Below are 57,671 nucleotides of genomic sequence, written 5' to 3'. Positions count from 1 at the left end.
TCGTGCGCACACGTGAGGCCACAACAAAGGTTGTGCGGCCATGCATCACTGCATCCAGCGCTTGCTGAATCAGGTACTCAGTCTCCATATCCACGCTAGAGGTTGAATCGTCAAGCACAAGAATACGGGGGTTGAGCAGCAATGTACGAGCAATAGCCACACGCTGTTTCTGCCCGCCGGAAAGGGTCACGCCTCGTTCGCCAACCCACGTACTATAGCCATCCGGCAAAGTGCAGATAAAATCGTGCAGGCGAGCAATTTTGGCGGCTGCGATCACCTCTTCATCGGTCGCGTGGGCCGCACCATAAGCGATATTATCGCGAATGGTTGCGTTAAACAGGAAGACATCCTGCAAGACCAGACCAATGCTGCGGCGCAACGAAGCCAGCGTCACATCGCGCACATCCATGCCATCGAGCGTGATGCGCCCCTTTGTCACATCATAGAAGCGTGGCAAGAGATGCAGCAGCGTACTTTTACCACTGCCGGTCGTTCCCAGCAAAGCGATCACCTGACCGGGACGCGCATCAATCGTGACATCGTGCAACACCTCAATGCCATTTGCGTAGGAGAAAGAGACATGCTCGAAGGAGACATGCCCTGCGATATTCTGAAGCGTCTTCGCGTTGGGTGCATCGGTGATCTCAGGCTCGCGATCCAGCACGCTGAAGATGCGTATGCCACCAGAGAGTCCTCGGAGAAACCAGTTCACCATAAAACCAAAGGATCGTACAGGTGTACCAAGCAAAAAGATGTACTGCGTCACCGCCACCAGTGTTCCCAGGCTCAACTGGCGATGCACGACTGCTGCACCACCAACCCAGATAACGATAACGGTAATGACATTTAAAGCCAGCACCATTAATGGCTGATTCCAGGCGGAGAGACGCATCGCGCTCATGTTAAGTTCGCGTAACTTCAGATTTTGCGTCTCATATTTTTCGATCTCAAAATCTTCGCGCGCAAACGCCTTGACCACACGCACCCCACTGAGGCTCTCCTGCATAATCGTGCCCAGGTCGCCAACCTCATTTTGAATCTTGTTCCACAACGGACGCAGGCGGCGCGAGACCTGTGCGGCCAGCGCCAGCAAGATCGGCACGCTAATCAATGTTACCAGCGCCAGACGCCAATCCAGTATCAGCAAAATGACTGAGGTGGCGGCAAACGTTATAATAGCAATTAACGCACGAAAGAGGCCCATCGGATAAAAATTGCGGACCGCCTCGATATCAATCGACATGCGAGACATCAACTGGCCCGTTTCCGACTCATCATGAAACGCGAAATCCAGCGTTTGTAGATGCGCATAAAGCCGGTTGCGCAGATCATAGGCTACCAGATTAGAGATAGCCTGTGACCAGTAACCCTGCCCATAGGCAAAAAGGCCGCGTAAGGCGCTTGTCCCGAAAATTGCGCCTGCCGCGACCAGCAGATCTGTTAAACTACCTTCGCGCACTCCCACGTCAACCACCCAGGCCAGCAACCAGGGTACTATCAGCGAGAGACCAGTAGAGAGACCAAGACAGAGGACAGCACCCAGAGACGATCCCCAATGAGGACGGAGCAAACCCACTATACGCAGATAAATACGCAGATTAGCCTTCAAAGAATTAATATACGAGGACGATAAAAAGTGACGTTTCTCAGATGGCATTGCAAGCGTTCCTTTCTTGACACACCAGCCCTCTACACACATCATCCTGCCAAAAGTCTAAAAGGAAATGGCTGACATATGCTTGTCAGTCTTTCAATGATATTACTGACCTTATTAAATATTTCGATCCGTTTCGTGAAAATCCTAAATAAAATTTAATCGCCTATCATAGTGATGCTCGGGAAGTCGTAGTCGAGCGATGTATCGCGGGGTGAACAGATGATGAGCTTCCCCCGCGATACATCGCTCGACTACGACTTCCCGAGCATTTTCGGCCCACCCGGATAAAAATAGCCTATAATGATTACACAGTACTGTTCAGTTTGTATCAAAACGCTATCCTATGGTATACTCTCTTAAAGAATGCTTAGAAAAATTAGAAGGGTCTTAGTTAGTTAAGGATTGGTTGTAGTGAAGCTCGACGAAACGAAATCACCTCCTATAATCCTCATCGTTGAAGATGACCAGGCAATCGGCGAGGTCATCTCGACAATTATCGTACAGGAAACCTCCTATCAATCATGTATCGTGGAAAGTGGCAACGATGCATTGCACCTATTGCAAACGCTCAAACCTGAAGTAATTATCCTCGACTATCGCCTACCGGATATGACCGGTATTGATCTCTACGATCGCTTGCAAGCCAGCAACGATCTGCGTACCATTCCGGTTGTGCTTACCAGCGCCTCTAATCATCAAGACGAAATAGAGAAGCGCGATATACTGATGCTCGAGAAGCCATTCGATATTGATGATTTGCTCGACGCCATTCATCAATGCGTGTTCACCAATACAAAATAGACGTTTGCTCGCCGCGTTCCACCACAACTCAGAGCCATCTCATCCAACATATGGCTCTGTTTCTTACTTTGATCTCTCACCCATTTTCATCTCTCGCATGACCACCTTATGGATACTTTATCTATTTATTAGCGAATTTTCATAGATACTTTTCATAAACATGGCAAGGGGTCAGATAGAAATCCTTGTCTTTTCCCTGGAGGTAAAGCATAATACTTGTATGCAGAAAACCGAGCGTCTCCTGGCCATCACCCTCCTCTTACAGGCACGAGGGAAAATGACCGCCCGGCGGCTCGCCGAGATCCTGGGAACCTCCATACGCACTATTTATCGCGATATCAATACGTTATCGTTGGCTCATGTTCCTGTGTCGATGGACTATGGACCCGGGGGCGGGTATTATTTATCTGACGATTATCACTTTGAGTCGGCCATTTTCACGCGCGAAGAAGCAGTGTCGCTGATACTCAGCACAGACATGTCAGGCAATTATAGCCTTTTCGCGGGAGATGACAGGCTGCATCGCGCCCTTATCAAGCTAGAAGCTGCCCTTCCTGAAGAGTATCGAGCCGACGTACGGGCGGCACGCGAACGTATTCTGTTTGACACAACCGCCTGGTGCTGTCAGCCTTTGCAGACCACCTATCTGGAGACGATTCGCTCAGCAGTGCTGGACTCCTACCATCTCGATATGCTCTATCCCTGCGTCTCCTGCAAAGACAAACCAGGGGTGCGCTGGCGACACGTGGAGCCATATGGTCTGGTCTTCAAAGCGCTCTCCCGCCGCCATGTACGCACAGGCGTCTGGTATCTGGTCGCATTCTGTCATACCTGCCAACTCTTCCAAACCTTCCGCGTCGGTTATATCCAGAACCTCCACGTGCGCAAAGAACATATCAGCGCACAACCAAACTTTGATCTACAAAGCTATTGGGAAGAGGAGCGCCGCTTCCTTGATGTCCACAAGCAATCCATCACGCTCCTCCTGCGTATCACGCCGCAGGCACGCTACAATCTGCGTGGCGAACATATTGTCTTACAGGAGGAGCGTGACGGCAGCGCCCTGATCCAGGCTGAGCTAGAATCGGTGGAGGCTGCCGCATTCTATACGCTCTCGTTGGGCACAGGAGCAACTGTCATCAGCCCCGACGAAGTTCGCCAGGCCGTGACAGCAGCCGCACACGCCATTGCCAATATGTATGACAACATGTACCACAAGCCGAACGGCGAGACGACTCCTGCTTGATATGCTGCAATAACGTTGCTCTATTGAACTACACCTCCTGAATCTTGCCCTTACCTTGAAGAAATTCGGACAACGAAGCTGCTTGCACCCGTACAGCCTTGCCTACACCAACAGGCTGCACTGGCGTCGAGGTAAGAGCCGCCACGACCTGACCCAGTTGCGGCTCATGTCCAACAATGGCAATGGTCGTCTGCTGGTCCAGCACAATCCCCTGTTTTTTAGCCTCATCAATGATGGCGTTAAGAACGTGTTCACTGGACGTGCTGGTATCAGGCGTCAAAACGTCTATTGGAAACACAGGAATGGCTGTTCCGCTGGCAAGAATTTCTGCCGTCTGCTTGGCACGCTTAAATTTACTTGTAAAATATGCTTCTGGTTTAATCTGTAATTGCTCTAATTGATTCTTCAACTTGCTAATCTGCTCGATGCCCTTCTGCGCGAGGGGAGTCTCGCTATCTGGCAAGCTCTCTACTTTCTTTCCATGCCGAACGAGAATAATATCCATACTAGTCTTCCTCCAGTTTTGTCTTCTTACTATCGTCATCGACATATTCATGCCGCAAAAGAGAGAACTTCAGAAGCGAAAAAAAGACTGTTGATCCTAATATGTGTTATGGTCAACAGTCTGATAACAAGAATACGAGTAAAACGCTCTATTCCCCTGTTGTAGAAAAGCGACGGCGGCGAATCTTGGGTTGCTCTCCCTCTTTCTCCTCTACGATCTCGTGGGTTGCGCCCGGAGGAAGTTTACCCTGCTGAGGCTTCGCGGCTTCTCCTCTGGTGAGCACACCTTCGACGAAGTGTTCTTCCGCGCGTTTCTTCCGCTCCTGTTCGGCCTTCTCCTCCTCGGACAAGGGCGCAGGTTGCTTCTTTTCTTCTTCCATTACTTGAATACCTCCTCTAATAATTAGTATATCTCTTACATATTTTCTGGTCAAGTCATCAGTTATAGTGAAAGAAGCATGACAATGGGATTATTGTTGTCCATTGTCATGCTTGCCTTGCAAAAAAATGCTCTCAGATTGTTCGGCAAAATCTTAATCGAACATAATACGACGAAGTTCTAATCCTTCTGATGTCTGCTGTAATCGATGTGTCTTTGTCCGTTGGGTATGGCCGGTCATACTCAGCAAACCATTTGCCTGCCCCATGACCTCCACGCGACCTCTGCGAAACAAATCATTTACAAAGGATTGAGCAGCTTTTTCCCCGGAAGGTGTAAGCACTGCACCAGGCTCAGGGATCGCAGATGTAACAGGCAACCGTTTCACATCCCGTGGGATTTGCACCAGGAGTGTCTGGTTGCGCAGACCATAATCTGCCCCTTGCAGAGCAATCTTCGGAAGCTCCTCAGATGTCTCACGGGCGGAAGGTGGCTGAGCTGCTGCTAACTGAGGCCGGATACCGGAAACAAGCATATTCGCGGATTCCAAAGAAAGGATGCCATATCTGGTAAATGAGTTGATCAGCACTTCACGATACTGTCCGCTTGTATCTGCCTCTATCATGTGCGCGGCTACCTGACTGTAATAGTCGGGGACAACGGGGGCTGCCAGAACCCCTTTCACCAGCAATCGTCCGATCTCCTCGCTGACCTGTAAAAGTTGCTTCTCGGTAGTATTCTCAGGTGAGGGAGAGAGGAGAGACACCATGCCAGCCAGAACATCATAGAATGCACCAGTAAACACACGCGAGAACGAATGAGGTTCAGATGTAAGCGTGAAGACCGGACCTCGGGGAGGAAGTGTTACTGGATCAAGATAAAAGAGAGAATTGACGGCATTGCGCAGGCAGTCAGGATAAGCCGAGTCAGGCCGCCGCCGCCGCAAGGCCCATCCAAGCTGTTCTGCCAACCGCGACAGACGTGAGGAGCAGTGCATGTCTCCATCGGTTTCCACAAGCACTTTTTCGCGGAACGTCTGCAATTGTAGAGCGGAGAGCATAGCGCTGATATCGCCAAAGGATTCATGAAAGGCAGCAATTTCATCGCTGGCGGCGTTATAGAGTTGGGGACGAAGGCCATCAAGCACAGCATGCCCAAGTTCATGACAGATGACATCAGGACTACTTCCAGAGTAGATGATCCTTCCACCAACTTTGGCATGGAAAAACGAAAGCCCGTGCTCCTCGCGGGAATAGTATGCGTTCAAATCTACTCCGGCGTCCAGCCTGACAGACAACGTGGCACCGACTTCCTGCTCCCACTTAGCTGTATTGCCAATGATACGGCTCCAATAGTCTGCCGCTCGTCGCAGAGCTACCGCTGCCGACCAGTATCGAAACCCTTGCGTATCAGGATCAGGGCTTGGATCAGAAGCCTCTTCGACAATTTCAATGGCAAGCGGGGGAGTATCCAGTTGAGGCATAGGTTCAGAGACAGGCGTTGGCGCTTGACCTTCCGGGCTTCCTGGATCATCTTCCCAGGCGAGAACGTTGGTTGTCACGCCACGCTCAGCGAGTCTTACCCGTTCACCTTGTCTGGCTCGTACTCTAGCGCTGCCATTTCCGGTCTGTTTTATCACTTCTTGTATATTATCCATCTCTTTTTGCATATTTGGAAAAATTTTACGAAGGTCTTCTGGACTATTTACTTTATCAAGTTCTTCCTGTATATCAGAAAGTGTCTCTCGAACCTTCTGAATCTCCCTGTTAATTTGTGATGCCTCCACGTGCTAATTCTCCTTGTTACACTTACCAGAAAGCATTTTTGTTTGTGTTATGCACATCAACGCTTTCGTCTCGAAAGGCTTCTATTAAGAACCCCGGTCAGGGTGCCTGCCAATTGCAAGCACCCTATACGAAGATATCGGCTTTAATGAAGGTATCCCTTAACAGTGAACGCCTCTCAACTCCCCCCACCTAGTTTATACAGGAAGAGTGCCTCTGCAATCGCAATATTCTTTAACTCGTCAGGGTCCAGGCTCTCATCAGTACCATGAATATTTGCCTGTGGCTCCTCCGTTCCCCACAACAGAATATTTGCCTGTGGGATGTGTTGTGCGAACACGTTGATTAATGGAATCGACCCACCAGCGCCAATGATCGTGGTTGATTTGCCATAGGCCTGTTGCAAAGCCCACTCAGCGGCGCGATAGATATCATTATCTGTACTTGCACTATAACCCTCACCGCTGCCTTCATCGCTAAAACTAATGTCAGCATGCCAGGGTCGCCTGCTCCGCAGGTGTTGCTTTAATTTGTCCAGGGCTTCCTGGGGATCTTTATCGGGTGGCACACGCAAGCTCACCCGAGCGCTTGCACTCTCAATCAGAGCATTTGTTGCCCCTTTGATAGCTGGAACATCCATGCCGACGACGTTGACCGCATACCCGGCCCAGAGACGGTCTCCGATAGTACCTTTTCCGGTCAAATCAACTTCCGGCAAAACGCCTGCCTGCTGCCGAAATACCTCTTCGGTCAATGGATTACTCCCATGCCACGGATCAGAGGTCAGTTCATCAATAGTGACATTGCCCTGCTCATCTTGTAACGTTGCCAGGGTCCGAATCAGGGCCATCAGCGCATCAGGAGCCGGCCCTCCGAACAGACCGCTATGTACCCGCCTCTGCAACGTACTCATCTTCACAGTAACAACGACAATTCCACGTAAGGCTGTGGTGAGCGTCGGCTCTCCCACTTTCCAGTTCCCCGTATCTGCGACGATAATAGCATCAGACTGGAACATGCCTGTTTTATCGTTAGCAACATAGGCCTCCAAACTGCCAATACCGGTCTCCTCTTCTCCCTCTACAACTACCTTAACGCCGATTCCAAGCGAGTCTTTCAATGCACTGACGGCCAGAGCGTGAATCAGGATGCCTGATTTATCATCCGAAGCTCCTCTGCCATAATATCGACCATCTTTCAGAGTGAGCATAAACGATCCTTCTCCCCATCCTGGCTGCACGTCGTAATGAGCGTAAAGTAGGACGACCGGCTTATCATGGGATGATGCTGGGATTTCTCCAAAGATGGCATTGTTGCCGCTGGGCAATACAATCTCTCTCGTTGTAAACCCCGCTCGTTCCAGGACCGTCTTCGTTGCAACTCTTGCGGCAACCATCCCAGCTTTTTCCTCCGAGGATGTCCCAGATGCGACCGATTGACACTGAACGAGGGTGGCCAAATCTTTGAGAGCCTGTTCCATACTATTCGTGATAGTCTGTTTGATCTCTTGTGAAGTCATTGTAGTGGTCATGCGTTCCTCCTCAGTTTCCAGTCTAATATCATTCGTCCATTGCACGCAACGAATGATCCACTGGTTTCTTGAGCAGGGAAGCACTGAGAGCGATATCTTCCTCGTGCTCTCTGCGAGGAAGCCGAAAAAGGCCAGATAAAAATACTCTTTTTATTCGATAATTTATCTATATATTCTTTCAAAGATGCAGACAAATGATAACACTTTTGATGACAATTTGTTGGTATAGAGGGGGCATATCAGGACACAAAGAACATATCAGCGCACAACCAAACTTTGATCTACAAAGCTATTGGGAAGAGGAGCGCCGCTTCCTTGATGTCCACAAGCAATCCATCACGCTCCTCCTGCATATCACGCCGCAGGCACGCTACAATCTGCGTGGCGAACATATTGTCTTACAGGAGGAGCGTGACGGCAGCGCCCTGATCCAGGCTGAGCTAGAATCGATAGAGGCTGCCGCATTCTATACGCTCTCGTTTATGCTGAGTCGCAGCCTCATTATCAGATACCTTTGGTGCGACTCTTGCGGGATCAAGTGATCTTCTCGATATGCAGAGTATATCCTTGAATGCTGAGACAATCTATGCTGCATTATCCTGAATAATAGTCTGATCGTCTCAAACAGAGGAGAATAGCATGGATGTGCGGTCCCCCGAGTGAGAGCTAAGATTGGCTCTCACTCGGGGGACCGCTGTTTATTGAGCTGAGACCAACGATGCTCGCAACTGATGGGCCGCCTCAACCAGATGGGTGAGGGCAGGTCGCACCTCTTCCCAATGCCGTGTTTTCAGTCCGCAGTCGGGATTGACCCACATCTGTTCAGGGGCAATGACGTGCAGGACATGGCGCAACTCATCAACAAACTCTGCCGTTGTTGGGACGCGTGGCGAGTGGATGTCGTAGATGCCAGGGCCAATATCGTTGGGATAACGATAGGTCTCAAGTGCGTCTAGCAGCTCAAACTGTGAACGCGCCGCCTCTATCGAGATCACATCAGCGTCCATACGCCCAATATCCTCGATAATATCGTTGAACTCAGAATAGCAGAGATGGGTGTGAATCTGCGTCTCATCGCGCACGCCGCCAGCTGCCAGTCGGAAGCAGAACACCGCCCAGGTAAGATAGGTTCGCCAGTCGGCATGGCGCAAGGGTAGTCCCTCACGCAGCGCAGGCTCGTCGATCTGGATGATATGAATTCCAGCTGCTTCCAGGTCCAGCACCTCATCGCGGATCGCCAGCGCGATCTGTTTGCAGGTCTCAGAGCGCGGTTGGTCGTCGCGCACGAATGACCACTGCATGATCGTAACAGGCCCGGTAAGCATGCCTTTGACGGGTCTTGACGTGAGCGATTGCGCAAACTGTGTCCAATAGACCGTCATGGGTTGAGGGCGCGCGACATCGCCATAAATGATGGGTGGACGCACACAACGCGAGCCGTAGCTCTGCACCCATCCATACTGCGTAAAGAGCATGCCTGTCAATTGTTCGCTGAAAAACTCAACCATGTCGCTGCGCTCGAACTCGCCGTGTACCAGTACATCCAGTCCAGCCTCTTCCTGAAAGCGAATCACCTGCTCGATAGCCTGACGCAAATACGCCTCGTAGCTCGCATCATCCATCTTGCCGCTTTTATGAGCTGCCCTGGCAGCACGAACTTCAGCCGTCTGGGGATACGAGCCAAGCGTCGTCGTCGGCAAGATGGGAAGGTGCAACTGCTCCTGTTGCCGCTGCTTGCGAATGTCATGCTCATGGGGACGCTGGGCCATCTGCTCGCTAATGGCCTGAACACGCTCGGCCACCTGGGGATTATGGATGCGCGGCGAACTACGTCGATTGGTAAACGTACGGCGATTCTCCTGAAGCTCGGTATCAATTGCGGCGCGACCTTCATTGACGGCGCGAGCAAGCAGGCTGATCTCCTCGACTTTTTGATTGGCAAAGGCCAGCCACGAGCGCATATCTTCATCAAGGTGCGTCTCCTGCTGCACATCAATCGGCACAAGCAGTAACGAACAGGAGGGGCCAATCAGGACGCGCTCCGATCCAAGCGCCTGCACACCACGTTCGATCAAAGCAAGGGCGCGGTCAAACTCGGTGCGCCAGACGTTGCGGCCATCGACGACGCCCAGCGAGAGCGCAAGCGAGGCAGGGACAAGACTCAATACCTGTTCCAACTGCTCAGGGGCGCGCACAAGATCGAGGTGTAGCGCGGCTATAGGAAGCTGTACAGCCAGGGGCAGGTTGTCGCGCAGGTCACCAAAGTAGGTGGCAAGCAGGATACGCAGCGATGATGCGGCGACCAATCGCGTATAAGTGCTGCGATACGCCTCCTGAGCTGCCTCTGTTAGATCGAGCACAAGACATGGCTCGTCGATCTGTACCCAATCAGCACCAGCCTGTGCCAGTTTCCGCAACACCTCTTCGTAGACGGGCAGGAGCTGGTCAAGCAGGGTGAGCGGATCAACGCCGCTGTGGTGCGTCTTACCAAGCAACAAAAACGAGATCGGACCAAGCAGGACGGGGCGCGTGTGGATGCCCAACGCTTTTGCCTCCAGAAACTCGTCAATCGGTTTGGTCGAGGCAAGCTGAAAGCGCTGCTCCAGCTCAAACTCGGGGACGATATAGTGATAGTTGGTATCGAACCACTTGGTCATCTCCATCGCGGGAATCGCGCTCGCCTGATCCTGATCGTTCTGCATACCACGAGCCATCGCGAAATACGTGCGGAGATCAACCACTGAGCCATCCCATTGATAGCGTTTGGGGACCGCTCCGACCATTGCGACGGCATCAAGGACGTGATCGTAGAGAGAAAAGTCGTTAGATGGAATATGGGTCAGGCCCGCACGCTGCTGCAATTGCCAGTGTTGTTGGCGCAGACTGGCAGCCTGAGTAAGCATCTCAGCCTCACTGAGTTTGCCCGACCAGAATTGTTCGAGGACTTTCTTGAGTTCGCGCCTGGCACCAATGCGAGGATAACCGAGATTCGTAGCGTGTACCATACATCAGTTCCTTTCAACGCACCCACCAGCCAGTATGCGGTGGGCGACGAGAGCCAGCAAACTAACAACAAAAAAGGACACCAGCATAGATCATGGTGTCCCAGCCCAGGCGAGCGGCTGCTTGCTTCCGCCTCTCTTTCAGGCTTCCCTGTGGTACTCCACATCGTTCGCCAGTTGCCTGAAAGCATATTTCCTTTTGCTACTTCTAAGTATAGGAAATGCTTTTATAAAGTCAAGTCTTTTCCCGATGCATCCTCGATGCAGCCTGCAAAGCCTCGCCGCCTCGTGCGCGTGCATAGGCGAGAAATGCCAGCGTCTCTCTTTTTCGCTGTATGCGATTGTGATAAAGCGATGGCTGATCTGGATGGTGACGAATGCGCCACGCCTCATCAAGCAAGAGTTGCCAACGCTGCGGAAAACGCTCGCGCCAGCGTTGCAGGGCCACCGATTTCGCGATAATCTCCCCCTCCTCAATCGCGCTGAGGATGCGACAGAGGGTGGCAACGGAGGTCATGACCCAATAATCAAACCAGAATAGATATGCTCGCCGGGCCTTGCCAGCCCAATAGACATCGAGATTGAAGCGCATCGCCTCCAGCACATCATCCCATGTCACGGTAAGCGGAAGCGTGGCGGGTTCCGGCCCCAGCAGACGGATGCCCTGATGCTTTGTAATCCATGCCATCGTTGCATCAAGATGTGCAGGAGTGGTAAACGTGCCATCACGAAAGATAGCAGAGGGTGACTGTTGCTGGAGAGGAATATAGGTCACGTCCATCAGCTTACAGAGCGGTTGCTGCTGTACAAGCTGCGCATGAACGGCAGCGAACTGCTTCATTTCTTCGCTGCTCCACTCGCCCTGTATCAACGCCAGCACATCGATATCGCTCTCGCCCTCCTCAAAAGCTCCGAGAGCAATAGAACCATGAAGATAAATGCCGACAAAGCGAGCATGCCAGGACACAAGGGCGTGAAGATACGCATCAATGCATGGTTGGAGCGAGGCGGGAATAGTGCTTTCCATCAAATACATCTCTTTCCCGATACATAAACTATGTTGCCTGCTTCGTAAAATGTACCATATTTTTTTGCGCATACAACTATACGCTTTGCAACAACCAGAAAGGAAGCAGCAGGGCTTTCCAGTTCTCCGCTCAAAGGGGTGCAGGGTCTCCCTGCCGGGGTCTGGGGTGTCCCCAGTTTCCTTCCCTCCTTCGCGCGCCGCCTGCGGCGGCGCGCAAAAGAGAAGAAAAAAGGTTTTTTGCGGGGACACCCCGCACCCCGGCAAAGGGCTGCCGCCCTCTGCACTCCCGCTAGATGGGAGAATTGGAAAGCCCTGAAGGAAGCAGGCAAAATTCGCCATATTGATCTCAGTAATGTTACACTAGATTTGCTCACAGAAGCACAGCGGTCTGGCGTACGCATTGCAAGCGTCAAGAAGCGCTACAATCCTGTGAACCCTAGTTCTCTGAACAGGTTGTTGACTGGTGTATAGAGTAACAGATTTAGTATCGACATTTATCACTACACCTCAAGGATAACGAGAAACATTAGATGGGCATTCTTTTTGGGCTGCTGGCGGCCATCTGTTTTGGCCTTGCAGATTTCGTTGCCACACACGCAACCAGACGCATCGGTGTGCTGCGTTCGCTTGCGGCAATTCAATTGTTAGGCGTCTTCGTCGTAGGAGCCGTACTGCTCGTTACACAACAACATGCACCACCTCTAGATCCATCGGCCTGGGGCATAGCGGTAGGCATCAGCATCATCAACTTTATAGGAACAGTGTTGCTGTATCGCGCCTTTACGATTGGTACACTCTCGCTTGTTTCGCCTATTGCATCCGGTTTTGCGGTCGTGACGGCTATTCTGGCCTTTTCCAGTGGAGAACGCCCACCCATCCTCCCTCTTGCGGGAACCGCATTGCTGGTTGTGGGGGTGATCGTCGTTTCCCGCACTCGTAACACCTCGAATGCTACAGCGCTTGCCGGGGTTCCAGAAGCGCTAGGGGCCAGCCTTTGCTTTGGCTTCTACTTCTGGATGCTCAACAGTGTTACTCCTACGTTGGGAGCATTCTGGCCGGTGTGGATCACCCGGTTGGTGCAACTGCTCTGCGCGCTGCTTATGCTGACCGTGCGCGGTCCCTTCGAGCTAAAGCTGCTCTGGAAGGCCAGCCCGTTGCTGCTGATCGCAACCGTGCTGGATTCAGGAGCGTTGCTCGCATTCAATCTGGGCATCGGACAGACATATACAACCGTCACAACAGCACTGACCTCGCTCTACAGCGCCGTTACCGTCCTCCTCGCCTGGCTGTTTTTACGCGAACGGCTCTCTTCGGGTCAGTGGGCCGGTGTGGGCGTCATTCTAGCTGGCGTCCTGCTTGTTAGCATGTAGCAGTGAGTGCAAAAGAAGGCAAACGCCCATCTCCCACAGTTGGTGCCGTTGCCTTCTCCCAACGCTACCTCTTCTGATATCATTTCTTCCACCACTGAAAAGTTCCCATGTCGAGGCTTGACTTTTTCCAGGCCATCTGTTATATATATGTCATTGATATATATGGCTTATATATACATGGATGATATATAAGCACACTGTTCTGTTGACGCTAATCAGGCACGGCATTGGATAAATTTTTTGAGGAAGGAAATCAGTCATGTTTGATCTTAATACAGCGCAAGAAGGCCAGCCCAAAGGTTTATATAAAGGTTTATTGATAAGTTTATTGTTCAATATTGGTATACCGCTTTCGCTCTACTACCTCGCTAAAAGTTACCTGCATGCCTCCGAAGTTGTAGCGCTTAGCGTGGCCTGTATCTTCCCGGTGGTCAATAATATTGTTGAGATCATACGCCATCGTCGACTCGACTTTTTCGGCCTGCTCTTTCTCGTTGGTGCCATTATCAGCACCGCTCTCACGCTGCTAGGAGGAAGCACACAGCTTATCCTGATCCGCGAATCGATGATTACTGGCGCTTATGGTCTGCTCTGCTTCATCTCGTTGCTCTTCTTCCCGAAACCCTTGATGTTTTATGTTGGCAGGCAGATGATGACCGGTGGCAACCCAGCCAGGATCGCGCAATATGATGCGGGTTGGCAAAAGCCACATGGCCGTACCGCGCATCGCCTGATTACAGCCGTCTGGGGTTGTGCCCTGTTTGGGGAATTTGTCCTGCGCGTGGTTATTGCGCTGCTGCTGCCCCCGCCGGTGGTACTGGTACTTGGCCCGATCCTGCTCACCATCGCAATCGGGGGCACCTTCTTCTGGATGTTTGGCTACATCCGCCGGGTACGGGCGAGAGTGCAGCAAGCTGCCTGAGCAGCAAGCCAAAGCGAGCCGTAGAGGAGGCGATTACCTCCTCTACGGCTCATGTTTTTTCTCAGACAACGGCGTTTAACCGCCAGTGGTAACGGTGCCATCGGCATTAACTTTTACCGCAACCGCCTTCAGAGGCCGATCGGGTGGCCCCTGCAAGACGGCGGCATTGTTAAACGGGTCAAAGTAGGCGGTGTGGCGAGGACAAACAATCTTTTGCTTGCCCCCATCGTAATAGCAGGTGACGCCCTCATGGGGACAAGATGACTCGAACGCCACAAAATTGCCATTGGGCAAACGTATGAGCAGGCTATTATTGCCGTCCGCCGGATTGGAGAACGTCTTGGATGAATTATTTCCCTGATTCGTTGAGCCAACCACCGTTCCAGTATGACCGGGCATTGGTGTTGGCGTTGGCGGCTGCGTCGGCTGTGCAGTGGGCGTTGGCGGCTGCGTCGGAGCTGGTTTAGCCGTTGGTGTCGGTGGCTCCGTAGGAGCTGGCTTGGCCGTTGGCGTCGAACCAGCTTTCGTCGTCGGGCTGGCTGGTGTGGTCGCTTTAGCCTGCTGCGCACCCGTCTGGGCCTGTGGTTGCCCATTACGTAGCCGTTGCGCTAACGTAATACCTCCAAAGCCAAGCGCAGCGACCATAGCAACACCTCCACCGGCCAGCAGCGCAACGGTCCGACGCCGCCCCTTATCTACCTGACTCTGCTTCTTCGTGTTCAAGGGAGGAAGTGATGCAGCTCGCGTCATCATCTCCGTAGGCGCATCATTGCCCAACGATGGCTGGTTGCTGGCCTGCGCAAGAGGTGCGGCCATCGTCTTGTGCAAAGAAGAGGCAGCAGGATTTTGCACAGCACCTAACGAAGTTGTAGACCACCAGACAAAGGGATCGACATTCAAATCCTCTGGCGAATCCAGCAACGCCTGAGCGCCGCCGGGTGTCTTTTGAGATGGGAACGAAAACTGAGGCGTCGTGGGCATCTGCCCGGCCTGTCTGTCCCTATCAGTTTGCTCGGCCTGGAGCACATCCTCATTAAGCCAGTTGTTGGCAGGTGATAACGTCGGAGGCGCGTTCGGCGATTTCTGGTTGACCGTTCGCGGCAACGGCGTCACGGCAGGCAATTGCACAGAATCGATGACTTGCAGCACACGCTCCATAGCTGTTACCAGACTACCTGCGCTCTGATAACGTTGCGCCCGATCAGGCTCCAGCGCCTTCTGCACAATCAGATCCAACGCTGGAGACAGCTCAGGACAAAAAGTGAGTAACGAAGGCGCTGGCTGTTGCACGTGCCGCAGAGCCGTTGTCATCGGATCGGCACCGGAGAACGGTGGCTTGCCGCTCAACAACTCAAACAACATAGCCCCCAGCGCGTACACATCTGCAAGGGCATCGAAAGGCGCGCCCTGTACCACTTCTGGCGCAATATATTCAGGAGAGCCGAGAAACGTTCGGGCAATACTAAAAAGATGGGCGTAGGGATGTTGCACCTGCTCAAGGCCGCGTAGTTCAAGGATGTTTGCCAATCCGAAGCCAGCAATCTGGATCTTCCCATCCTGATCCAACAAAACATTTGTGCTTTTCAATGTTCCATGTACGACGCCCTGCCCATGAGCATAATCAAACCCTTCAGCGACGGGACGCAGAATATCGAGTGCCTGCGATGGTGAGAGATGGGGCTGCAACTTGAGTACTTTGGCAAGTGAACCGCTTGTAATTAGAGGCGCAACAAGGTAGGGAAAGCCAAACTGCTCACCGAAATCATATGTTGGTAGAACGCGCGGATGCTGCAATTTCTTCAAGTCAGCAGCTACATGTGTAAAGCGTTCTTTAAATTTTTCGCGCAATTGCGGTGAATATTCTGGCGGTAACAAAAAGGCCGTTAGCATAACTGGCTGTTGTTGTACCACGTGGCGAGCCAGATAGACGGCGTTTACATTGCCATGTCCCAGCAGTTGCTCAACCCGATAAGATCCCAATGAGTTGCCGACAAGCTGTTCTACTGACAGTGATGTTGAATTCATACAAACCCTCATAATACGGAGATGGATTACCATATTTTAAAATGGCGAAATAGGTTTTGGTTGAGCCGCATTCCCCTCGAATGAGAGTGTATACACAGTATTAATAGATAGTCAACTATAACCTATCGATACCAGGACTTGTGGGGGATTACCTGCTTTTTTGTATCACCCTTTGTCTTCCTTACACATCAGGTTTTCATCCGTCAACTATTGTTGAGTATCCGTAAGTGCTCTTCATCCGTAGCACAAGGGAAAGAGGATAAAGAGGACGAAGAGGACGCGAAGAATTCATGCTACTACGCAGGTAAGACTATCACTTCGCTCTATACAATGAGGATTGAAAAATAATCCACTAACGATTTTTCGTAGTTGTGCGATAAATCGCGCGAGAGAAGCTCCATAGGTGAAATGCGCGTGATAAATCGCACAACTACGAAAAATAATCATTATATATTGTTAGCACCTCAAATATTCGTATCTCCGTTTCTATCAATACTGTTTATATTAGTACATCACGTTAAGGAGTTGTATATGAAGAGATCACCTCAGTTAGATCGCTACCAGCAATATGTTGATAAAACGCTTCTTGATGCAATTTATCAGAAAGCACAGGCGCTTACCGGCCTGCATATCCTGCATCTCAACACGACCGAGACAGGAGGAGGAGTTGCAGAGATCCTCGAAGCGCTGACCCCCGTCACCGAAGAGTTCGGCATTGAGCAGGATCGCCATATCATCCAGTTGGACGAGCAGTCGAACCATTTCACAGGCAGATTGGTCGATCTTTTACAGGGCAACCTTCCCGGCGACATACCAGAGAAAGAGAAGCGCATCTTCCTCAAAAAGTTGAGCGAGACTTTACCGCATCCAGAAGAGTGTCAAGCAGACATTTATTATGTACACGACTTTCAGTTGGCCCCACTTGCTCATCTGTATCCCTGGATGCAACCCGCGCTCTGGTTTTGTCACATCGATACGGCCCATCCCAATCCCAATGCAGAAAACTATATTCGTCAATATCTGGATGATTATGAACTCTATACCTTCAATACGGCCCTCTCTGTATTCGACAATTTGTTGCCCCAAAAGACGCAGGTGGTTACACTTGGTATTGATCCATTTATCGAAAAAAATGCGCCAATGGAGAAAGAGCGCGGCATGGAAGTGCTGGCACGCCTCGGCATCGATACACAGCGGCCGCTGATTACACAGGTCTCGCGCTTCGATAAGTGGAAGAATCCCTGGCAGGTCATCGACATCTATCGTCAGGCAAAGCAGCAGATTCCACAAGTGCAGGTTGCGCTGGTGGGAGCAATGGAGGCAGCCGACGATATCGGGGCCAGTGAGGTACTGCACAAATTGCAAGACTATGCCAAAGGTGATCCCGATATTCACTTCTTCTATGATCCCAAACAGATCCAGGGCGAAGAGGTCAACGCCTTCCAACGCTTCTCCGATGTGATCCTTCAACGTTCATCACGTGAAGGCTTTGGTCTGACAGTCACTGAGGCAATGTGGAAAGGTCAACCCGTCGTAGGTACTTCAGTAACAGGTCTGCGCGCGCAGATTGAGGACGGCACTAACGGCTATATCTCCGACGATACTGATGCTGCTACAAAGCATACGCTAGACCTCTTGCAAGATCGCGCCCTCAAACAAAAGCTGGGGAAACAAGCCCACGAACACGTACGCGAACATTATCTGCTGCCAATGATGATCCTGAGCTATCTGGATGCGCTCGAGAAGGTGCATCAGCGACATAAAGCTCGGCAACAGGCCAACTCACCCTCGCCAGTGGGAGATTAACATCGTAGTACTCTGTCAACCTTCATGCGTTGATGCATCCACGACATCCTGCGGGCTGGGACCGTGTATAGCAGGGGCGATGGCTGGTCCTCGCCCGCCTCCCCAACCCACGCGATGAGGCCACAGGGCGAGGACCAGCCATCGCCCCTGCTATACACGGGGAGCCGCCACCATTCCGTATGCCAAATGAAGCTCGACTACGACACTCTGGAGTCGTAAAGAAGTCCTTGACGAACAGCCTTCGCCCTGGTATAGTACGGATGTTCCTGTTACTTTCTACCAACGGGTGTTTTTGTTTCTCTTCTCCAGGGAGGTAATTCGTGGAAATCGCATACAAAGAGGCAAAAAGCATTCTGACTCCTCAGCAGCACGGCTTCCTGGCTGCCGGACCCTATCCCTTTACGCATGCGCTCTCGGCCTATACCGGCTGCGGCTTTGGACAAACAACCTGCGGCCTCTATTGCTATGCCCAATTTCTCCCCAACTGGGCCATGAGCGGGTTTGCCGCACCCTGGGGTCAGGCAGTGCAGGTCAAGACGAACGCGCCAGAATTGCTCGAAAAGAAGCTCAAGAACATGCCAGAGGCGAAACGACAGCGATTGCGCATTTTTATGAGCAGCACGACCGACCCCTATCAACCCATCGAGCGCACTCAACAAGTCACGCACGGCTGCCTGGAGGTGTTTGCGCGCTATCCCGATCTCGACCTGCTTGTCGTGCAAACGCGCTCTCCGCTGGCAGAACGCGATCTCCCCCTGTTGCGACAGATCCCCTATGCCTGGCTCTCCATCACTATTGAAACGGACGATCAGCACCATCTGAAAAGCCTTAAAGGTGGGCCACCGTTAACGAAACGCTGGTCGTTGGTTCGAGCTGCCAGCGCAGAGGGCGTCCCCACACAGATCACCGTCAGCCCTTGCCTTCCTTATACAGACGTTGCCACGTTTGGTACGCGCTTAATCAACAGCGGCGCGCAACGCCTCATCGTCGATACGGTGGTCGATGGCGATGGAGCCGATGGCGAACGGACGGCACGCAGCCCATTTGCTCAGACCTCAGAGGATTGGGCAACCACCACGCATGCTCATCAACTTCATCGCTATCTTCAGCAGCAGACAACAGGAACGTCGCTCGTAATTGGATGGAGCAATCCGGGCTTTTGCGGCATCCCTCCGCGCTTTAGCCAGGAATCAGGCGTACCGCTTCTCCAAACGGCACAGCATCCGTGCTGAGGCTGCCGGGGGAGAGAACCCAGAGCAGCGGCCAGGGAGGAGGCTCAGCGGGAAAGGTGCCATAGCCATCGGTCAGGTAGACACAGACAGCCGGATGCATATCGCTCTGTTCGGCCTCCACCGCCGCAAAAAATGGCCGAAAATCGGTGCCACCGCCACCAACCGGCACCGGTAATTCATCCTGCGTCAAGAGCGGATAGGGGCCGTGACACTCTGTATCCACATAGTACAGCGACGCCTCCAGATGGGGATAGGCGCGCAGAATCCCGATCACCTCGCCGAGAAACTGCGCGATCTCCTCCTCATCTATGGAACCACTGGTATCTACGGCAACGTATACGCGAACCGACTCGCCGGTCAACGTTTCCAGATAGAGTCGCTGACCGATAAAGCGGCGGTCGTAGCCTTGAAAATCTGTCGGCGTCTGCACAAGGAAGCGCCAGAGATACGAACGCCAGTCAAGTTGTGCGGAGTTGAGATGAGGAAGCTCACGCTGCAAACCGACCGGAAGTACACCATGTCCCTGCATCCTTGCCAGCGTTTGCGCATGCTGCATCGCCTCGCGCCAATGCGCCTCAAGCTCTACCACATTCTGTGGATTCACACTGGCATCTTTCAGGTCAACGATCTGGAGCGCAGGTTGCTGGCCGCTCTGTTGCAGGATATGATAAATCTCTTCAACGCTCAGATGCTCCAAACTCGGATTGCTGATGGCCCCTGCTGGCAGCTCAAAGTTCGGCTGGGCCAGCACAATGCCATTGACCACGATATCGGCGGCAATATTCCAGAGCAACAGATCGCGATGACCGCGCCGAACGGTATGGAGCAAGGCGGCGTGCAAGACCTCATGGGCCAGCAGTCCCAGGCGTTGTGGCGGCGTCAACTCCTGCCAGAACTGTTGATTGAGATAAATGTCGCGCCCATCCGTCCCCGCTGCTGGCACCGCGTCAGTGAAATGGATACGCGCAAAGAGCGCCAGTGTCGCAAAAAACGGCGAACGTACCCGCAACTGCAAAATAGTGGCCGAGATCTGCTTCTGTAATGCGTCGTTCTGCTCCATCGAACCATCTCTATCTTAATGGGTCAATAACTTCATGTATTCTTGAAACATTTTTTTCAGGCGTGGATCGCGATCAACCAGCGCTGCCAGCTTGTTCAATTCGTTGCGGCTACGCAGCAAGCGGAACAGGTCGGCGACGAAAAGCTGAACCCATTCGGTGGTCGCCTTTTCAGCGATCCACTGGAAGCCACGATAACTCTCCTGCAAGCCATTGGCACGCATCGCCAGCGCTATTGTAATAGCATAGCGCAAAGATGGTTCGGAGGGAAACATGATATGGCCTCCATTGCCGTTGAGGATGCTCGCGACATCGGGCAACTGATGATAGAGCGCCACGAATGAGGCAAACTCAGCCGCCGCGCCCGCCCCCACAACTGAGCCGATATCGAGGCCAACACGATAGAGATCGTTGGCAACCATCCAGGAGCGTGGCGAGGGCCACGCCGGTTGCTGCGGGTCCAATTTGTGCAACAGGCCAGGACGAAACGAGAGAAACGCCAACAGATGCTCATGGATGCCATGCCCCAGCGCGTAGGCTTTGAAGCTCTCAAAATGCGGCTCCACCATCAGGTGAATGAAGCGATTGGCAAGTGGCGCAGGCATATCGTAGACGGCGGCGCGATCTTCCTTACGATTGCCAGCAGCCCAGATAAACCAACCATCTGGGACAGCATATGAGCCAATGCGTCGATCCAGAATCAATTGTTGCGCCATCCCCTGCATAGCGGGTGGTGCAAGATTGAGTTCGTCTAGAAAGAGAATACCACGCCCTTCACGGGGCAGAAATTCGGGCGGATACCAGCGCGAGACACCATGTTCGGCAACTGGCAGCCCTCGCAGATCAGTCGGTGCCAGTTGTGAGAGGCGCAGATCGATCACATCCAGATCGTGGGCTTGAGCCGTCTGGACTACAATGCTAGATTTGCCGATGCCGGGCGCTCCCCAGATCATTGTACTGAACATCAAACGATGCTCGACCAACCGTTGCAAAAAGCGAGAAAGAGCTTCAGGTGTCATGCGCATATCCCCTTAAAGTACCACGTTTCCATCCATATTCAAGGTACGTATATTTTTGATGTCACAGGAGGGCTCGACCTCATCCACCAGACATAATACGGCTCAAGAATTTGTACAAACGAGCCCGGTCATCTCCCTCGTTTCATAGTCGAGCGATTTATCGCGGAGGGTAGCCCATCGTCGGCTTCCCGCGATGAATCGCTCAACACGACAAGGCAAGATACCAGTTTTTTTCTTAAACCCTATTCACTTGCATACTTTAGTTTGACCACTATAGTACAGCTAAAACGACCTGTCAATGTTAAACGGGCCAATCTCCCTCTAAGTACCGCTTGACCAGGCCCGCATGCGAAAGTGGCCGCGAACAGTCCTCAACCTCAACATTGGTCTCATAATCCAGCAACACTAGCGGCTTCTCCATAGCAAGACGTTGCAGTTCTCCGAGCTGCTCCTGAAGACAGTGATCCAGCACCCAACGATACGAAGGCAAGTAGATCAGATAGCGGGCCTCGATGTAGGAGAGTAACCGTACGCCTGCAACACCAGCTCGATGCCCCAGGACGCTTCCATATTTCCTGGCTGAGCGCTTGATCCCCTTCATGCTGACGACTGCGAACCTGGAAGGGTCCACATCCATCTGTTCAAACACTTTCAAGCCCTGCCAGATTCCCTCAACGCTGGCGCTGACCACTCCTGAAGAGAACGGCACTGGAATATCTCTGTGAGGATAAAAAGGGCTGAAGCACACCCAGGGTTCGGTCCCGCGCGATGTGACATCGATGATATGAGCATTCCCGTATCGCTGCCTGAGCGTCGTGATAGCAAGGCGTTTGCTGGCTATGAATATCTTCATCATTCCCTCAAATCACTTTTCCCCTCATTCTCGCCGGGATGCTCAAAAGCGGAGAATGCCTCATCTTATGCCTGCTCAAGGAAGCGCTCGATACCGAATGGGCGGATAAGTTCCGGTGTTTGCCCGGATGTGATAAGTTCGGCGATCATTTTTCCAGTAATCGCGCTCAACTCAAAGCCCATCGCGCTATGCCCGGTTGCCAGGATCACGTTCTCCCAGCCGGGAGCCTGACCAAGCACCGGATGACTATCCCGCGACCAGGGGCGCAATCCCGCCCACATCTGTACAATCGTCGCCTGTTCAAGCGCCGGAATCAGACGCATGGCGCTGTTGAGCAGCCAGGAGATGCCACCAGCGGTCAGGCGTTTATCGAAGCCCGCCTGCTCAACGGTTGCACCGATAAAAATAGTCCCGTCGAGCTTTGGCACAAAATAAACTTCCTCGCTAAAAATGATGTGCCGCAGGGCCGGTTTGGGCTGTCCCAGCGAGAGGATCTGCCCCTTCATAGGAACGACGGGAATCGTCAGACCTAACCATTCGCCGCAACTGGCCGACCATGCGCCACCCGCAATGACGAGCCGCTGACAGGAGATCGTTTCTCCCCGTGCCGTCTTGATGCCAACCACGCGCGAACCGCTTCGCATGATCCCCACAACCTCGGTTGCCAGAGCAAAACGTGTTCCCGCGCGCCGCGCAGCCTCCGCATAGGCCCGTGCGACCGCTGGTGCTTTGATACTACCCTCTCCCTCGATCAAAATCGCTGCCTGAATGGGCACATTGGTCTGGACACCCAGCAGCGGTTCACGCTCACGAGTTTCATCTTCTGTCAGCCATGTCATCTTTGCGCCCAGCGCTTCCCAACTCTTCATCTGTTGTCGCAACGCCTCGACCTCGCGGTCATTGGCGGCAATGTGCAATGCGCCAACGCGCCGATACTCCACCTGCACGCCGCTCTCCTGTTCGATTTGCGGCAACAAAGTGGGGGCAAGCGACCAGCTCGCCAGTACTAGATCAGAGAACGGTCCCGGCTCCGTCAGCGAACCGAAGGGGGCAAGCAATCCGGCAGCAGCGCTCGATGCTTCCGCCGCCACCTCCTGCCGCTCAACGATCAGCGCATCAACTCCAGCTTTGCGTAGCTGATAGGCGATGGAACAGCCTATCACGCCACCCCCAATAATCGCGACATCACAGCTTTGTTGCGTATCCATAGCGACTGCCTTCTCAATGTGTTCAAACGTATGCAACGGATATGCGTTGCAGTGAAACCATCCGCACACCGCAGGAAGATCCGCTCCCTGTGTGGCCCACAGCCGAGCAAGGAACCTCATCAGAATACGGTATACCTTGTCCTGCTCGTTAACGCCGGTGCGAGTGTCTTAATGCCCAGGTCAAATGCAACTACGCTGTTATTATCGCACGTTTCCTCCTCCCGTAGGGTCATATCAGTTCACATAACAGTGTGACCACTATCAATCTTTTAGTAGTGGTCACAACTGTGGCGAGGGCTACGAGAAGGCTCCCATGATCCACGGCGCAATGAATTGTTGCGGACCAAAAATCAGTTGTTCTTCTTCTCGGTCCTGATGGCTTCGCAAGAGGTATTCAAACTGGAACCTTTCGCAATAGAGACGTATCTTCCACTGCTTGCAGACGGTGAGAAGCGCAAACTTTTGGGCATTCGCTTCGCTCACTCTGCACAAGTCCTGGTATTTACGCATGGCTACGGCATACTTGAGGGGAATCTGATCTATATTGCTGAAACGGCTATACTTGCCTATTTTCGTCGCATACGCCTCTTCTGCGCTTATAACAGAGGTATCTGATCCAGGGTAACGGTAGTGAAACCCTCCTTGATCTAGATCGCTCAGTTCTGCCTGCCTGAAATGTTGGACAATGTCTTGCGAACTTTGAACGACGCCTCTCGATGCAAAGTAATAGTAAAGACTATCATTATGCGCAATCAGCCCCGCTGCTACTGCTGCTCCCGCGAGAGAAGGATGTCTCCCGGACAAGAAGTGCATATAAGCAGGAGTGATGGTCGGATACAGAATCATCAGGTTATGCGGAGGAGGGCCTTCAAACCCTCCCGGTGGAGGACTGATAACGAGCACTTCCTGGTCCAGATCGCGTGCCAGTTGACTTGCCTGCCGGTGAACGTCTCGCATATGGAGTTCCTCATCCACTCCTTCCTCCTTATACGGTAAGAGAACGTCCTCAAGAGGCTCGTTCTGGCCCTCCTGGAGCATGGTTTGTATGTGGCTTTCCGCCAGATCTGCCAGCTCCTTTATATGTGCTTCCTCTGCTGGCGTCTTAGACTTGACAGCATTTGATGGCGTAATCAGAACAACTTCTATGGTTTCGTCATCCCCTACAAGGAAAAGGGATCGCTTCATAAAAGTGCAGTATTTTTTCTCAGATAAGTAACGCAGTATTTTAAGGTAGATTGAATCCGCTTCCAACACCAGGACAGGAAGAGAGTGAGCTATGATGATTCGCGATCCAATATCGATAGTTGGAACAGCGATAAGCACCTGTGTGGTATCCGGGTCAGACAGCTCCCTCTTCATGAAGTCCCAGATATCTCTGTACCCATTTGCGGAATCGGCTGACCTTCCATCTGGCGTAAAAAGGGCCTTTGCAACGGACTGGCGGGGGAAGTGCATAATAGCTGCCGCGAAGTAATCGCTATCGCGGCTCTGGGTAAAGCACAGGGACGTTGAGATCATTAAAGCATCTCCTTGCTATTCTAAACGCGAACAGGAGCAGAAAGCACGCACGCCCATCTTGACGATCAACGTGGCGATCAGGTTAGGCGGAATAATCCCAACCAATGCACAAATTACATCTCCGATAGCTACCACCAGATTGATTTGATCGTTCAATACAGGATCATCAATTTTTTTACACAGTTCCCATTCCTGGCAAATTTTTTTCTGGAGTCGTGGTATCAACTCCTGGAATGTCTTTTTTCCAGAGTCGATTTGCCCTGGAAGAGTATAGAGTACTCCTTCCTCAATATAGGGAGGAATTAAAGAATATAAGAGAGATTCATCGAGAGAAAGATAGTCTTCAATCAGTTCACGCTCATCTGCATCTACCTTGCGTATTTCCATGTTTCATATCTCCTTGAGAGAACTCTTTTACTCGGTAAAACGAATGAGTAGGCAAAATATCCAATTCATCACGTGCTACTGTTCTTTCGGTCCAGCAACCATCCGTGCTGCATTGCCTGATCATTTTCATAAAACACTCTAATATGTAGCATCAAATCAACATTTTCGCAAATCAGCTTTTACACCATAACGGGAAACAAAAGAACCGGGCAGAGAGCATCAGGGCTTTCCAATTCTCCCATCTAGCGGGAGTGCAGAGGGCGGCAGCCCTTTGCCGGGGTGCGGGATGTCCCCGCAAAAAACCTTTTTTCTTCTCTTTTGCGCGCCGCCTGCGGCGGCGCGCGAAGGAGGGAAGGAAACTGGGGACACCCCAGACCCCGGCAGGGAGACCCTGCACCCCTTTGAGCGGAGAACTGGAAAGCCCTGCAGAGAGCATTGAAATGCTTGACTTTTTGTTTCAGTTATTGTACAGTGTCTAACAGCTAAAACGAAAAAGGATAGAGTGTATGAGTAGTATGTTAGACACGCAACAACTGGCGGCACTCCTCAAAAGCAAGCGTGGCGAGCGCGGGCTACGCGAGATTGCACAGGAGATCGGCAACGTCAGTCCCGCCACCCTCTCACGCATCGAAAACGGGAAGATGCTCGACGTGGAGACCTTTCTCCATCTCTGCGACTGGTTGCAAGTTTCTCCTCAACAACTGATCAAAAAGGCAGAGTACGGCTTGTTGGCAAGCCATGCGACACGCTACCACATCCAGGGAGGGCAGCGACTCGAAGGCTCTGTTGTGATTCAGGGTGCGAAAAATGCCGCACTACCAATTATCGCCGCCTCGTTGCTGGCAAGCAAGGGACAAACGATCATCCATAACGTCCCGCTGATCCGCGACGTGTTCGCGGCCATCGAACTGGTTAGGGCGCTTGGGGCGCGTGTGAAACTGCATGAAGAGGATCAAGTTCTTATTATTGACGCATCGACGCTGACCTCCAACATACTGCCCACGCACATCACACAGCTCTTTCGCGGCTCGGTGCTGTTCCTGGCTCCAGTTCTGTTACGTACGGGACAGGTCTCGCTGGCGACCGTTGGCGGCTGCAACCTCGGCAAGCGCAACCTGGATTTCCACTATCGCGGCTTCGCACGGCTCGGGGCGCAGGTAACAGAAGATAGCGAACACATCTCGATGCACAGCGAGCGTCTCGCCGGATCATATATCTACCTGGACACGCCAAGCCATACTGGAACAGAAAACCTGATGATCGCGGCCACACTCGCACAGGGCACCACAACCATCGAAAACGCCGCTCTGGAACCAGAGATCGCCGATGTTGCGCGCTTCCTCTCGCTAATGGGGGCCAGGATTAGCGGTGTTGGAACGGGTGTGTTGCAGATCGAGGGCGTGCATGATCTCTCGGCAGTGGAATATACGTTGATGCCCGACCGCATCGATGCTGGAACGATGGCAATGCTGGCAGCTGCAACCGGTGGTGACACGGAACTGGTGGGGGCACAGATCCAGCATTTCGGCGTAGTCCGTGCCAAGATGGAGCAGATGGGCGTGGAACTGCGCTCCGATGGTCCGGTGGTACGTGTGCGTCGTCGGGGAGCGCTCCGCCCTGTCAACGTAATCACGTGGCCGTATCCGGGCTATGCCACCGACCTGCAACCGCAAATCATGGCGCTGGCGTGTCTGGCTGAAGGAAACTCCTATATCCGCGAAACGCTCTTCGATGGTCGCTTCTCAGCCGTGCCAGAACTCGTCAAGATGGGGGCGCGCATCGAGTTTCAGGAGGGAGCCGCTGTGGTTTCTGGACCTTCTCACCTGAGCGGAACGACGGTCACAGCCCACGATATCCGGGCAGGCATGGCCTTAGTTGTCGCAGGAGCGGTCGCTGAGGGCGAGACCATCATCGAAAACGCCCGCATGATCGAGCGTGGATGCAGTGCCATCGTGCGTCGCCTGACACAACTTGGCCTCTCGATCGTCGAGGAGCGGCAGAGCAGCGCTGAATTTTAAAGATGAGATGCGATAAGAGCATTGAGAGAAGGCGGTTCGTGGAGTAGTTCACGAATCGCCTTCCACTTTCTACTCGAAAAACCTGACTCGACAGTCTGCAAATCGGCTTGACAAGCGAACATTTGTGTACCGTTTTTGTAAATGCAAGAGGTAGCAGAGAGCACACAATATTAACGAATCACTTCATATGGACGCATCATCTCGTTATCCTCATGTTCTAGAATGTGGCAATGCCAGACATACCGCCCTGTGAAGGTATTAAAGCGAACTTTCAGTCGCGTTACTTCCCCAGGCATTGCTTTCACGACATCTTTGAGTCCTGCTTCATTGGCATCACGTGGAACAGCAGGCCCGGTAAAGATAAGCTTGCCAGTGGACTGGTAGGCGGCGACATCAAACGGCTGCCGATCAAGAATCTGGACCTGCTCCAAGTGCAAGTGGATAGGATGAGTATCTCCCGTCAGGTTGATCAAGCTCCAGATTTCCGCCGTCCCCAGCTTCGGCTTTTCAGTTACTGGAGCATTGAAGGGCAAGCCATCCAGCAACAATTCGATGGGATTCCCGTTTTTGTCAAGCACTTCATTCAGCGTCAGGTTCCGCACCTTCACGACAGGAACGCCTGCAAACAGGGACAGTCCTTTTATCCGCTTTGGTACAGAACTGGTGTCCGGCGAAGAAAGCGGTTTGGTCACACGGAATTGCATAAACTTGGGTATGACAAACTGACCACCGGTTGGGTATGGTGCGGGCGCATCGTTGGTAAGAGTGATCATCTTCCCTTTATGATCTGAGAAGTCGATGATGACATCAGCACGCTCTGCTGGCCCCATTAAGATCTGTTGCAGAGCTACCGATTCTGGCAGAAATCCTCCATCAGATCCGATCTGATAGAAAGGTTGACCAGAGGAGAGAGCCAGGCGCAAGAACCGAGCATTGCACCCATTCAAGAAACGAAAGCGGTATTTCCTCGGCTCTACCTCAAGGAACGGCATAACTTTTCCATTCACCACAGCGACATCCCCAAAGAACTCCGGCACCCACACTGGATGTTTGGCCGTGACCCCTTTGTTTGGATAAAATAACTGACCATTGGAATTAAAGCTCCGATCCTGGAGTGCGATCGGGATCTCAAAAGGCCGGCGAGGAAGATGTAATCTATCTTCCAGTTCATCCCTCAGCAAGTAAAAGCCAGCCAGACCTGCGTAGACATTCAATCGGGTGATACCCATCGCATGGTCATGATACCAGAGCGTGGTTGCAGGCTGAATGTTTGGGTAGAAATCGGTCTTGGAATGACCAGGAGGAAACCAGTCGAGGGGAAGACCATCATTTTCTGGAGTGACGCGAGCATCGTGGAGATGAACCACCGTACGGACATCAGGGACGTTTGTCCCTGCCCCAGAAAGGGTGTGGTCAATAGGAAGAAGATGTTCAGTTGGAAGGTTATTGATCCATTCAACAAAGATGGGCTTATTGGTATGGGCCTCGATCGTTGGGCCGGGATAGCTGCCGTGATATCCCCACACCGTCGTTGGCGGAAGATTCCGGTGAAGCTGCTGTTGAAATTGGGTCATTGGCACCCGATAGAAGGGCTTCCCTTCAACTTTCTTCACAGGCTGGAGAACAGTGGGAAGAGGCAGCGGATCAACAAACGGTGTCAGCTTACCATGCTGAAGGTGTGCCAGTGCGGACGGTATCGACCCCAGAGAATCCAAAAACGATGCTCCTCCACCAGCCAGGAGCGCTCCAGCGGCGGTTGTCGCTCGCAAAAACTTTCTTCTTTTCATACAAAACCATCTTTCAAATATCTACTCTAGACTAAGCATATGGAGTAAAAAAGAGAGACACAGGGTGTGTATGTCTCTCTTCATCATATGTACATATAAAATAGAAACATGCGGATCAGGCAAACCTGCTCGCTCAGATCAGCCAGTAAGCAAAATATCATATACTGATACCATCTCGTATTTTTTAGGAAGGGAAGGCAATGAAACTAGCATTCAGCACACTGGCTTGTCCACAATGGTCTACAGAACAGATCGTCGAGAACGCCCGGCAGATGGGCTACGATGCCCTTGAGCTACGCCTGCTAGATGGCGCAGTTCTCGATCCCGTCAAGGACGCGGAGAAGGTGAAACAGGCAGTGGCCCTCAGTCGGGCAAATGGGTTGGAGGTCTGCACGTTTGATACCTCGTGCAGCTTCAATCATAGCGATCCCGCCGAACGCGAACGTCATATCGCCGATCTGCGCAACTGGATACAACTGGCGCAGCAGCTCCAGGTGCCGCTGTTGCGCGTCTTTGGTGGTGCTGGCAATCCCGATACCTATTCTCAGCAAGAGGAGAACGCGTGGGTGGCCGATGCGTTGCGTCAGGCGGCACCGCAAGCGGAGCAGGCAGGTGTGACGATTGTTCTGGAAACCCATGATGGCTTTGCCTCCGCGCGACGCACCGCCGAAGTCCTGCAAGCCGTTGCCTCGCCAGCCGTGAGCGCCCTCTGGGACAGCCACCATCCCTATCGCGTCGGTGAAAGCGTTGATGAGGTTGTGCAAGCGCTCAATGGGCATATCGCCCATGTGCATGTAAAGGATGCGCGCCGCCTCGATACTGATCCCTATGGGTGGCAACTGGTTCTGCTTGGCGAAGGAGAGGTGCCAGTACGCGAACAGCTCCAGGCGCTTCGGCAACAAGGCTATCAAGGCTACGTCTCCGTTGAATGGGAAAAGAAGTGGCACCCGGAGATCCCCGATCCCGAAGTGGCACTGCCCCAACATATCGCATTAATGAAGCAGTGGACGGCTTGACTTTTGGCCGCAAATATGTTATAAATATATGTATAAATAAAAAGGATCGCTGATTGCAGCGGTCCTTTCTTTTTGCCCGGTTCGTTGTGGTCTCTTTATACCCCCGCATAGGAGGAGAAGCCGCCATCGACCGGTACGACGATACCGGTGACGAAGACGGAGGCAGGACTCACCAGCCAGAGCAGCGTTCCCACCAGTTCTTCAGCCTCACCCAGTCGCCCGGCCGGGGTATGCGCGATGATCGTTTTCGCCCGCTCCGAGTAATCTCCGGTCTTTTCATCAACCATGACGTAGCGATTCTGCGCCGTGAGGAAAAAACCTGGCGCAATGGCGTTAACCCGTATCTTCGGGCTGTAATCACGCGCCATCAACACGGCCAACCATTGATTGAAATTGACAATCGCTGCTTTGGCAGCTGCATACGCCACAACACGCGTCATGGGGCGGATCGCCGCCATCGAGGAGATATTGACGATACAACCCTGACCACGTTCTGCCATCGTGCGACCAAATATCTGACAGGGCAACAGTGTGCCACGAAAATTCAGGCGCATAGTGTCCTCAATCGCTTGCTCGTCCAGATCGAAGAAAGAGCGCTCCGGCGATGTGGTGGCGTTGACCTGATTCCCACCAGCACCGTTGACCAGAATATCAATTGGCCCATAGGCGCTCGTGATTTGTTCCAGCGCTCGCTCAAGCTCGTCACGCTTTGTGACATCGCAGGCGATACCCAACGCCTCTCCCCCGGCTGCACGTATCTCTTCCGCAACCTTGCTGGCCTTTTCAGACTGGCGACCAATCACGACGACACGTGCCCCTGCCTGCGCCAGTGCCAGGCACATCGTTCTACCCAGCACACCACTCCCGCCGGTCACAACAGCGGTTTGTCCTTGTATGTCGAACAGTGTGTGAAGGTCTGACATAAATATTTTACCCTTTTCTCTCAGTGTACGTCACTACGCCTTGCCGCTCGCATCCCTGACGAAGCCAGTGCAAATTGACGCCGCTATTATTGTAGCATTTTTGCTATGAGGTCGGCTCGATCCATCCCCTAGCAACAGCATCTGGATCGCGCATCCAATACCTACTGATTTAAGCGAGATGGCATAGTGGTCAACTAGCTCTTTGAGATGCTGTATCCTCAGATGTTCGCGTCGTCATTGTGAAAACACATGTAACGAGGAACAGGCAACACACTAGAATATAAGAGTCGCTCCCAGTATATGGGCTCCAGGCAACATAATGAGTCATCATGACCTCCAGGTTTTGCGAGAAAAGTTCAACACTTCTCTATGTCGCCGATCCGTTTGTGATATTGCTATATGTTATATATATAATAGCGTTTGGCAATATTTATTTGCAAGACTAAAACAAGGGAACGATTATGTTCCTCGCAGAACCACGTGGATTGACAGAAGTGATCACACTGGAGAAATAACGCAGATTAGTATCAATGGGTGATGACCAGAGAAGCGATGAGATCTGTCCCCTTTTTTATGAAACGACAGAAAACTCTCTATTTCTTATCACCACCCCCCTAGCTTCCCTTTACTGGCTTGACGAAACAGCAGCCAGCGTCGCACGCAAGAAATCGGCGGAACGGCGAATCTCGTCGAGGCCGTTCATACCATCCTCGATGGAGATCCAGCCGCGAAAGCCAACGGATTGCAGGATGCGAAAGATCGTGGGGTAATCATTCAGCCCGGTGCCAATTTCTCCATGCCGCAAGATAGCCGCATAGCCAACACTGTTCTCCTGCCGTCGCAAGTCTTCAATTGTGCTACCCGGTGCAAGGCTGCGGTCGCTAGCGTGCATGCTCACAACGCGTTCTTTGATGGCATCAAGCACAACGAGCGGATCTTCTCCGGCCAGCAGCGCGTTTGACGGATCGTAATTGACACCGAACCAGGGCGAATCGATGGCATCCACAATGCGCTTGAAAACGAACAGGTGTTGCGCAAACTCGGGATAGGTCCAGTAGTTGTCTTTGTAATGATTCTCCATCGCCAGAATGACGCCGCGCTCTGCTGCATAGGGTAAGACCTGCTCTATACATTCGACAACCATCGCCACGCCATCATCTTCTGTCAGTTCGGGACGACGTTGGCCCGATAGCACGCGACAGGTACGCGGTGCTGGTGCCTCAAAGAACGCCACCAGATCGATCATTCGTTTGCACCGCTCTATCTCTGCGCGGCGCTCTTTGGCCGAAGGGCGGGTAAAATCGGGCGAGGCACACACCATTGGCATCAGCAAATTGTGGCGTTGCAGCACACGGCGTATTTCATCCAGATAGCTCTGCTCAAATGAAACAAAAAAGCCCGGATAGAACTCCAACCCCTTCACACCAAGCGTTGCCGCCATCTCGATCCACTCGAACAGCGAAAGGCTGCGTGTCTTACATAATTCATCCATATAGCACTTAGGAAACGCGGCGATGCGCGCCTGCAAAGCCTGAGCCATGAAGCGTCCTCTCTGCCTTTCTAAATGTGTTCAACTGTATTCAACACATTGGTCAAATGCAACTACGCTGTTATTATCGCACGTTTCCTCCTCTCGTTCTGCAACAAATGACACGTAGTAATGTCCCTGTCCATCTCTGGATATCGCTACGTCTGCCGCTTTGATACGCTCAAGCTCGGTATGGACATCGATCTCTTCGCTGGCGAATTTTTGGACCCGGAACCTGACCCCTTCCCAGTTCTCGCCTCGCATCGAACCGTTCTCAGATTCTTCTTGCATAAAATAGTGCGCGGCTTGCCAGAATGACCAGCCGGACAAGTCGATATTCTTCTATCCCTGTGATAAAATACATATATAATATCTTCTATGCTTGAATAGTAGAGAATAGTATATTCTTTGCCGAGGTAATACTGGATGAAGGCTTTATCCCATGCCTGCTCCTTTATTGGCATAGTACTGAGCGCTATATTTATTGTGACTGCGCTTGCCTTGCTGCCTATGCACGCGTGGGCGCGACAACTGGTCCCTGGCATGACGGGGAACACGCAGGGTTCAGTCACAATCCTGGTGCTGGATATGTCTGGCTCTATGGCTCAGAACGACCCTGATGGACTGCGCTGCTCTGCTGCGAATGCCTTTATCGATCTGAGCGGGCCGGGCAACTTTATCGGTGTTGTGGGCCTGAATGGCGATGGGACGACGGGCGGCACACATGATTTCCCGCTCGCGCAGACCTGGGCACCCCCTGGTGAGATGGCAACCCCCTTGCAGCGCCAGTCCTTGCAGAATACGCTACGAGAGAAATCGCAGCGTTGCCAGCCGCAGAATACAACCCCGACCTATGACGCCTTGAACAAGGCTCTCGATATGCTGAAACAGGCTACGCGGGGAGGATCGCTGCCGGGTTCGGTCGTGCTCCTGACCGATGGTGTGCCCGACCCGGGGACCAGTGCGCAGATCAACGCCATTCAGAGCGACCTGCTGCCCCAGTTTAAGCAACACTCCTGGGGGATCGATACGATTGCACTCGGCCCCGATGGTCCAGTGCCAGCGGGAACACCTTTTCAGGCGTTCCATGCTTTTCTCAGTGGGCTCTCAAACGCGACCTCCGGCAAATTCTACGACGACGCGCAGGGTGTTATTCAGGGGCAGCCTTCGCCGTTCAATATCGCGCCGTTCTTTGTCGATATTTTCGCGCGCCATAACCATCGGACGCTGGGAGACACAATCGGCCTGACTCAGGTCGACGGCTCAGAGAGTCGATCGTTTTCTGTGACGAACTATACCGATAATCTCGATGTGGTGGTGCTCAAGGATCAACCTGGCACGCAAGTTTCGTTGCAGGACCCGTCTGGGCATGCGGTGACGGCGCAACCTGGTGTGTTCGTCTCACGCGCCGATCCACATTACGTCATCTATTCGATCGATCGACCTCAGCCCGGCTCATGGGTTGTCAATGTCAATGGTTCGGGCCAGTTCTTGATGAAGAGTTTGAAAACTTCGTCCCTGGGCCTTTCTGAACTCAACGTCACGCAGGCCAACTTACAAGTCTCGGCGCAGTCTGCCCTGGCGCTTGGTCAGCCGGCGATCATTCGCACAAATCTGCTCTCGCATGGCGAACCGGTCTCCGATCCCTCCATTATGCTGAACGGGCATATTGCCTACAACGGAACTATGGGCACATATAGCCAGGATTTTACGCTCAACGATAAAAATTCTCCAGGCACCTATATGGGAACGATGAACTTGCCCGAAAACGCTCCAGCCGGCTCGTATGACATCACCGTCAACGCCTATACCGTCAGCCTGTCTAATCCACTTGGTAGCCAGGTGCGTTCGGTGCGCATTGAGCATTTCCCGGAGCCGTATCTGCTCTCCTTGCCTGCACATCAACCAACCACGGGCGAGGTCGCGCTCTCCGCAATTCAGTGGGACCCGGTCCTGCGGACTCTCTACAGCCTGCCGCTGGCAAACTGGCTGAGTTCCTGGCCGCTACAACATTTTTCTGTCCAGCCGACTGCCGATCTTACAGGCCAGGTCGAGTTGTACCAGCAACCGTACAGCGGAGGGGAGGTGCGGGCTGAGCTTCTCGCTCCGGGCGAACACGTAGCCACACCAGTGAACGTGATCAACGAGGGTGGCGGACGCTTTCACCTCCCCCTCTCGGTTGCGAGAAGCGGACTCTACACGGTGGTCTTTCACACGCGCGGAAGTTTTGCCGAGAGTTATGGCGATTTTGGCACGATCCAGCGGCAGGTGCGCATTACCCTGACGCCGGCGAACTGGACGCAGGAACTCTTTGCCTGGTTTGTGACGGCGCTCTATGGCCTGCTACTGCTGATCCTGCTGCTCTTCATCCGCTTTTGCGTGCTGCCACATCCCTTTGGCGAGGCACGCGCCAGCCGGGAGGGTGAGTACATAGGGAGCGTGCGCTTTAACCGAGCGCGTCGTGGCCCGTTCCAGCGTCTCCTTCGACCCAATCTCCTGCGCTCTCTCCATGCAGGCATGCCTGCCGGCCTCTGTTTCCGTTTTAAGCGCGGAGGAGGCATCGAGGTGCGCCCGGAGGGCCAGGCCGCGAACTGGCAGAAAGGCGACGGTGCTCACCTGCAACCTTCTTTCCAGGAGGAGCATGAACTGCATTATCGGCCTGCTGGCAGTGATGATCCCGTTGCGAGCGAAGAACCTGTCATCTATCGTGTAGCATCATCTCCGCAGGCTGGCGCATCCGCTGAGGAGAACGAGACGCTCAGCGCTGGCGGTTGGCCGGAATATGAAGAGGAGCGATGGAGCACAGGTCCATTTGCTGATGAAGACAATGATAATGCTACCCAGAAGTCCAGGCGAGAGAGACGCGGGAAGCGAGCAAATGAAGGTGAATTTGATTGGTAAATGTTGCTTTTTGAATTAGAATTGAAAGAGAACAGTATGGCTCACATGTACGAAGAAGAAGCACGGTTGGAGTCAGAGCTTCCCCAGGCTATCACGGCGGCGCGTGTTCTGACGCCGAATCTTGTAGTACTGCTGGGCAGCACGTCCGCGCTGGCGGGCCTTGAACTTATGCGTCATATGCTTACTCTCAGGTCGGCTGATCAGCAGCGGGTAGCCCTTGTCTATATTGATACTGATGACCCGCCAGCGCCGCTGGTCGAGTTCCGCCGTCAGCACAACAATGTCTTTCTCGAATTTCCCCTGCGCATCGCGGTTCCTATCGGCATCTCGAACGCTACGCGCATCGACGAGAGCGACCAGCATACATTCATTCAGCAACGCGTACCCCAGTATTTCGCGAACGGCGCGGGCGGCATCAGAAATAACGGTCACGTCGCCGCCAGCTTCAACTATCAATATATCTACGACGTGCTGGACCGCGCGTTGATGGCACTGGGACGCCTGGGCCGCGATCAGAATATCTCGAAAACGGTGGGAGTACAGGCGAACATTGTGGCCTTTCTCGGCGGCGGAACTGGCAGCGGTATTTTAACAGATATAGCGGTGATGGTGCGCGACCTGCTGACCTATCGCCAGTATAAGCAGCGTTTGAATCTCTTCTGTATGTTACCTGAGCCGATCAATGGTGAAAATACCAATGATCTGCGCTGGCGTAAGAGCAACGCGACCGCATGCCTGCTCGAAACTCTGGCCTACAGCCGGGCAGCTGCGGGCGATCCCTGCGGCGAATATAAAAAATATATGCGCAACAGAATGCACCGCCTGACCAACGACCCGATCGCAAACGAGGTCTACCTCGTCGGACACGCCTCGATGGACGATAGTATGGATACCGCGCGTCTTGTTGGACTCGATCTTTTCCAGCGCACAACTAATGCCGCAGGCGTCGGCTTTCTTGAGCACTCGCGCTGGGCTGATCGCCGCACGCTTGGGGCGGCGGACGATCGCGGCCTGCCGACGATGTTTGGCACATCCTGCCCACTTGAAGTGCGTTTCCCGGCCACAGAGACGGCCAGCGCTTTTGCCCAGGTAGCAGCGTCTTATCTACTACCGTTGCTTGCCAGCTACCAGCCCGAGTCGCCACGCGCAAGTGAGGACGATAGGCGCGCGTGGAGCAAAGAATGGAGCAACGTCGCGCGTATTGAAGCGAACGAAAGCAATCCTCTCTCGGTCAAACTGGGTGCCTTTCGCGGCAGTGATTTTGAAGACGCCTCCCAGACGCATCTCGACCTACTCTGGAGCAAACTGGAACGGATGGAGCGCGGCACAGAGGCCCGTATGCAAGAGATATTCGAGGCAAAGAGACGCGAAGAGCAGGGGCTGATCGAGGGTATGCCCGAGCAGGCTCTCAGCGCTGGAGGTACAACAAGCCTGCTCAACCAGCGTGTCCAGTATCTAAAGAGCCTACAACAAGAATATCAATTCATGCTGGAGCGTTTGCGAGATATAGATGTGCCGCGTGTACCTATGCGCCCCTACGAACTGGAGGAGAAACTGGTCCACCAGCCCGCGCTGCCGGGTCCATTGCGCAAGATCACCCGGGATTACGCCAGCGCTGTCGCCGATGCCTATAACGAGCGCCTGCGCCGCCACGCTCTAGCAACGCGCTATCGCTTCTTAGAGCAGTTGCTGAAAGACCTGAATACACGTGTCCAGACGGCTCTTTCACAGTCGCTCTCCTGGTTCCAAAGCACGGGCGCGGAGGAGCACGCGCGTGAACTGCGTAGTAAGGGGCAGGCGAGCATGGCCTGGCATGGAAAGCTGGAATATCCGCACCCACATCAGCGCCACATCTTCGATCTGCCCACCCTGCGCACCGAGGCCGAGCACAATGTCGCGCTTGAACGCCTCTATCTCTGGGCAACCAGTGGCGACTCGGCGTTGGAGGAGGGACATATCGACGACTATCAGAGCTTTATCAAGCCCTGCGCCGAATTTCTGGCTCGCGTGACTAATGTTCCCGGTGGCAGCTCGCTCTCTATTGAGCGCTCGATCGCAGCCAGACTGTCCGAGCGCGTCATCGATTTCTTCCGCGATTACTACATCAAGCGTTTTGCGGATATCAATCTCTTTGAGCTGCTCAATAAAGCTGCTCCGCCGTCCTACAGCGATGGTTCGCGGGATGAACAGATTAGTAGCTATTTTTTAGAACACCTGGAGTATCTGTATGGCTTGATGTCGAGTCTGGTTGCCTTTGAGGCTGAACTCTGGCCGGAGGGACTCTCCACGCTGGATACGTCGCTCTACATGGGTATTGCCTGGCGCGGCGGTGGCCAGGAGGCGCTTTTTAAACAGGTAGTTAAGAGCCTGAGCGCTCATCGTGGTTTGACGCCCCTGGTGAACGCGATGTATGATCCGCATCGTTTGCAGGTCTGCTACGGGCAGCATGCGATCAGCCTGAGCACTGTGCGCGATTTCTATCTTGAGCACAACAGCGCGATGGAGTATTACCAGGAATTTCAGAAGGCCTGGCGAGAGAGTTCTGGCACTGGCTTAATGCCCGTCCATAGCTCTGGCGAGGCGGAGCGCCTGGTGATGGATAAAGATGCGCTGGGCTACGGTGTTCCACTGGCGGATCTGGTGATCCGCCGCCTGGCTTTGCCTGGCGTGCAAGAGAAAAGAGAGTAAAGAAAACTTATGCGACCACAGATCGATCTGCGTTTTCGTCCAAGCCTGCTCATTTTTGTCGATGAGGTAGGCCAGCGCATCTGCGAACAGTTTAAGGCTATTCTTCGGGTTGCCAGGCTCGACCAGGTACTCTGGCAGAGTATTGCGCTGCTCCAGTTTACTTCGGGTTCCGAACACGCCGTCTCTCTCAACCTCGATGGTCAGGCGTCCAACGAAGAAGGAACGTTCGCGCAAATGGTAGAACGGGCGCTGAAGGATGTCCAGGCCAGCAGGCGGATTGGAGAGATCATCTCCGCTGGCTATCCCGTTCCCAACCCCCGGACGCAGGTTTATATCGTGGGCGATGCCTCGCAGGATCAACCAGCTCGTGTTCTTAAGCTGGTACAGGAGCAATTAGCGAACATGGCCTGCCATACCCTGGTCTGCTCCGTATTGCATACGGATCAGGTGAAGCAAGAAACAGCAGGCAATCCTACGTCTGAAATGGTCGCAGCCGGCTCTGTAGCAAACGAGCAGATCATCGCAAACACTTTCTGTTATCTCTATGGAGAGAGGCTCACCTATCCCGTTCCAACATTTATCTCACAGGCCGAATCTTATTACGCGGCTGCTGAAGCGCTTTTCGTTTTGATAGCCACCGGTCTGACTACAGAGCCGTTCTTTGAAGAGGCCGTACGGGGAGGAACAGGACCAGCGGCGGGCGCAAATGTGGGAGGCCTGGGCACATCCCTGATTCTTTGTCCCCAGGAGGCTCTGCTAGAATATGGCAGCTTGCGCTTGAGTATCGAGATGTTGGATGCCTGGCTGCGGGATCTCCAGGATGACCGATTTGCTCCGTCCAGGCAGAGAGAGGTTCGGGCAAGCGCGCGCGGCCTGGTGAGGTCGATCAAAGGCGAGATACAAGACGTGCAGGAACGCCCCCTGGCTAATGAGGCACGGCACTTGAAAGGGGATGCGCTGGACTTTATCACCGGGCGCACTGAGGCCGACCTGAGTATTTTGACACGTGAACTGCCTGCGCTGCTAGCTGGTGGACAGACCAGCAGGGATCGATCCACCTCTTTGCAGGAGCCACCAGATCTGTACCAGCAGCTCTACGAACGCAGCCAGGCACTCTTTGCCCTCTTCTGGCCGCAGCAGGTCCGGCGCGATTACAACAACCGGCGAGACCATAGCGTGAGCTGGAGTACGTTTGTTTCTCAACGAGCCGAGCAGGCCGTAGCTAGCTACGCGGAATGGGACGCGCTGGCTACGCGAGCCTGGGACGCGGTAACTCAGCATATTTGCACAGAGCTTCAAGACTTCATCGAGAAATTGTGTACAGAAGATGAGGCAGGTCTGGGACTCGCGACTCTCGCTATCGATGAACTCGAAGATCGCCTGGTAGAACTCCGGACAAATCTGCGTCTCTGGCACAGAACGCATGTGCGGGATTATCAAGCAGCGCAGCGTTTCCTGGCAGATCTTGCCAGCGGTCCCTGGGTATCTGCTTCTGACGGCTTGCAGCGCCGGGGTAGTCCGGTCAGTGAGCAAAGGCAGGGGATGCCTGCTGAGCCAGTTGTGATGGAGGATATGCAGGAGAGTATACTGGTCAGCGAGCCAATTGTCGCTTCTATCCCATCGTTAAGCCTGCTCTCTCCACAATTTTCAGAGCAGGAGGCGTGCACCGTCCAGCACCTGGAGCAGCGAAGAGCCTGGCGAGAGCAGCGAGTGCCTTCAGGCACCGCGCAAATGCTCGCCGCCATCCCGTTTCTCATCGCGGTTTTGCTCACGCTGCTCTCGTTCCCCTGGTTTCCGCCGACAACCGAGGCGCCGCTTGTGATGAGCGCGTTTGTCGTCAGCATTGTCGTTCTTGGCTATGGACTGCTCTACGGGAAACGTGTGTGGGAGGTCAGGCAGGCTCGCGCAGACCTTCTCACCTTCTATCGCCGTTACTATGCCTATCTCTGCGAGCAGCGCGAGGACCAGCTACGCCTGCTCTTGCTGAACGTTGTGCAGAGCAAAGCGCTGAACATACGCCAGCGGCTCGATCATATGGCAACGTTTCTGGCGGAGATGCGCGCCCAACTTGCCGATCAAGCTGGGCGTATCCCTCGCGAGCTTTTCCAGGGTGTTGCCGGCTCAAGGGATGTGTTTGTCGTCAACGGCGAAATGCTTCAGCAGGAGCAAAAAAACACGCTCGATGATGCCGTTGAACAACTGGCGAAAGTGCGTGTGCGTGCGCCTGTGGAGACCTGGCATTCGACAACGCAAGCGCTGAACAGGCACTTTTTGACCGAGGTGGGGGAGCGCTTTTTTCTATTGAGCCAGCAGGAGCTTCAGGCACTCCTGCTGGAATGGAACCGCGAGGTCACACGCTCGTACTGTGAAGGGCCGCTGGTGAACCTCTCCGCGGCCATGGATACACCCGAAGTCTGGCGAGAGGCCCTGGAACGGGCGAAACAGGTCGTGTACCAGGAACCGGCGGGGGTGCAGGTGCCGCAATGGATGTTTGTCTGCGGTCGAGACGCCGATATACAGAAAGGTGCACCGCATCTCCCTGGCGATGTCTACCCTGTGCGTATCTCCGGCGTGCATGCCTGGGTGCTGGTGGCCGCTTTTTCCCGGCGCGCATCCTCTGTTCCATACGTGAGGTAATCAAAATGCAAGAGTCTTTTTTCCCTGCTATCCATGAACCTCTTCCGGCGGATCGGCCTGCTCAGCGTCGGGGACGCGGCTCCGCTGCTGAACCACGCTGGTGGATCGTCGCGGCCTTTCTGTGCGCGCTGACCATACTTGCCGGTCTGGGCGTGTGGGATAATCTGCTCTGTCCTAATGCTACCCTCTCGAACAGCGATGCGCTGATCTGTCACCTGCCCGACGTACCCTACTTCCTGCAAATTGTCTTGATCTGGCTGCTCTTTTGCTTCTTCTGGTTCCTCTCATTCATCTTTGGCTTTCAGGTGAGCGAGGCTCCCAGGCCCGGGCTGCACTCATTCAAGCGGAAAGTGCAAACTCTGACCGAGTTCCGGCCATTACAGGGGGCGTTGCTGCTTCAGGGCGTGGTGGCGTGGATTTTTCTCAATATTCTGTGGTGGGGGAACACGTCTCCACCGATTCCCTTTGCCCTTTTATGCATCAGCGTTTTTGTGGCCCATCAGAGTCTCTTCGCCGCGAGCACTCCAGAAAAATGCCGCCTTTACCTGGCCGGCTATGGCCTGATGGCTCTCCTCCTGCTGCTTATCGAGGGCTTGTTCAAGCGCAATTTTCAAGATCACCTCTCCGACGAATGGCTGCTGCTCTGCATTGAGATCGGGCTGGTACTGGTAGGTATCGCCGCCCTCTTCTGGCGCAGTGGACCATCCGCAGCGCACCCAGAGGGCGATCGCTCGCCGTTCATCGCTCTGGGAATGCTCTGGCCTTTCAAACATATCCTCCCACCGGAGTTCACTGGGGAGGCAGAGCGTTCCCAAGATCAGGATCCACAGAAGAGGCAGGCAGATAGATGAGAATCAAAAAACGAAAGCTGCCACACCCTTCCCTTTTCTCCGATGCCGCGCGAGCGACTTTGAATACATTTTTGAAAACAGTTGTTTCTCTCCCGATTGATACTCTGTTACATCAAGATGCGTAAAGGCGCGAGAATCCTCTCGCTGAGCTTGGTATACCAGGGTCGACTGTTCCACTCTTCAAGCGTCAACTCAAAGGTGTTCGAGGTATCAAGCTCAAACAGCGTGCGCATCTGACGGGCAAAATCTGTACTGAAAATTTCTACGTTGATCTCATAGTTGCCGATAGAACTCCAACGATCCAGATTCGCGGTGCCAACAGTGGACCACTGATCATCAATCGTACATGTTTTGGCGTGGAGCATGGCATGCTTGTAACTAAAAATGCGTATACCAGACCGCAGACAGTCTCCGAAATAGCCATGCGAAACCCAATCGGTCACGATATGATTGGAGATCCAGGGGACCAGCACTCGCACATCAACGCCACGTTTGACCGCCGCTTTCAAAGCGTTAAGTAAGATGTGATCGGGCACAAAATAGGCATTCGTCACCAGGATCGTCTGTTCGGCGCTATCAATTGCATCGATATACATATCGCGAATGGGAAAGGTCAGGCGTAGAGCATCATTGCCGCGTAGATTGATCAGCGGATCGAAGCAGCGCTTATAATGGCGGGTAATCTGATCGCCCTTCGCACAGAAACGATTCCAGAAGGCAATAAACGAACTGGCGAGATCCCCGGCGGCTGGTCCACGAATGCGCAGGTGGGTATCACGCCACTCGGTCGCATACAGGCTGCCAATATTGTAGCCACCGATAAAGCCATTCGTGCCATCAACCACCAGTAGCTTGCGATGATCCAGCGAGTAGCGGCGCGGATCAAAGAAATAGGAGGGATGACGAAGCGCCTGATATTGAAGCAGATGAATGTCTTCGCCGAACGACTCTTTAAAGGATGTAGGAACCACCAGATTGGCAAAGCTATCAAAGATGACATAGACCGGAACACCCTCAGCAGCTTTCTTTGCCAGGTGGTCGCGGAACTCGCTACCGACCTCATCTCCTTTCCAGATATAAGACTCGATATAGACCGACTCCTGCGCGCTATCAATTGCCTCCAGCATGGCATCATAGAGTTCGCGGCCATAGCCGTAGAGTTGGAGCAGATTATCGCCCACACGCACCTCATCCAGGCGCATATGTGGAAAGCTCTTCACCTCTTTATGATGTCGATTGCGAATAGCAGAAATAACGATCAGTGCCGTCACTGTCAGGCTTTGCAGCGCCAGCATCACGGCTAGTGCTCGCCTGATGATGCGCCAGAAAGAAATGCGTGGCAGGTGGACACGCTCTATTTGTTGTCGCAATGAAGCCATAGTACCTCTCACAAAAAATGATATAGTACCTCTCACAAAAAATGATTGCGATTTTACTACCCTATAATAATAATACGTAGCAAGAAGGAAAAAGCGGAAGACATTTCTAGAAAAGTACTGAATGAGAGGAAAAAAGGAGAAAAGGTGAGCGATTTTGCGCGCTCACCTTCATCAGCAATGAGTAATGACTACGATGGGTTCTGCGGTCGGTACGTTCCGTTGATACTCTCAAAGCGTGGGCGATAGCGGACGGAATGGTAATCTTCGGGGTTAACGCGGCGGGCAGACAGGTTCTTACCCGGGATATCGGTAGCAACGAAGCGACCGTCGATATGGGCCGCCATGACGCCACATGTTCCCTTCTCCACGAAGCTCATGATCATATTGGCGAAAAAGATTGCCATGTGCTTATCATAGACTTCTGGCTCACCACTACGCAGGAAGTAGGTGAGATCGATAGGAAGGAAACGCACGCTGGGCATACGTTTCGAAAGCTCGTCGGCCAGGAACTCAGCAACATTGGTCTTTTTGCGATGACCATAGGCATCGGCAGGCCCAATTTCAGGCACTGGGACGCCCAGGTTCGCACCCTCGGACATCACAACCGTCGAGTAGTTCTGCGGATTGCGGCGGTCATTGGCGATCAGATCAGCCAGCTTGTCGATGTTGGCGGGCACTTCAGGGATCACAAGGCGGTCCGCCCAGGTCACAATCGCCGTTTCCAACGCGGTGAAGCCTGCATCGCGACCAAAGAGACGGAAGATCACGGTCTCGCTATGCGAACCAGCCGTTGAGCGGATACGATTGATAAACTCAGCCGCACGACTGATCGCCGTCTGGAAACCGATACAATAATCGGTGCCGGGTACGTCGTTATCCATCGTCTTAGGGATAGCCCAGACTGGCACGCCCTGCTCAATCAGCTTGGCTCCATAGCTCAGCGTATCGTCGCCACCGATAGCGATCAGGCCATCCAATCCGAGATACTCGATGTTTGCAAGTACCTCTTTCGTGAGGTCGATGCGATCATCCGGGTCATGGCCATCACCATACGACTTCAAATACTCAGGAAGGTCTTTCACACGCATACGAGCGGGATTGGTGCGTGTGGACTGCAAAATGGTGCCGCCCAATCGCTCGATATCGCGCGTATTCAAGCGTGTGAGGGGCATTAAATAGCCGCCCTTCCAGGTGTCGGGATCATCAGCATTGAACACAAGTTCTTCGCGGTTGCGGCTCCTGTCGAGCAGGGTAATACCCTCCCAACCGGAACGCAGGCCGGTCACAGTGATGCCCAGCGACGCGGCGCGGTACACAACAGCCTTAATAGCTGCATTCAAACCGGGTACATCGCCACCGCCAGTCAAAATGCCCAGTGAACGGATAGGTTTTGAGATCTGCGTGGGCATAAACAATCCTCCATGTATCGCTATCATCGAAAAGCACGGGCCTCCGATGTTTTATGTTTCTACGGGATATTAGAATACCACAATTAGCGAAAGCTGTAACCGGCAAACGAAACAGTACCCCGAAAGGCCTAGTGGACAAAATATCCAATAGTTTCAGAGTAAACATTTTCTACAGCGCGATGTCTTCTGTCGTAGTTGCGCGATAAACCGTGCTTTTCTCACATAACAAAATATTCGAGAAAAGCACGGTTTATCGCGCAACTACGACGAGGGAGAGTCAGTGAGCGATTTTGCGTGCGCTCACCAGTTTCGCAGCGGTCCAGGGACCGCCGTACCAGAAACGCCAATCAAGGATACGGTGTGTAACATCAACCATACCCAACTTCTGCAAGTATGCAGCGTAAGATTGCGTTTCACGGAAATCAACGATGAGGAGCCTGCCACCAGGTTTGAGTACACGCACAGCCTCAGAGATGGCCTGCTCCCGGTCTGTGGCCTCCTGGATGTTGTGGATCGCCAGACTTGAAAGCACCACATCGAAAGAATCATCAGGACATGGCAGTTCCCGCATATCTGCCGTGAGCAGTTCAACCCGATCAGCTACGCCCTCCACCTGAGCATTGTGTAGCGTCACCGAACGAGCATTGCCGGATTGGTCGCTGGTCTTCCACAGGTCAACACCTGTTCCTTTGCCTGTCGAGAGCAGAGCAGCTGCCATCAACAGCACGGCTCCACGACCACAGCCAATATCAAGCACCTGCTCATCGCCACGCAATGGGAGTTCGGTGAGCGTTTCGGCCCAGACCTGAAATTTTCCCCACCGCGTCGTGTAGAGATAGCTGGCCGCGTTCAAGAATATGAAGAGAGCATAGATCAAGATAATGATACTGAGAATGGAGGTATGAAATATCCATAAAGTTACGATGGCAACGACGAGCAGGAACAGCCCGACCATCCCCAGAATGAGCGGTACATACGGCGCATCAATGCCATATTCCCCATGTCGCCGGGCAAGCTGGCGCGCAATTGCGTTGAGAGAGTTGTTCATTTATATCTCTCCTTTATAGTCCTTATTTCATAAAGTAAACTAAAATATATATTTTTCTATCATTTATTAAAAACATTTGTACTTGCTCGATTGCGATAAATCGAGCAAGTACAAAACAACGGTCTATCGTGGGATTGCTTCTCCCTGTAAGCGAACGTTGCCACCAACGGCTACATCAAGCCGGGCCAGTCCGCTGCCGTAGACAAGGTTCAAGCTGCCGCCACCGTGACGCTGTACAGTGGGCGAGGTGATATTTCCTCCAGCGTGTGCATAGACGCTAACGTTGGCATCTGCCGGGAAATCGATAGTGGCGTTGCCGCCAGCATGCAAGCGGACCTGTCTATCAACTGGAACGCTGGCCCAGACATCCACATTGCCTCCTGCTGAGCAGGAATCCGCCAGCGCTGCCCCATCAATATGTAGATTGCCGCCCGTATGCGTGACATTCACTTCAGCCCCGGCGCAATCTCGCGCATGAGCATTGCCACCAACATTGCGCACCTGTAACACGCGCTCGATATGATAGGCATGCAAATTGCCGCCAACATTGTCCAGCTCGGCTACCTGAAGAGTTGTCAACGTAACGTTACCACCCACACCTCGCTGCGAGCGCAAGGTTGCAACACCAGTGGCTCGCAGATTGCCACCCACGCCAGACAGCTGGGCCAGTTCTTGAATGCCTTCCAGCTTCACATTGCCATAAATGTTCTCCAGCACCACCTGACCGCCGATCTCCTGTAGCTCAACGTTGCCAACTCCCTCTATAGTAGCACTGCGGCTCAGGTGCGAAACGTACAGGGAGGTGAAAACGCCGGTCAAAAACGAAAGGAAGCCACCCTTAATTCCAGGCACCCAGAGGGTGAGATCGCCGCGATAATCGTTGATCGTCAATGTATCGCCTTCTTGACGCATTCCCACCACCGGCTCTGCCGATTCGACACGAATCTCCTGTCTCTGCCAGGAACGCACTTTCAGATCGCCATCAACATGATCAATAACAACGCGAGGCCGCCTGGTCAATACAGAAAATGTTTGCTGTGCCATATATTTTTCCTCTACCTTTCTTTGCTCTCCAAACTCTTTCAGGAGTATGCTCTTCTCTGCGAAACAATTCTTTGACTTGATTTGATGTTTATATGCAATTCATATGAAGAATATTACCAGATCACGAACGATTATGTCAAGGCATTCTGGTAAGAAATACCAATTCTGTGATAAATATCACCATACATATGCAATTTTCTTGCCTGCCAGGTACGACATTTATATATCTCAGATTTTGAAACGTCATGCGAGGCTCTTGCACCACGCTATAGAGCTAAAGTATTGAGTATTTTCAGCTCTGGCATAATTTGGGGGATGTAGGGAAGAGAAAAGCAAAGAAAGCGAGTTAGACTAGGAAAGGAGTAACCGTTTCTTTAGGCAGGGCAACATACGGCTGTGCCTTGCCTCGTGCGATCAAGGATATTCTCCTTGATCGCCGACTACGATCAAAACTGGGATTGTTTTAAGAATTGGGGAACGGCCCCTGTAGCAATTTGGGGTGTTGACGAGGTTTGCACAGGGAATTATACAGGGAACATCCATACGGTTGATAACACTTCTGAAGCGACTATACCTTTTGGCGATCAATATAACTGCTACCATTTGGACGGAGGATATCACTTCATCGCATACGTCATAATCGACCAATAACCAAAAGCGCGGCCCTTCCTTGAACTAGATCGGAAGATTAACCCAGCCTTTCGTTGCTGGCAACGTAGTGCGAAATAGCTCGATGGCATAGGTGAGATCACGTATCGTCTGTGTATGCAGGATATCGTTCAGGTAGAGAATCCTTTGAGCCACAGGATCCAGGCGAAAGCACCAGTAGAGCGTCATCAAAGCGTTGATAAAGAGCGTGCTGCCTGCTGTTCGCCCGGTACTATGCACATCACCAAAAAGGCCATCAAGCGCGGCAAGAATCGAGGTGGAAACGATGCTGGGATGCTTCGGCATCGCGCGCAGAACCGCTTCAATCACCTCACGATAGCGCTGTACTTCTGGCATCTCTTTTGTCAGGCTCCAGGTTCCCAGAAAAGCATCACGGCGCGCCAATTCAGCAACAGCTTCCAGAAAATGGGCATGACAGACGCCGTGAAACGTATCGATACCAAAGCCGAGACAGAGCAACAGTTTGTGGGCAAGCGGGAGTTGATGCACGGCGGCAATGCTGGCGATATCCTCTTCGGGCGTGCCCAGACCCGGCTCGTCTCCACGCATCAGGCTATCAGTGCCGCCATCGATCAAAATAATTGCATCCACATGCAACAGATCGATGAGCGTCTGATAGGCGGTGAGCAATGGTTGTACACCTGTGCGCTCAAAGCAATAGATGGGCACCTGCTCGCTCTGTGCCGCGAACCACTGGGCGAGATACATTTCGGGAAAGTAGCGACTATTGCCCTGTGTAGCCGCCGTCACCTCCATCAAGGCAGGCGACAACCAGCGGCCCGTTGCCGAGAAGAGGGGAGAAAACGAGACATTCGCAAGATGAACCTGCTTTCCCTGATCGCGCAACCCAAAATAGAGCGGCAGACCACAGAAGATATCGAACCCTCCTCCAGCGCCCGCCAACAAAATGGATTGAGCCTGTTCAACTTCTTTAAAGAAAGGCAGCGTCAAATAATGCATTTTTCCCTCAATATATGATGTTCTCTTCTATTTGACCTTAGACACAGTTGCTCCCCCTACCTCTTCAAGAGGCACATCCATTGCTTTCAATGCAGGATTGACCAGCAGAGAGAGCGTCGTCACGAAATAGAGTATTCCCATTATCAGCAGCGTCATCTGCAATCCGATCCAGGCGACCACATAGCCGCTGAGAAATGTACCAAGCGGAATCCCGGCCAGCATACCAGCGCCCACCGCGCCAAAGATCCTTGCACGCATCTCGGCTGGTAACCGCTCCTGCATCACCGTTCCTACAATCGGGTTGACAACGGCGATGCCAAGCCCCGCGATGATATGCCACCCAATGAGAACAGGTAGGATAGGCAGATACAGGAATATCCAGAAACGCAGCGCTCCACCAACAGTATACCCTATTACACAGGTGAGACGGCGTGGGAGGCGATGACCAAAAAGGCCAAAGAGCAATGTGCCAACAAAGGCCGCTCCTCCCATCGTTGCGGTTATCAGAGCGAGAGGGAGAACACTGTTGAAAATGTGCTTGATGTAGACGGGTTCCACCACAGAAAAGAAAGCCGCATCGATCAGGTTGGTAATCAGGATCACCACAACGAACGAGAGGACGAGCGTATCATGCTGGATAAAGCGCACACCTTCCCGCAATGCCCCAAAATAGCCATTTTCACTCTTTGTCGCTTGCCTACTTGATTGGAAGGGAACGGCAAAGCCTATAAGCAGGGCTGAGATGGCAAAAGAAGCAGCATCGAGCCAGAGGAGATTGCTGGTTCCAATCACAGCGATCAACACACCAGCAAGTGGCGCACCGATCAGTCCGGCGATGCGGCCAATCCCATCGTAGAACGCGTTGGCCTGCTCCAGACGCATCGACGCCAGTTCTGCCAGATCGGGGAGCAGAGCGTGGCGTGCTGTCGTTGCAGGCGACTTGAGCAGCCCGCCCAGAAAAACGAGCAGGAGCAACTGCCAGAAGGCGAGGCCCGCTGTGCTATACAGGAATGGCACCAACATAATCGTAATACCGCTGGCAAGATCACCAATAACGCTGGTCCGCTTATAGCCCAGGCGATCCACCAGTACACTACCAAAGAACGCCGAAAAGACTGCTGGCAAAGTCGCAAAGAAGGCCGTAATCCCCGTCTGGGTCACGCTGCCGGTTGTTTGCAGCACAAACCAGGGAATGGCGAGCAGCGTACACATATCACCAACATTGGAGATAGCACACCCCACGAAAAATGCGACGATTGGGAGACGGTTAGCAGTTCTCGGCGCTTGCTCCGAACTGCTCATAGTGCTCCTCCTGCAATGTGAAGTATCGCGAATGTTTCTTCGTCTGAGATGATATCCAGCACGGCGCTATCGGTGACGCTTGCAAAACGCGAGAGAATAGCCGCGCGTCCGTCGATCTCCAGATATTGCCGGGGCAGCGTGCGAACGCGTGGATGCGCACGTAGAAATTGCTGGCTCTGCACCGTCTCTAACGCGAGCGGCTCCAATGAAGTGATACAGGAAGCCTTGCAGCTTTCACACAGCACTGTCACAGCGCGCTCATGAGGAGAGTGTATCCATGCGCGCATCTCGTCTTGCTCTCGCAGCCAGCGCGGAAACTGTTCTGGGGTCAGAATAGAGACTGGCACAGTCTGCCCACAGGCAATGCAGGCGATAGAGCCATCACGAAGCCCGGTGCGGTAGTAGTCATTGCACCAGGTAGTCAGGCGAGCATATAATCGCCTGTAGCCCTTCATCCCTTTAAGCGCGGCAAGATGGTTACGGTTGCTAACCACATCCGGACTACAAAGTGGACATTTGAGCAGAAATTTGCCTTCGTGGGGATTGTACAGAGCTAACAGGTGCCGATCGCCACAGATATTACACCAGAGCGGGGTCGTTTCCCAGCGCTCTCCGGCGTCGGCGGCATAATCAGCAATCTCCTGCCCCATTTCGTTTGTCAGGACGCGGCGCATGATGACTTTGCCACGCTGAATCCGCATCGCAACCGCCCCGGTATTTGTCCCCAATTTCGCGGCAATCTCGGCAATCGGCGACTCCTCAACATAGCGCTGAACCAGGGCGGTTCGTGTTTCCGGCGGCAACAGAGCCAGAGCGCGGTCTAGCAACACAAGTAACTCTTTGCGCTCAAGCTCGACTGCGACATCGAAATCTTCGGCCAGCACGTCTTCCAGCGATGGCAACAGGATATCCTGACGCGAGTGTTGTTGGAGCAGATGTGCCGTGTCGCGCCCCCGCGAGCGCTGCCAGCGGAGGCAGACGTTGCGGGCAATGCCAAAGAGCCATGCTTCCCTGCGCTCAACATCGCGCAGGGCATGCCGATGTCGCCACGCCTCTAGCAGCGTCTCCTGAACCAGATCTTCGGCAACATCGCCATTTTTCGCAACGTTGCTACAATAGCGTAACAGCCGCACGCGCTCCTCTGGCGAGACGAATGCGTCGGATATCTCCATAGTTTGCTTACTCATATGTTCCTCTCAGTGCGACGAGACAATCGTTGTTACCCCATTGTCGCGCTGAGAGCCACAAACATAACGCATTATTGGGACGAAATTAATCGGACCTGTTATTTTTTCATCATTGTCTTCGCAATTCGTTCGATGAAGCGCGTCAATGTATCGGTATCGGCGTTGAGAGGCAGGCTCACAACGATACGATCCACGCCCTTTGCGGCGAGTTGCTCCACCAGATCAACGGTGAGCGGCACACGCAAATGCACCGATATTTCGAGCTTGCCCAGCTCAGTTGGACGCGTCACCAGATCGGGGAGCGCAAGCTGTTGCAAGGTCTCAAGCACGCGTGCGATGCCGGACAGATTGAGATCAAAGCCATACCAGCCGTGTCCCCGTTCGAGGGCGCGGCGCAAGGCGGGAAGAGCCTGTCCACCAAAGACAAGCGGTGGTATGGGTCGCTGCAAAGGGCGCGGATAAGACTGCACGTTTGCAAACGAGGCGAAACGGCCATGATAGGCGGGTTTCGGCTGACTCCAGATGGCCTCCATCGCCGCCAGATAGTCGTCGGTTCGCTCCCCGCGCTCCTCAAAGGGAATGCCCAGCGCCCGAAACTCGGGTTCGAGATAGCCAACACCCAGGCCCACCACAAGGCGACCAGCCGAAAGCACATCCAGGCTCGCCAGCTCTTTCGCCAGCACAAGCGGGTTGCGCTGCGGCAAAATAATGATGCCCGTTGCCAACCGAATCGTGTACGTATGAGCCGCTAAATAAGTCAGGGCGATCAACGAATCAAGATAGGGTCGGTCCGGCGGCTGATGAAAACCACGAGGAGGGGGATCGGGCAAAACGATATGTTCTCCCGTCCAGAGCGAATCGAAGCCGCAGCGCTCCGCCGTTTGCGCCGCGTGTATCATATTCTCCGGGATGCTGCAACTGCCATAATTTATACCATGCAAACCAAATTTCATCTACTAACGCTCCTTGCACAGGCATCGAAACCACATCAGCAATCCCCTACATTGCAGCACACTTCCCTCAATCTATCAAGAGGAATTCACCACTTTATCAAACCATTATTAAGGATGCATCCCGATCACCGCTGTTCTGTCCGGTCAACTGCCAGCTTTGAATCTAGCGCTGAACAAGAGCTTCGATCCCGATATACCTCGCGGTCTGCAAAAGGTCATGCGTACGCGTGTTCTGGACCCACTCACTACCGCTTTCCCAACATGAAATACCCCTGGCAAGATGGACAGCCAGGGGTATTTTCGTGCAAAATTGGTTACTGACCTTCCGCCCCTCTGTACCCCCCTTGTAACACTTCCTTCTCCTGCGAGGCAACGCTTGAAGCTTCTTGATGCTCTATGTTGCCTGCCGGGAACCAGAACATCAGCACCAGGATAACAAGAGCCAGAACTAGCATTAGTAGAAAGACCCAGAAGAGGCTTTGCATAAATGCTTCCCGGAGCTGCTCCAGCAATGCGAGAGGGTAGGGGGCACGTAGCTCAGGCGTGAGCAGCAGCGTAGCTGGCGAGATCCCTTTGTGCATCTGCTCCGCGAGAGAAGGCACGTGGGCAGCAATCGGGTTGAAACGTTGGGAGATCTGAGCGTTCAAGATGCTGCCCATCACGCCAATCCCTACTGTGCTTCCCAACAGCCTCACAAATTGGGTCGAGGCGCTAGCGACACCTACCAGAGGCTTGGGAGCTGCCACCTGCACTGCTACCGTGTTGGCCGTGTTAGCAAACCCGAGGCCCAGGCCCACAACGACTACAGCTGCGATCACAAATGCCAGGCCGGTCTGCCGTTGCAAAAAAGTCATCATAACGCAGCCAACCACCATCAGCAGGCTGCCCACCAGTAACATGCGCCGAAAGCCCAGACGTTGTACGAAGAATGCTGCCATGATCGAGACAATCGACCACGCCAGTTGTGACGGGATGACCGTGAGACCTGCTTCGGTGCCGCTACCCCCCTGCACTGCTTGAATGAACAGGGGGGCATAGGTCGTCACACCGAACACAATAGCACCCAGCAGAAAGCCGCCCAGCGATGCCAGGGCAATGGCACGATTTTTGAAGAGATCAAGCGGAATAATTGGCTCGGCAGCCCGTTGCTCGACGAAGACGAAGGCGAGGGTGCCAACAATGGCGATGGCGAACAGGCCGTAACTCTGCGGCGAGGTCCAGGCCCAGGAGGTGCCTCCCTGGATCAACGCCAGCAAGAGGGCCAGAATGGTGCCGCTAATCAAGGCTGTTCCAAGGTAGTCGAGTTGATGCTTCTGACGTGCTACCTGCTCTTTATAGGCGACGATTAGCACAGCAAGCGCAATCAGGCCCAGAGGGATATTGAGAAAGAAGACCCAGCGCCAGGAGATGTGATCAACGATCAAGCCGCCAATCAATGGCCCGGCAATGCTCGATACTCCCCACAGCGCTCCTATGGCCCCCTGTTTACTGGCAAGCTCCTCTTGCGTCGTGGAGAGATCGGCAACAACGATCAGGACGAGAGGTAGGATTGCTCCTGCTCCAAGTCCCTGTATAGCTCGATAGATAATCAGTTGCTCCATCGATTGCGCGGCTCCAGCGGCTGCCGAACCGATCAGGAAGATGCCGACGCCAATGTAGAGCAAGATCCTGCGACCATAAAGGTCTGCGAGCTTGCCATACAGAGGCATAAATGTAGTAGAGACTAAAAGATAGGCCGAGAAGACCCAGGAATAGAGCGTGATGCCGCCCAGTTGCCCCACGATGCTGGGCATGGCAGTCGTTACCACCGTACTTTCCAGGGTTGTCAGTGCCAGCACCAGCATGAGCGCAAGAATGACAAGCGTTTTTGTAGACTTTGACATGAGTAAGGAATCCATCTAGACAAGAGTCGTGTATGTATTGTGGACATTGCTACTTCTGGTCAATGCCATTGCGAACTCAGCGGTTTTCAGGCTCATCAGGCAGGGGCATTCCCTGGCGGCGGAACATACCAGGCTGATCAGGCGGGCGAGCCGCGAAGCCGAATTGTGTATAGAAAGGGCTGATGTCTTTGGCGGCCATAAGTCCGATAAAAGCTCCAGGATGCGCGTGTCTATCCAGGTACGCCGTAATTGCCTGCATCAGTCGCTTTCCCAGCCCTTTGCCCTGAAAAGCTGGCAGGATAATAAGATCCTGCACGTAAAAGTACAATCCTCCGTCGCCGACGACCCGCCCACAGCCAATTACCTCTCCCTGGTGCAGGATACAGGCCGAGAACAGGGCATTGGCGAGCCCTTGCTTCGTCATCTCCTCGTCGAACAACATCCAACCCACCCCTTTACGCAAAGCGAAATATTCCTCAATCGTAGGTGCACGTTCTACGATCTGGTATTTCTCTTCTTGCATAGCTTTACCTTCTTTCTTGAACGGTTTCTATTTGACAGCAGCCAAACCCCTCTACGTGTAGAAATCTCCATATTTCCCTTGTATAATCTCGATATCATTAATCTCGATATCGAGATTAATGATATCGAGATTATACCCTCTGGCAGAAAGTATTGTCAAGATACTCGACGTCGAGATATAATAGGGGCATGGATAATGAAGATCAAGTAAGCCGTATTCTGAAACAGTGGGCAGAAGAGCGTCCTGATCTGGATGTCTCACCTATGGGGATTATTGGCCGAATATCCCGGCTGTCACTCACCATGAGCAAAGAGTTGGAATTGGTCTTTACGCAATTCTGCCTGTATAGATGGAGCTTCGATATGCTAGCCACCTTGCGCCGTTCTGGAGCGCCATATCGACTCTCGCCTAGCGCACTCTTTCGTTTAACGATGGTCACATCGTCAACGATGACCAATCGTATTGACCGTCTGGAGGAGAAGGGGCTGGTGAGACGAGTTCCCGACCCTGAAGATCGACGGGGTCTTCTCGTTGAATTGACCGAGCAGGGCCGCGAACTTATTGACACTGTGCTCCCCGCGCATGTAGCTAACGAGGAGCGAATCCTCAAGGCTCTTTCAAAGGAAGAACAACACACCCTCGCCACCCTCCTCGGCAAATTGCTTTCTTCGCTTGAACATCCGTCATAAAAGGCTGCAACCTTTTATGACATATCAACCAGCACTGCCTGTATCTGCGCTTACAAGAAACGCATCGATCTCAGCATTGGTAAAGTGTGCGATACGATCTGGCTTGAGGCCGTCCAGCATCGGCGAAGGTCGCCCCATTATCTGATCCGCGACGCTCTGGCCCACAGTTGGCGAAAGCGCGAAGCCATGCCCGGAGAAGCCAAGCGCGAGGATCAGACCTTGCCAGTCCGATAACGCGCCAATAAATGGAATCTCATCGATACTCTCGGCCTCCAGACCACACCACGCGCTCTCCATCTTCTGCTGAGCCACAGCCGGGAAGAGTTCGCTGGCCGTTGTCCAGTTGCCATCAATGCTTTCAGGGCGCAAGATATACGAGCGCCGATATTCTCCAATCGTGCCGGGCCAGCCTCCACCCAGCAGAAAGGCTCCATCGGGCAACTGCTTGAGCGAGAGCGAGCGACCAAGAGCGCTCAACACGGGACGCAACAGATTGGGAGTAGCCGGAGAGGAGCGCAACATCTGAAGCGCCTGCATACGTATCGGCAAACGCAACCCGATAGAGGCCGCAAGCTCATCACTCCACGCTCCAGCGGCCAGCACCACATGCGCCGCCTCAACCTCTTCGATATCGGGGTGAACCACACGCGCCCCCTCGACACGGCCCTTGCTCTCCAGCAGTGCCTGCACCCACGCCTCGGTCCAGTACATGGCTCCATGACGAATGGCGGCATTAGCAAACGCACGCGTCGTTCTGGCGGGGTCAGCCTGCCCATCATGGACGCTATAGCTGCCTGCCAGCACGCTCTCATTCAGACCTGGCACCAATTCGTGCAACTCCTGGCGATCTAGCAGCCGCACATCGACAAAGCCGTTTTGCTGTTGCAACTGCACAAACCTCGTCAGTTCGTCCGCCTCCTCAGCGCTCTCGGCCACCAGCAGATTGCCACCCTGTCGATAGTGCAGATCTGCATCCAATTCTTGCTCCAAAGAGGGCCAGCGCTCTATAGCCGCACTCGCCAGAGCCGCCTCCGCAGGATGCCGCCCCTGCCTGCGCACGCCACCAGCACTGGCCCAGGACGCTACCGGTTCCTGTGCCACCTGCGACCGCTCCACCACCAGCACACGTAGCCCCTCGCGCGCCAGATGATAGGCAATAGAACTACCGATGACGCCGCTCCCAATGATTAACACATCCGTTTTAACTTTGCTCACGCCCATACCTTTCTCACTCTTCTACAAAATAGATTGCTTCTTTCACAGTATCGCAAAAAGGGGGTGTATTTCAAGGGTCGATAAACCGAAAACGCGTGTTCCTTCTCTTCACGAGCTACTCAACCGCTTCAGAGTGGATCTCAGTTGCTCGTGTCTTGACAATCCGGCTTTTTCTGTCTATACTAGGTCATAGTGACCTACACAATGACCTACACAATGATCTGGTATAACTTCACCGTGTCAGGAGAGAAAGGGAGGCGGGAACATGTATGAGTTCATGATCCTGGCGTATCTGATGAGGGGACCAAAACATGGCTACTTAATCGCAAAGATTATCAATGACGTGATCGGCCCTTACGCACGAGTCAGCAACGGGCGCTTATATCCTTTGCTGTCAAAACTGGCACAATCCGGGTTGATCGAGATCGATACCCAGGAGCATCATCGTTCTCAGGGCGATCATCAGCTGCGCACCTATCGGATTACAGATGCAGGCAAGCTGCGGTTCTATGATCTCATGAGAGATACCAATCTCAGTTCGGGAGACTATCAGAAGATCTTCTGGCAGAAAAGCTGTTTTCTTGATCTACTAGAACCGTTTGGACGCTTACGCTTGCTGGATCATTACATCAATTACTGTCAAACCCATATCCTGCATATTACGGCAGAAGCAGAAGACTTTGTGCATTACTCCCAGGATTGGAAAGCCGAGTGGAATGAGGAAGGGATCGGGTCAATGGTGGAGTCAATGCATCATTGGATCAAACACTGGGAATTGGAACTGGAGTGGGCAAAAAGTCTGAAGTCAAAGGAGCTGGCAAGATCACAAACGGAGAGCGGTTCACAAGCCCCACGTTCTTCCCCAGAACGTATCCACAAGGAGCATGAACGATGAATCGGTAAGTACAACCCATCAACACACCAGAAGAAGCACCTGAATACAACAGGCTTGCTCAATAGCGCGTGTGGTGCCTCAGCCTGGAAAACTAGCCACCACACGCCAGCGGCGAACCACTTGCCTTTCATTCTACCATACGAGATGCAAGCAAGCGATCTTTACCATGTGTACAAAAAGCGAAAAAGTATAGGAGATTTGTTATGTATGATACCTCTATACCTGTCCTGATTATTGGCGGCGGTCCTGTTGGCTTATCAACCGCTCTTTTTCTGGCCCAGCAAGGTACGCCATCGCTCGTGATTGAGCGTCATCCTGGCACCTCGATCCATCCCCGTGCGCGCGGCATTAACATACGCACAATGGAATTGTTTCGTCAATTAGGCATGGACGATGCTATTCGAGAAGCGGGCACAGCCCTCGTCAACAACAAGTACTTCCTCGTAGTAGAGACCCTTGCGGGAGCCGAACTGAGCCGCTTCGAGCGTTTTACCCTTGGAGGTGAGGAACAGCTCTTGACCCCACAGGTCAGCCCGGCACAATCCTGCCTGTGCGCTCAGGATGAACTGGAACCGATTCTAGTACAGGCTGTACGCAAGCGAGGAGGCACAGTGCGCTTCGGCTGCGAGCTTGTCAGCTTTGAGCGAGATGACGATGGAGTAACCGCACAGATAAAAGAGCGCACGACGGGAAGAGTGCAGACGATTCGCGCTGATTATCTGGTCGCCGCCGATGGTGCTCACAGCACTATCCGTCAGCGCTTGCATATTCCTACGACCGGTCGAGGCATACTGGCTCATGAGATAAACATCTACTTCCGCGCCGATCTGCGAGCAC

46 protein-coding genes and 1 riboswitch (2 of these 47 cut by a window edge) are annotated in these 57,671 nt (G+C 53.2%); of the genes, 17 read left to right on the top strand and 29 right to left on the bottom strand.

From position 1 onward, the window contains the following. Positions 1 to 1,657 carry the 5' portion of an ABC transporter ATP-binding protein gene (locus K3T83_RS55040; RefSeq protein ID WP_220211625.1) on the bottom strand. It extends 224 nt beyond the left edge of the window, so 1,657 of the gene's 1,881 nt are visible here — the first part of the coding sequence; its start codon is at positions 1,655 to 1,657; its stop codon lies off the left edge, out of view. Between the two features lie 411 nt (positions 1,658 to 2,068). Between K3T83_RS55040 and K3T83_RS55035 the strand changes: the two genes are divergently transcribed. Both K3T83_RS55035 and K3T83_RS55030 read left to right on the top strand, forming a co-directional pair. Further along, positions 2,069 to 2,458 (top strand): response regulator, encoded by a 390-nt coding sequence (locus K3T83_RS55035; RefSeq protein WP_220211624.1) that lies wholly within the window; start codon positions 2,069 to 2,071, stop codon positions 2,456 to 2,458. 220 nt (positions 2,459 to 2,678) lie between these two features. Continuing rightward, on the top strand, positions 2,679 to 3,704 hold the full coding sequence (locus K3T83_RS55030; RefSeq protein ID WP_220211623.1) for a helix-turn-helix transcriptional regulator: 1,026 nt from the start codon (positions 2,679 to 2,681) through the stop codon (positions 3,702 to 3,704). Positions 3,705 to 3,732: 28 nt separating this feature from the next. Here K3T83_RS55030 and K3T83_RS55025 read toward each other — a convergent pair whose 3' ends face one another. The 4 genes from K3T83_RS55025 to K3T83_RS55010 all read right to left on the bottom strand — a co-directional run bounded on the left by K3T83_RS55025 (position 3,733) and on the right by K3T83_RS55010 (position 7,902). Continuing rightward, a complete protein-coding gene (locus tag K3T83_RS55025; protein WP_220211622.1) occupies positions 3,733 to 4,209 on the bottom strand; it encodes a SixA phosphatase family protein in 477 nt (158 codons plus the stop codon). A gap of 148 nt (positions 4,210 to 4,357) precedes the next feature. Further along, the gene (locus tag K3T83_RS55020; protein WP_220211621.1) at positions 4,358 to 4,588 is read right to left on the bottom strand and encodes a hypothetical protein; all 231 of its coding nucleotides are present in this window, start codon (positions 4,586 to 4,588) and stop codon (positions 4,358 to 4,360) included. A 153-nt stretch (positions 4,589 to 4,741) separates the two neighbouring features. After that, on the bottom strand, positions 4,742 to 6,373 hold the full coding sequence (locus tag K3T83_RS55015) for a hypothetical protein (protein ID WP_220211620.1): 1,632 nt from the start codon (positions 6,371 to 6,373) through the stop codon (positions 4,742 to 4,744). A 176-nt stretch (positions 6,374 to 6,549) separates the two neighbouring features. After that, entirely contained in the window at positions 6,550 to 7,902 is a 1,353-nt protein-coding gene (locus K3T83_RS55010) for a M20/M25/M40 family metallo-hydrolase (protein WP_220211619.1), read from the bottom strand. Between the two features lie 194 nt (positions 7,903 to 8,096). Here K3T83_RS55010 and K3T83_RS55005 point away from each other — a divergent pair, with 194 nt between their 5' ends. Beyond that, the gene (locus K3T83_RS55005) at positions 8,097 to 8,444 is read left to right on the top strand and encodes a hypothetical protein (protein ID WP_220211618.1); all 348 of its coding nucleotides are present in this window, start codon (positions 8,097 to 8,099) and stop codon (positions 8,442 to 8,444) included. A gap of 156 nt (positions 8,445 to 8,600) precedes the next feature. Here K3T83_RS55005 and metE read toward each other — a convergent pair whose 3' ends face one another. Together metE and K3T83_RS54995 are read right to left on the bottom strand one after the other, a co-directional pair. Then, the gene (gene metE / locus K3T83_RS55000; RefSeq protein ID WP_220211617.1) at positions 8,601 to 10,907 is read right to left on the bottom strand and encodes a 5-methyltetrahydropteroyltriglutamate--homocysteine S-methyltransferase; all 2,307 of its coding nucleotides are present in this window, start codon (positions 10,905 to 10,907) and stop codon (positions 8,601 to 8,603) included. 96 nt (positions 10,908 to 11,003) lie between these two features. Beyond that, positions 11,004 to 11,095, bottom strand: a riboswitch (ZMP/ZTP riboswitch). A 44-nt stretch (positions 11,096 to 11,139) separates the two neighbouring features. Further along, positions 11,140 to 11,931, bottom strand: coding sequence for an aminoglycoside adenylyltransferase domain-containing protein (locus K3T83_RS54995; RefSeq protein WP_220211616.1), 792 nt, complete (start codon positions 11,929 to 11,931; stop codon positions 11,140 to 11,142). A 138-nt stretch (positions 11,932 to 12,069) separates the two neighbouring features. On the opposite strand from K3T83_RS54995, the gene K3T83_RS58515 reads away from it, so the two are divergent. The 3 genes from K3T83_RS58515 (at position 12,070) to K3T83_RS54985 (ending at position 14,223) form a co-directional block, all read left to right on the top strand. Beyond that, entirely contained in the window at positions 12,070 to 12,402 is a 333-nt protein-coding gene (locus K3T83_RS58515; protein ID WP_373324778.1) for an aldo/keto reductase, read from the top strand. 59 nt (positions 12,403 to 12,461) lie between these two features. Then, positions 12,462 to 13,301, top strand: a complete 840-nt coding sequence (locus K3T83_RS54990) for a DMT family transporter (protein ID WP_220211615.1) — start codon at positions 12,462 to 12,464, stop codon at positions 13,299 to 13,301. Between the two features lie 259 nt (positions 13,302 to 13,560). Then, on the top strand, positions 13,561 to 14,223 hold the full coding sequence (locus K3T83_RS54985) for a VC0807 family protein (RefSeq protein WP_220211614.1): 663 nt from the start codon (positions 13,561 to 13,563) through the stop codon (positions 14,221 to 14,223). Between the two features lie 75 nt (positions 14,224 to 14,298). Here K3T83_RS54985 and K3T83_RS54980 read toward each other — a convergent pair whose 3' ends face one another. Then, positions 14,299 to 16,248 (bottom strand): protein kinase domain-containing protein, encoded by a 1,950-nt coding sequence (locus K3T83_RS54980; RefSeq protein ID WP_220211613.1) that lies wholly within the window; start codon positions 16,246 to 16,248, stop codon positions 14,299 to 14,301. 531 nt (positions 16,249 to 16,779) lie between these two features. On the opposite strand from K3T83_RS54980, the gene K3T83_RS54975 reads away from it, so the two are divergent. After that, on the top strand, positions 16,780 to 18,054 hold the full coding sequence (locus tag K3T83_RS54975) for a glycosyltransferase (protein ID WP_220211612.1): 1,275 nt from the start codon (positions 16,780 to 16,782) through the stop codon (positions 18,052 to 18,054). Positions 18,055 to 18,374: 320 nt separating this feature from the next. Next, positions 18,375 to 19,286: an SPL family radical SAM protein gene (locus K3T83_RS54970; protein WP_220211611.1), complete on the top strand. Its 912-nt coding sequence runs from the start codon at positions 18,375 to 18,377 to the stop codon at positions 19,284 to 19,286. On the opposite strand, the gene K3T83_RS54965 is transcribed toward K3T83_RS54970, so the two are convergent. The 6 genes from K3T83_RS54965 to K3T83_RS54940 all read right to left on the bottom strand — a co-directional run bounded on the left by K3T83_RS54965 (position 19,234) and on the right by K3T83_RS54940 (position 25,329). Then, entirely contained in the window at positions 19,234 to 20,346 is a 1,113-nt protein-coding gene (locus tag K3T83_RS54965; protein ID WP_220211610.1) for a vWA domain-containing protein, read from the bottom strand. The genes K3T83_RS54970 and K3T83_RS54965 overlap by 53 nt on opposite strands. Positions 20,347 to 20,361: 15 nt before the next feature. Then, positions 20,362 to 21,363, bottom strand: coding sequence for an ATP-binding protein (locus K3T83_RS54960; RefSeq protein WP_220211609.1), 1,002 nt, complete (start codon positions 21,361 to 21,363; stop codon positions 20,362 to 20,364). A gap of 301 nt (positions 21,364 to 21,664) precedes the next feature. Further along, entirely contained in the window at positions 21,665 to 22,219 is a 555-nt protein-coding gene (locus tag K3T83_RS54955; protein ID WP_220211608.1) for a DUF6939 family protein, read from the bottom strand. 62 nt (positions 22,220 to 22,281) lie between these two features. Further along, positions 22,282 to 23,424: a glycine oxidase ThiO gene (gene thiO / locus K3T83_RS54950; RefSeq protein ID WP_220211607.1), complete on the bottom strand. Its 1,143-nt coding sequence runs from the start codon at positions 23,422 to 23,424 to the stop codon at positions 22,282 to 22,284. 297 nt (positions 23,425 to 23,721) lie between these two features. Further along, a complete protein-coding gene (locus K3T83_RS54945) occupies positions 23,722 to 24,942 on the bottom strand; it encodes a hypothetical protein (protein WP_220211606.1) in 1,221 nt (406 codons plus the stop codon). 15 nt (positions 24,943 to 24,957) lie between these two features. Next, positions 24,958 to 25,329 carry a hypothetical protein gene (locus K3T83_RS54940; protein WP_220211605.1) on the bottom strand — a complete coding sequence of 124 codons (372 nt, stop codon included), beginning with the start codon at positions 25,327 to 25,329 and terminating at the stop codon, positions 24,958 to 24,960. 506 nt (positions 25,330 to 25,835) lie between these two features. Here K3T83_RS54940 and murA point away from each other — a divergent pair. Further along, positions 25,836 to 27,347 (top strand): UDP-N-acetylglucosamine 1-carboxyvinyltransferase, encoded by a 1,512-nt coding sequence (murA, locus tag K3T83_RS54935; RefSeq protein ID WP_220211604.1) that lies wholly within the window; start codon positions 25,836 to 25,838, stop codon positions 27,345 to 27,347. A 170-nt stretch (positions 27,348 to 27,517) separates the two neighbouring features. Here murA and K3T83_RS54930 read toward each other — a convergent pair whose 3' ends face one another. Next, positions 27,518 to 29,134, bottom strand: a complete 1,617-nt coding sequence (locus K3T83_RS54930; protein WP_220211603.1) for a multicopper oxidase family protein — start codon at positions 29,132 to 29,134, stop codon at positions 27,518 to 27,520. A 200-nt stretch (positions 29,135 to 29,334) separates the two neighbouring features. Between K3T83_RS54930 and K3T83_RS54925 the strand changes: the two genes are divergently transcribed. Continuing rightward, positions 29,335 to 30,150, top strand: coding sequence for a sugar phosphate isomerase/epimerase family protein (locus K3T83_RS54925; RefSeq protein WP_220211602.1), 816 nt, complete (start codon positions 29,335 to 29,337; stop codon positions 30,148 to 30,150). Positions 30,151 to 30,245: 95 nt separating this feature from the next. On the opposite strand, the gene K3T83_RS54920 is transcribed toward K3T83_RS54925, so the two are convergent. The 3 genes from K3T83_RS54920 to K3T83_RS54910 all read right to left on the bottom strand — a co-directional run bounded on the left by K3T83_RS54920 (position 30,246) and on the right by K3T83_RS54910 (position 32,931). Next, positions 30,246 to 31,073, bottom strand: coding sequence for an SDR family oxidoreductase (locus tag K3T83_RS54920; RefSeq protein WP_220211601.1), 828 nt, complete (start codon positions 31,071 to 31,073; stop codon positions 30,246 to 30,248). A gap of 625 nt (positions 31,074 to 31,698) precedes the next feature. After that, the gene (locus tag K3T83_RS54915) at positions 31,699 to 32,613 is read right to left on the bottom strand and encodes a sugar phosphate isomerase/epimerase family protein (RefSeq protein ID WP_220211600.1); all 915 of its coding nucleotides are present in this window, start codon (positions 32,611 to 32,613) and stop codon (positions 31,699 to 31,701) included. Between the two features lie 30 nt (positions 32,614 to 32,643). After that, complete coding sequence (locus K3T83_RS54910; protein WP_220211599.1) at positions 32,644 to 32,931, bottom strand: hypothetical protein; 288 nt, start codon at positions 32,929 to 32,931, stop codon at positions 32,644 to 32,646. A gap of 96 nt (positions 32,932 to 33,027) precedes the next feature. Between K3T83_RS54910 and K3T83_RS54905 the strand changes: the two genes are divergently transcribed. Genes K3T83_RS54905 through K3T83_RS54890 form a run of 4 tightly spaced genes read left to right on the top strand, consistent with a single transcriptional unit; the run spans position 33,028 to position 41,678 of the window. Then, a complete protein-coding gene (locus tag K3T83_RS54905; protein WP_220211598.1) occupies positions 33,028 to 35,502 on the top strand; it encodes a vWA domain-containing protein in 2,475 nt (824 codons plus the stop codon). 36 nt (positions 35,503 to 35,538) lie between these two features. Beyond that, positions 35,539 to 38,190 (top strand): tubulin-like doman-containing protein, encoded by a 2,652-nt coding sequence (locus K3T83_RS54900; protein WP_220211597.1) that lies wholly within the window; start codon positions 35,539 to 35,541, stop codon positions 38,188 to 38,190. A 9-nt stretch (positions 38,191 to 38,199) separates the two neighbouring features. Further along, positions 38,200 to 40,827, top strand: coding sequence for a hypothetical protein (locus K3T83_RS54895; RefSeq protein ID WP_220211596.1), 2,628 nt, complete (start codon positions 38,200 to 38,202; stop codon positions 40,825 to 40,827). A gap of 5 nt (positions 40,828 to 40,832) precedes the next feature. After that, positions 40,833 to 41,678 carry a hypothetical protein gene (locus K3T83_RS54890; RefSeq protein WP_220211595.1) on the top strand — a complete coding sequence of 282 codons (846 nt, stop codon included), beginning with the start codon at positions 40,833 to 40,835 and terminating at the stop codon, positions 41,676 to 41,678. Positions 41,679 to 41,785: 107 nt separating this feature from the next. Here the strand turns inward: K3T83_RS54890 and K3T83_RS54885 are convergent, their stop codons facing one another. The 10 genes from K3T83_RS54885 to K3T83_RS54840 form a co-directional block, all read right to left on the bottom strand. Next, positions 41,786 to 43,057 (bottom strand): phospholipase D-like domain-containing protein, encoded by a 1,272-nt coding sequence (locus tag K3T83_RS54885; RefSeq protein ID WP_220211594.1) that lies wholly within the window; start codon positions 43,055 to 43,057, stop codon positions 41,786 to 41,788. Between the two features lie 188 nt (positions 43,058 to 43,245). Further along, a complete protein-coding gene (locus K3T83_RS54880) occupies positions 43,246 to 44,466 on the bottom strand; it encodes a 6-phosphofructokinase (protein ID WP_220211593.1) in 1,221 nt (406 codons plus the stop codon). Between the two features lie 277 nt (positions 44,467 to 44,743). Continuing rightward, on the bottom strand, positions 44,744 to 45,514 hold the full coding sequence (locus tag K3T83_RS54875) for a class I SAM-dependent methyltransferase (protein ID WP_220211592.1): 771 nt from the start codon (positions 45,512 to 45,514) through the stop codon (positions 44,744 to 44,746). A gap of 123 nt (positions 45,515 to 45,637) precedes the next feature. Then, the gene (locus tag K3T83_RS54870) at positions 45,638 to 46,558 is read right to left on the bottom strand and encodes a DUF4097 family beta strand repeat-containing protein (protein WP_220211591.1); all 921 of its coding nucleotides are present in this window, start codon (positions 46,556 to 46,558) and stop codon (positions 45,638 to 45,640) included. A gap of 675 nt (positions 46,559 to 47,233) precedes the next feature. Further along, positions 47,234 to 48,187 carry a DUF1152 domain-containing protein gene (locus tag K3T83_RS54865; protein ID WP_220211590.1) on the bottom strand — a complete coding sequence of 318 codons (954 nt, stop codon included), beginning with the start codon at positions 48,185 to 48,187 and terminating at the stop codon, positions 47,234 to 47,236. 27 nt (positions 48,188 to 48,214) lie between these two features. After that, a complete protein-coding gene (locus K3T83_RS54860) occupies positions 48,215 to 49,489 on the bottom strand; it encodes an MFS transporter (RefSeq protein ID WP_220211589.1) in 1,275 nt (424 codons plus the stop codon). Then, complete coding sequence (locus K3T83_RS54855) at positions 49,486 to 50,676, bottom strand: RNA polymerase sigma factor (RefSeq protein WP_220211588.1); 1,191 nt, start codon at positions 50,674 to 50,676, stop codon at positions 49,486 to 49,488. Before K3T83_RS54855 ends, K3T83_RS54860 begins: the two co-directional genes overlap by 4 nt. 98 nt (positions 50,677 to 50,774) lie before the next feature. Next, the gene (locus K3T83_RS54850; RefSeq protein WP_220211587.1) at positions 50,775 to 51,629 is read right to left on the bottom strand and encodes an LLM class F420-dependent oxidoreductase; all 855 of its coding nucleotides are present in this window, start codon (positions 51,627 to 51,629) and stop codon (positions 50,775 to 50,777) included. 314 nt (positions 51,630 to 51,943) lie between these two features. Then, the gene (locus tag K3T83_RS54845) at positions 51,944 to 53,512 is read right to left on the bottom strand and encodes an MDR family MFS transporter (protein WP_220211586.1); all 1,569 of its coding nucleotides are present in this window, start codon (positions 53,510 to 53,512) and stop codon (positions 51,944 to 51,946) included. A gap of 76 nt (positions 53,513 to 53,588) precedes the next feature. After that, positions 53,589 to 54,035: a GNAT family N-acetyltransferase gene (locus K3T83_RS54840; protein ID WP_220211585.1), complete on the bottom strand. Its 447-nt coding sequence runs from the start codon at positions 54,033 to 54,035 to the stop codon at positions 53,589 to 53,591. A 188-nt stretch (positions 54,036 to 54,223) separates the two neighbouring features. Here K3T83_RS54840 and K3T83_RS54835 point away from each other — a divergent pair, with 188 nt between their 5' ends. After that, positions 54,224 to 54,724 carry a MarR family winged helix-turn-helix transcriptional regulator gene (locus K3T83_RS54835; protein ID WP_220211584.1) on the top strand — a complete coding sequence of 167 codons (501 nt, stop codon included), beginning with the start codon at positions 54,224 to 54,226 and terminating at the stop codon, positions 54,722 to 54,724. Positions 54,725 to 54,748: 24 nt separating this feature from the next. On the opposite strand, the gene K3T83_RS54830 is transcribed toward K3T83_RS54835, so the two are convergent. Beyond that, positions 54,749 to 55,939, bottom strand: a complete 1,191-nt coding sequence (locus tag K3T83_RS54830; protein WP_220211583.1) for an NAD(P)/FAD-dependent oxidoreductase — start codon at positions 55,937 to 55,939, stop codon at positions 54,749 to 54,751. 265 nt (positions 55,940 to 56,204) lie between these two features. On the opposite strand from K3T83_RS54830, the gene K3T83_RS54825 reads away from it, so the two are divergent. Continuing rightward, positions 56,205 to 56,834, top strand: a complete 630-nt coding sequence (locus tag K3T83_RS54825; protein ID WP_220211582.1) for a PadR family transcriptional regulator — start codon at positions 56,205 to 56,207, stop codon at positions 56,832 to 56,834. 203 nt (positions 56,835 to 57,037) lie between these two features. Then, positions 57,038 to 57,671 carry the start of an FAD-dependent oxidoreductase gene (locus tag K3T83_RS54820; protein ID WP_220211581.1) on the top strand. Its footprint extends 980 nt past the window's final position, so 634 of the gene's 1,614 nt are visible here — the first part of the coding sequence; the start codon lies at positions 57,038 to 57,040; the stop codon falls past the right edge of the window.

This window comes from Reticulibacter mediterranei (genome assembly GCF_016587455.1).
The sequence above is the reverse complement of the archived record's forward strand: the minus strand, read 5'-3'. Positions and strand labels throughout refer to the sequence as shown.

Excerpts from the sequence above, each read along its gene's own strand:
- K3T83_RS55020 (WP_220211621.1), bottom strand. The coding sequence starts at position 4,588 with ATGGAAGAAGAAAAGAAGCAACCTGCGCCCTTGTCCGAGGAGGAGAAG.
- K3T83_RS54840 (WP_220211585.1), bottom strand. The coding sequence starts at position 54,035 with ATGCAAGAAGAGAAATACCAGATCGTAGAACGTGCACCTACGATTGAG.
- K3T83_RS54825 (WP_220211582.1), top strand. The coding sequence starts at position 56,205 with ATGTATGAGTTCATGATCCTGGCGTATCTGATGAGGGGACCAAAACAT.
- K3T83_RS54990 (WP_220211615.1), top strand. The coding sequence starts at position 12,462 with ATGGGCATTCTTTTTGGGCTGCTGGCGGCCATCTGTTTTGGCCTTGCA.
- K3T83_RS55025 (WP_220211622.1), bottom strand. The coding sequence starts at position 4,209 with ATGGATATTATTCTCGTTCGGCATGGAAAGAAAGTAGAGAGCTTGCCA.
- K3T83_RS54855 (WP_220211588.1), bottom strand. The coding sequence starts at position 50,676 with ATGAGTAAGCAAACTATGGAGATATCCGACGCATTCGTCTCGCCAGAG.
- K3T83_RS54985 (WP_220211614.1), top strand. The coding sequence starts at position 13,561 with ATGTTTGATCTTAATACAGCGCAAGAAGGCCAGCCCAAAGGTTTATAT.
- thiO (WP_220211607.1), bottom strand. The coding sequence starts at position 23,424 with ATGGATACGCAACAAAGCTGTGATGTCGCGATTATTGGGGGTGGCGTG.
- K3T83_RS54915 (WP_220211600.1), bottom strand. The coding sequence starts at position 32,613 with ATGGCTCAGGCTTTGCAGGCGCGCATCGCCGCGTTTCCTAAGTGCTAT.
- K3T83_RS54925 (WP_220211602.1), top strand. The coding sequence starts at position 29,335 with ATGAAACTAGCATTCAGCACACTGGCTTGTCCACAATGGTCTACAGAA.
- K3T83_RS54900 (WP_220211597.1), top strand. The coding sequence starts at position 35,539 with ATGGCTCACATGTACGAAGAAGAAGCACGGTTGGAGTCAGAGCTTCCC.
- K3T83_RS54890 (WP_220211595.1), top strand. The coding sequence starts at position 40,833 with ATGCAAGAGTCTTTTTTCCCTGCTATCCATGAACCTCTTCCGGCGGAT.
- K3T83_RS54880 (WP_220211593.1), bottom strand. The coding sequence starts at position 44,466 with ATGCCCACGCAGATCTCAAAACCTATCCGTTCACTGGGCATTTTGACT.
- K3T83_RS54850 (WP_220211587.1), bottom strand. The coding sequence starts at position 51,629 with ATGAAATTTGGTTTGCATGGTATAAATTATGGCAGTTGCAGCATCCCG.
- K3T83_RS54995 (WP_220211616.1), bottom strand. The coding sequence starts at position 11,931 with ATGGAAAGCACTATTCCCGCCTCGCTCCAACCATGCATTGATGCGTAT.
- murA (WP_220211604.1), top strand. The coding sequence starts at position 25,836 with ATGAGTAGTATGTTAGACACGCAACAACTGGCGGCACTCCTCAAAAGC.
- K3T83_RS54905 (WP_220211598.1), top strand. The coding sequence starts at position 33,028 with ATGAAGGCTTTATCCCATGCCTGCTCCTTTATTGGCATAGTACTGAGC.
- K3T83_RS55030 (WP_220211623.1), top strand. The coding sequence starts at position 2,679 with ATGCAGAAAACCGAGCGTCTCCTGGCCATCACCCTCCTCTTACAGGCA.
- K3T83_RS54895 (WP_220211596.1), top strand. The coding sequence starts at position 38,200 with ATGCGACCACAGATCGATCTGCGTTTTCGTCCAAGCCTGCTCATTTTT.
- K3T83_RS54920 (WP_220211601.1), bottom strand. The coding sequence starts at position 31,073 with ATGTCAGACCTTCACACACTGTTCGACATACAAGGACAAACCGCTGTT.
- K3T83_RS54865 (WP_220211590.1), bottom strand. The coding sequence starts at position 48,187 with ATGCATTATTTGACGCTGCCTTTCTTTAAAGAAGTTGAACAGGCTCAA.
- K3T83_RS55010 (WP_220211619.1), bottom strand. The coding sequence starts at position 7,902 with ATGACCACTACAATGACTTCACAAGAGATCAAACAGACTATCACGAAT.
- K3T83_RS54945 (WP_220211606.1), bottom strand. The coding sequence starts at position 24,942 with ATGATCTCAACGTCCCTGTGCTTTACCCAGAGCCGCGATAGCGATTAC.
- K3T83_RS54960 (WP_220211609.1), bottom strand. The coding sequence starts at position 21,363 with ATGACACCTGAAGCTCTTTCTCGCTTTTTGCAACGGTTGGTCGAGCAT.
- K3T83_RS54955 (WP_220211608.1), bottom strand. The coding sequence starts at position 22,219 with ATGATGAAGATATTCATAGCCAGCAAACGCCTTGCTATCACGACGCTC.
- K3T83_RS54835 (WP_220211584.1), top strand. The coding sequence starts at position 54,224 with ATGGATAATGAAGATCAAGTAAGCCGTATTCTGAAACAGTGGGCAGAA.
- K3T83_RS55005 (WP_220211618.1), top strand. The coding sequence starts at position 8,097 with ATGATAACACTTTTGATGACAATTTGTTGGTATAGAGGGGGCATATCA.
- K3T83_RS54875 (WP_220211592.1), bottom strand. The coding sequence starts at position 45,514 with ATGAACAACTCTCTCAACGCAATTGCGCGCCAGCTTGCCCGGCGACAT.
- K3T83_RS54965 (WP_220211610.1), bottom strand. The coding sequence starts at position 20,346 with ATGGAGCAGAACGACGCATTACAGAAGCAGATCTCGGCCACTATTTTG.
- K3T83_RS54870 (WP_220211591.1), bottom strand. The coding sequence starts at position 46,558 with ATGGCACAGCAAACATTTTCTGTATTGACCAGGCGGCCTCGCGTTGTT.
- K3T83_RS54845 (WP_220211586.1), bottom strand. The coding sequence starts at position 53,512 with ATGTCAAAGTCTACAAAAACGCTTGTCATTCTTGCGCTCATGCTGGTG.
- K3T83_RS54975 (WP_220211612.1), top strand. The coding sequence starts at position 16,780 with ATGAAGAGATCACCTCAGTTAGATCGCTACCAGCAATATGTTGATAAA.
- K3T83_RS54930 (WP_220211603.1), bottom strand. The coding sequence starts at position 29,134 with ATGAAAAGAAGAAAGTTTTTGCGAGCGACAACCGCCGCTGGAGCGCTC.
- K3T83_RS54885 (WP_220211594.1), bottom strand. The coding sequence starts at position 43,057 with ATGGCTTCATTGCGACAACAAATAGAGCGTGTCCACCTGCCACGCATT.
- K3T83_RS54940 (WP_220211605.1), bottom strand. The coding sequence starts at position 25,329 with ATGGAAATACGCAAGGTAGATGCAGATGAGCGTGAACTGATTGAAGAC.
- K3T83_RS54860 (WP_220211589.1), bottom strand. The coding sequence starts at position 49,489 with ATGAGCAGTTCGGAGCAAGCGCCGAGAACTGCTAACCGTCTCCCAATC.
- K3T83_RS54980 (WP_220211613.1), bottom strand. The coding sequence starts at position 16,248 with ATGAATTCAACATCACTGTCAGTAGAACAGCTTGTCGGCAACTCATTG.
- metE (WP_220211617.1), bottom strand. The coding sequence starts at position 10,907 with ATGGTACACGCTACGAATCTCGGTTATCCTCGCATTGGTGCCAGGCGC.